This is a genomic window from Micromonospora sp. NPDC005291, assembly GCF_040607415.1.
GTDB lineage: Bacteria > Actinomycetota > Actinomycetes > Mycobacteriales > Micromonosporaceae > Micromonospora.
Window position 1 is genome coordinate 56,282 of record NZ_JBEXGR010000023.1, and the last position, 55,503, is coordinate 111,784.

At 70.1% G+C, this 55,503-nt stretch carries 56 protein-coding genes, 2 tRNA genes and 2 pseudogenes (2 of these 60 only partly in view); 34 read left to right on the forward strand and 26 right to left on the reverse strand.

From position 1 onward, the window contains the following. Nucleotides 1–550, forward strand: partial view of an MFS transporter gene (locus tag ABZT18_RS25935; protein WP_354992950.1) — the 3' end only. 731 nt of this gene lie to the left of the window's left edge; the window shows 550 of its 1,281 coding nt (coding positions 732–1,281); its start codon lies off the left edge, out of view; the stop codon is at nt 548–550. Nucleotides 551–612: 62 nt separating this feature from the next. Here the strand turns inward: ABZT18_RS25935 and ABZT18_RS25940 are convergent, their stop codons facing one another. Further along, entirely contained in the window at nt 613–1,770 is a 1,158-nt protein-coding gene (locus ABZT18_RS25940) for an FAD-dependent oxidoreductase (RefSeq protein WP_355252650.1), read from the reverse strand. Nucleotides 1,771–1,877: 107 nt separating this feature from the next. Between ABZT18_RS25940 and ABZT18_RS25945 the strand changes: the two genes are divergently transcribed. From ABZT18_RS25945 to ABZT18_RS25955, 3 genes are all read left to right on the forward strand, one after another. Continuing rightward, on the forward strand, nt 1,878–2,459 hold the full coding sequence (locus tag ABZT18_RS25945) for a TetR family transcriptional regulator (RefSeq protein WP_354992952.1): 582 nt from the start codon (nt 1,878–1,880) through the stop codon (nt 2,457–2,459). 68 nt (nt 2,460–2,527) lie between these two features. Next, nucleotides 2,528–3,076: a SigE family RNA polymerase sigma factor gene (locus ABZT18_RS25950; protein WP_354992953.1), complete on the forward strand. Its 549-nt coding sequence runs from the start codon at nt 2,528–2,530 to the stop codon at nt 3,074–3,076. Continuing rightward, nucleotides 3,073–4,254 carry a hypothetical protein gene (locus ABZT18_RS25955; RefSeq protein WP_354992954.1) on the forward strand — a complete coding sequence of 394 codons (1,182 nt, stop codon included), beginning with the start codon at nt 3,073–3,075 and terminating at the stop codon, nt 4,252–4,254. Before ABZT18_RS25950 ends, ABZT18_RS25955 begins: the two co-directional genes overlap by 4 nt. A 77-nt stretch (nt 4,255–4,331) precedes the next feature. Here ABZT18_RS25955 and ABZT18_RS25960 read toward each other — a convergent pair whose 3' ends face one another. The 5 genes and pseudogenes from ABZT18_RS25960 to ABZT18_RS25980 form a co-directional block, all read right to left on the reverse strand. Beyond that, on the reverse strand, nt 4,332–5,234 hold the full coding sequence (locus ABZT18_RS25960) for a sulfurtransferase (RefSeq protein ID WP_354992955.1): 903 nt from the start codon (nt 5,232–5,234) through the stop codon (nt 4,332–4,334). A gap of 115 nt (nt 5,235–5,349) precedes the next feature. After that, nucleotides 5,350–7,473: a hypothetical protein gene (locus ABZT18_RS25965; protein WP_354992956.1), complete on the reverse strand. Its 2,124-nt coding sequence runs from the start codon at nt 7,471–7,473 to the stop codon at nt 5,350–5,352. A gap of 148 nt (nt 7,474–7,621) precedes the next feature. Continuing rightward, the gene (locus ABZT18_RS25970) at nt 7,622–8,068 is read right to left on the reverse strand and encodes a hypothetical protein (RefSeq protein WP_354992957.1); all 447 of its coding nucleotides are present in this window, start codon (nt 8,066–8,068) and stop codon (nt 7,622–7,624) included. Nucleotides 8,069–8,070: 2 nt separating this feature from the next. Further along, nucleotides 8,071–8,838, reverse strand: a complete 768-nt coding sequence (locus tag ABZT18_RS25975) for an SGNH/GDSL hydrolase family protein (RefSeq protein ID WP_354992958.1) — start codon at nt 8,836–8,838, stop codon at nt 8,071–8,073. Nucleotides 8,839–9,008: 170 nt separating this feature from the next. Continuing rightward, nucleotides 9,009–9,098, reverse strand: a pseudogene (locus ABZT18_RS25980) (SigE family RNA polymerase sigma factor); the annotation flags it as partial. Between the two features lie 178 nt (nt 9,099–9,276). On the opposite strand from ABZT18_RS25980, the gene ABZT18_RS25985 reads away from it, so the two are divergent. The 4 genes from ABZT18_RS25985 to ABZT18_RS26000 all read left to right on the forward strand — a co-directional run bounded on the left by ABZT18_RS25985 (nt 9,277) and on the right by ABZT18_RS26000 (nt 12,680). Then, a complete protein-coding gene (locus ABZT18_RS25985; RefSeq protein WP_354992959.1) occupies nt 9,277–11,046 on the forward strand; it encodes a proline--tRNA ligase in 1,770 nt (589 codons plus the stop codon). Nucleotides 11,047–11,103: 57 nt separating this feature from the next. Next, entirely contained in the window at nt 11,104–11,529 is a 426-nt protein-coding gene (locus ABZT18_RS25990) for a CBS domain-containing protein (RefSeq protein WP_354992960.1), read from the forward strand. A 63-nt stretch (nt 11,530–11,592) separates the two neighbouring features. Beyond that, nucleotides 11,593–12,018 (forward strand): SufE family protein, encoded by a 426-nt coding sequence (locus tag ABZT18_RS25995; RefSeq protein WP_354992961.1) that lies wholly within the window; start codon nt 11,593–11,595, stop codon nt 12,016–12,018. Between the two features lie 20 nt (nt 12,019–12,038). Continuing rightward, nucleotides 12,039–12,680 (forward strand): DsbA family oxidoreductase, encoded by a 642-nt coding sequence (locus tag ABZT18_RS26000; protein ID WP_354992962.1) that lies wholly within the window; start codon nt 12,039–12,041, stop codon nt 12,678–12,680. A 74-nt stretch (nt 12,681–12,754) separates the two neighbouring features. Here the strand turns inward: ABZT18_RS26000 and ABZT18_RS26005 are convergent, their stop codons facing one another. The 5 genes and pseudogenes from ABZT18_RS26005 to ABZT18_RS26025 form a co-directional block, all read right to left on the reverse strand. Continuing rightward, nucleotides 12,755–13,303, reverse strand: a complete 549-nt coding sequence (locus ABZT18_RS26005; protein ID WP_354993131.1) for a YbaK/EbsC family protein — start codon at nt 13,301–13,303, stop codon at nt 12,755–12,757. Between the two features lie 95 nt (nt 13,304–13,398). Then, nucleotides 13,399–13,593 carry a hypothetical protein gene (locus ABZT18_RS26010; protein WP_354992963.1) on the reverse strand — a complete coding sequence of 65 codons (195 nt, stop codon included), beginning with the start codon at nt 13,591–13,593 and terminating at the stop codon, nt 13,399–13,401. A gap of 117 nt (nt 13,594–13,710) precedes the next feature. Next, the gene (locus tag ABZT18_RS26015; RefSeq protein ID WP_354992964.1) at nt 13,711–14,364 is read right to left on the reverse strand and encodes a GAP family protein; all 654 of its coding nucleotides are present in this window, start codon (nt 14,362–14,364) and stop codon (nt 13,711–13,713) included. A 63-nt stretch (nt 14,365–14,427) separates the two neighbouring features. Beyond that, entirely contained in the window at nt 14,428–15,804 is a 1,377-nt protein-coding gene (locus tag ABZT18_RS26020; protein WP_354992965.1) for an MFS transporter, read from the reverse strand. A gap of 58 nt (nt 15,805–15,862) precedes the next feature. Further along, nucleotides 15,863–16,179, reverse strand: a pseudogene (locus ABZT18_RS26025) (hypothetical protein). 161 nt (nt 16,180–16,340) lie between these two features. On the opposite strand from ABZT18_RS26025, the gene ABZT18_RS26030 reads away from it, so the two are divergent. From ABZT18_RS26030 to ABZT18_RS26070, 9 genes are all read left to right on the forward strand, one after another. Next, nucleotides 16,341–20,807 carry an HAD-IC family P-type ATPase gene (locus ABZT18_RS26030; protein ID WP_354992966.1) on the forward strand — a complete coding sequence of 1,489 codons (4,467 nt, stop codon included), beginning with the start codon at nt 16,341–16,343 and terminating at the stop codon, nt 20,805–20,807. Between the two features lie 62 nt (nt 20,808–20,869). Further along, nucleotides 20,870–21,286, forward strand: a complete 417-nt coding sequence (locus ABZT18_RS26035; RefSeq protein ID WP_354992967.1) for an MBL fold metallo-hydrolase — start codon at nt 20,870–20,872, stop codon at nt 21,284–21,286. Beyond that, complete coding sequence (locus ABZT18_RS26040; RefSeq protein WP_354992968.1) at nt 21,277–21,444, forward strand: hypothetical protein; 168 nt, start codon at nt 21,277–21,279, stop codon at nt 21,442–21,444. The genes ABZT18_RS26035 and ABZT18_RS26040 overlap by 10 nt, the downstream gene beginning before the upstream one ends. A gap of 257 nt (nt 21,445–21,701) precedes the next feature. Continuing rightward, a complete protein-coding gene (locus ABZT18_RS26045) occupies nt 21,702–22,892 on the forward strand; it encodes a GAF domain-containing SpoIIE family protein phosphatase (RefSeq protein WP_354992969.1) in 1,191 nt (396 codons plus the stop codon). Between the two features lie 267 nt (nt 22,893–23,159). Then, nucleotides 23,160–23,612, forward strand: coding sequence for a pyridoxamine 5'-phosphate oxidase family protein (locus ABZT18_RS26050; RefSeq protein WP_354992970.1), 453 nt, complete (start codon nt 23,160–23,162; stop codon nt 23,610–23,612). A 324-nt stretch (nt 23,613–23,936) separates the two neighbouring features. Further along, nucleotides 23,937–24,191, forward strand: a complete 255-nt coding sequence (locus tag ABZT18_RS26055; RefSeq protein ID WP_354992971.1) for a type II toxin-antitoxin system prevent-host-death family antitoxin — start codon at nt 23,937–23,939, stop codon at nt 24,189–24,191. After that, nucleotides 24,188–24,562, forward strand: a complete 375-nt coding sequence (locus ABZT18_RS26060; RefSeq protein ID WP_354992972.1) for a type II toxin-antitoxin system VapC family toxin — start codon at nt 24,188–24,190, stop codon at nt 24,560–24,562. The genes ABZT18_RS26055 and ABZT18_RS26060 overlap by 4 nt, the downstream gene beginning before the upstream one ends. A gap of 320 nt (nt 24,563–24,882) precedes the next feature. After that, the gene (locus tag ABZT18_RS26065; protein WP_354992973.1) at nt 24,883–25,221 is read left to right on the forward strand and encodes a hypothetical protein; all 339 of its coding nucleotides are present in this window, start codon (nt 24,883–24,885) and stop codon (nt 25,219–25,221) included. Between the two features lie 272 nt (nt 25,222–25,493). Then, nucleotides 25,494–25,742 carry a tyrosine-type recombinase/integrase gene (locus ABZT18_RS26070; protein WP_354992974.1) on the forward strand — a complete coding sequence of 83 codons (249 nt, stop codon included), beginning with the start codon at nt 25,494–25,496 and terminating at the stop codon, nt 25,740–25,742. Between the two features lie 1,609 nt (nt 25,743–27,351). On the opposite strand, the gene ABZT18_RS26075 is transcribed toward ABZT18_RS26070, so the two are convergent. Continuing rightward, on the reverse strand, nt 27,352–28,197 hold the full coding sequence (locus tag ABZT18_RS26075) for a protein phosphatase 2C domain-containing protein (RefSeq protein ID WP_355252653.1): 846 nt from the start codon (nt 28,195–28,197) through the stop codon (nt 27,352–27,354). Next, nucleotides 28,197–29,039, reverse strand: a complete 843-nt coding sequence (locus ABZT18_RS26080) for a sigma-70 family RNA polymerase sigma factor (RefSeq protein WP_355252656.1) — start codon at nt 29,037–29,039, stop codon at nt 28,197–28,199. The genes ABZT18_RS26075 and ABZT18_RS26080 overlap by 1 nt, the downstream gene beginning before the upstream one ends. A gap of 149 nt (nt 29,040–29,188) precedes the next feature. On the opposite strand from ABZT18_RS26080, the gene ABZT18_RS26085 reads away from it, so the two are divergent. From ABZT18_RS26085 to ABZT18_RS26120, 8 genes are all read left to right on the forward strand, one after another. Continuing rightward, nucleotides 29,189–29,614 (forward strand): hypothetical protein, encoded by a 426-nt coding sequence (locus ABZT18_RS26085; RefSeq protein WP_355252659.1) that lies wholly within the window; start codon nt 29,189–29,191, stop codon nt 29,612–29,614. Nucleotides 29,615–29,703: 89 nt separating this feature from the next. Next, on the forward strand, nt 29,704–30,162 hold the full coding sequence (locus ABZT18_RS26090) for a hypothetical protein (protein ID WP_355252662.1): 459 nt from the start codon (nt 29,704–29,706) through the stop codon (nt 30,160–30,162). 3 nt (nt 30,163–30,165) lie between these two features. Then, the gene (locus ABZT18_RS26095) at nt 30,166–31,596 is read left to right on the forward strand and encodes an FtsK/SpoIIIE domain-containing protein (protein ID WP_355252665.1); all 1,431 of its coding nucleotides are present in this window, start codon (nt 30,166–30,168) and stop codon (nt 31,594–31,596) included. Further along, nucleotides 31,593–32,198, forward strand: a complete 606-nt coding sequence (locus ABZT18_RS26100; RefSeq protein ID WP_355252668.1) for a DUF2637 domain-containing protein — start codon at nt 31,593–31,595, stop codon at nt 32,196–32,198. The genes ABZT18_RS26095 and ABZT18_RS26100 overlap by 4 nt, the downstream gene beginning before the upstream one ends. Then, nucleotides 32,195–32,839: a GGDEF domain-containing protein gene (locus tag ABZT18_RS26105; RefSeq protein ID WP_355252671.1), complete on the forward strand. Its 645-nt coding sequence runs from the start codon at nt 32,195–32,197 to the stop codon at nt 32,837–32,839. The genes ABZT18_RS26100 and ABZT18_RS26105 overlap by 4 nt, the downstream gene beginning before the upstream one ends. Continuing rightward, nucleotides 32,836–34,569 carry a replication initiator gene (locus ABZT18_RS26110; protein ID WP_355252674.1) on the forward strand — a complete coding sequence of 578 codons (1,734 nt, stop codon included), beginning with the start codon at nt 32,836–32,838 and terminating at the stop codon, nt 34,567–34,569. Before ABZT18_RS26105 ends, ABZT18_RS26110 begins: the two co-directional genes overlap by 4 nt. Continuing rightward, nucleotides 34,566–34,748, forward strand: coding sequence for a helix-turn-helix domain-containing protein (locus ABZT18_RS26115; protein ID WP_210912260.1), 183 nt, complete (start codon nt 34,566–34,568; stop codon nt 34,746–34,748). The genes ABZT18_RS26110 and ABZT18_RS26115 overlap by 4 nt, the downstream gene beginning before the upstream one ends. Beyond that, nucleotides 34,745–35,896, forward strand: coding sequence for a tyrosine-type recombinase/integrase (locus ABZT18_RS26120; protein ID WP_355252677.1), 1,152 nt, complete (start codon nt 34,745–34,747; stop codon nt 35,894–35,896). The genes ABZT18_RS26115 and ABZT18_RS26120 overlap by 4 nt, the downstream gene beginning before the upstream one ends. Nucleotides 35,897–35,951: 55 nt before the next feature. On the opposite strand, the gene ABZT18_RS26125 is transcribed toward ABZT18_RS26120, so the two are convergent. The 6 genes from ABZT18_RS26125 to gyrB all read right to left on the reverse strand — a co-directional run bounded on the left by ABZT18_RS26125 (nt 35,952) and on the right by gyrB (nt 41,983). Next, nucleotides 35,952–36,027, reverse strand: a tRNA-Ala gene (locus tag ABZT18_RS26125). Between the two features lie 42 nt (nt 36,028–36,069). After that, a complete protein-coding gene (locus ABZT18_RS26130) occupies nt 36,070–36,198 on the reverse strand; it encodes a DLW-39 family protein (protein ID WP_209444550.1) in 129 nt (42 codons plus the stop codon). Between the two features lie 42 nt (nt 36,199–36,240). After that, a tRNA-Ile gene (locus tag ABZT18_RS26135) sits at nt 36,241–36,314 on the reverse strand. 150 nt (nt 36,315–36,464) lie between these two features. Continuing rightward, on the reverse strand, nt 36,465–37,379 hold the full coding sequence (locus ABZT18_RS26140; RefSeq protein WP_354992975.1) for a DUF3566 domain-containing protein: 915 nt from the start codon (nt 37,377–37,379) through the stop codon (nt 36,465–36,467). Nucleotides 37,380–37,383: 4 nt separating this feature from the next. Next, nucleotides 37,384–39,906 (reverse strand): DNA gyrase subunit A, encoded by a 2,523-nt coding sequence (gyrA, locus tag ABZT18_RS26145; protein WP_354992976.1) that lies wholly within the window; start codon nt 39,904–39,906, stop codon nt 37,384–37,386. 130 nt (nt 39,907–40,036) lie between these two features. Next, nucleotides 40,037–41,983: a DNA topoisomerase (ATP-hydrolyzing) subunit B gene (gene gyrB / locus ABZT18_RS26150; protein ID WP_354992977.1), complete on the reverse strand. Its 1,947-nt coding sequence runs from the start codon at nt 41,981–41,983 to the stop codon at nt 40,037–40,039. Nucleotides 41,984–42,501: 518 nt separating this feature from the next. On the opposite strand from gyrB, the gene ABZT18_RS26155 reads away from it, so the two are divergent. Then, nucleotides 42,502–43,056 (forward strand): hypothetical protein, encoded by a 555-nt coding sequence (locus ABZT18_RS26155; RefSeq protein WP_354992978.1) that lies wholly within the window; start codon nt 42,502–42,504, stop codon nt 43,054–43,056. Here ABZT18_RS26155 and ABZT18_RS26160 read toward each other — a convergent pair. Further along, nucleotides 43,041–43,541: a MarR family transcriptional regulator gene (locus ABZT18_RS26160; protein WP_354992979.1), complete on the reverse strand. Its 501-nt coding sequence runs from the start codon at nt 43,539–43,541 to the stop codon at nt 43,041–43,043. The genes ABZT18_RS26155 and ABZT18_RS26160 overlap by 16 nt on opposite strands. Before the next feature lie 117 nt (nt 43,542–43,658). Here ABZT18_RS26160 and ABZT18_RS26165 point away from each other — a divergent pair, with 117 nt between their 5' ends. Then, nucleotides 43,659–43,886, forward strand: coding sequence for a hypothetical protein (locus ABZT18_RS26165; protein WP_354992980.1), 228 nt, complete (start codon nt 43,659–43,661; stop codon nt 43,884–43,886). A 9-nt stretch (nt 43,887–43,895) separates the two neighbouring features. On the opposite strand, the gene ABZT18_RS26170 is transcribed toward ABZT18_RS26165, so the two are convergent. The 6 genes from ABZT18_RS26170 to dnaA all read right to left on the reverse strand — a co-directional run bounded on the left by ABZT18_RS26170 (nt 43,896) and on the right by dnaA (nt 50,300). Next, nucleotides 43,896–44,510 carry a DciA family protein gene (locus tag ABZT18_RS26170; protein WP_354992981.1) on the reverse strand — a complete coding sequence of 205 codons (615 nt, stop codon included), beginning with the start codon at nt 44,508–44,510 and terminating at the stop codon, nt 43,896–43,898. Beyond that, entirely contained in the window at nt 44,500–45,633 is a 1,134-nt protein-coding gene (recF, locus tag ABZT18_RS26175) for a DNA replication/repair protein RecF (RefSeq protein WP_354992982.1), read from the reverse strand. The genes ABZT18_RS26170 and recF overlap by 11 nt, the downstream gene beginning before the upstream one ends. Nucleotides 45,634–45,649: 16 nt before the next feature. Beyond that, nucleotides 45,650–46,522: a phosphogluconate dehydrogenase (NAD(+)-dependent, decarboxylating) gene (gnd, locus tag ABZT18_RS26180; protein WP_354992983.1), complete on the reverse strand. Its 873-nt coding sequence runs from the start codon at nt 46,520–46,522 to the stop codon at nt 45,650–45,652. Between the two features lie 40 nt (nt 46,523–46,562). Next, entirely contained in the window at nt 46,563–47,696 is a 1,134-nt protein-coding gene (gene dnaN, locus ABZT18_RS26185) for a DNA polymerase III subunit beta (RefSeq protein ID WP_354992984.1), read from the reverse strand. 212 nt (nt 47,697–47,908) lie between these two features. Then, entirely contained in the window at nt 47,909–48,154 is a 246-nt protein-coding gene (locus ABZT18_RS26190) for a hypothetical protein (protein ID WP_354992985.1), read from the reverse strand. Between the two features lie 316 nt (nt 48,155–48,470). Continuing rightward, entirely contained in the window at nt 48,471–50,300 is a 1,830-nt protein-coding gene (dnaA, locus tag ABZT18_RS26195; protein WP_354993132.1) for a chromosomal replication initiator protein DnaA, read from the reverse strand. Between the two features lie 626 nt (nt 50,301–50,926). On the opposite strand from dnaA, the gene rpmH reads away from it, so the two are divergent. From rpmH to ABZT18_RS26230, 7 genes are all read left to right on the forward strand, one after another. After that, nucleotides 50,927–51,064: a 50S ribosomal protein L34 gene (rpmH, locus tag ABZT18_RS26200; protein ID WP_007453904.1), complete on the forward strand. Its 138-nt coding sequence runs from the start codon at nt 50,927–50,929 to the stop codon at nt 51,062–51,064. Nucleotides 51,065–51,098: 34 nt separating this feature from the next. Beyond that, nucleotides 51,099–51,515, forward strand: coding sequence for a ribonuclease P protein component (gene rnpA, locus ABZT18_RS26205; RefSeq protein ID WP_354992986.1), 417 nt, complete (start codon nt 51,099–51,101; stop codon nt 51,513–51,515). After that, complete coding sequence (yidD, locus tag ABZT18_RS26210) at nt 51,512–51,808, forward strand: membrane protein insertion efficiency factor YidD (protein ID WP_354992987.1); 297 nt, start codon at nt 51,512–51,514, stop codon at nt 51,806–51,808. The genes rnpA and yidD overlap by 4 nt, the downstream gene beginning before the upstream one ends. After that, on the forward strand, nt 51,805–52,794 hold the full coding sequence (yidC, locus tag ABZT18_RS26215) for a membrane protein insertase YidC (protein ID WP_354992988.1): 990 nt from the start codon (nt 51,805–51,807) through the stop codon (nt 52,792–52,794). Before yidD ends, yidC begins: the two co-directional genes overlap by 4 nt. Before the next feature lie 215 nt (nt 52,795–53,009). Further along, nucleotides 53,010–53,639 carry a R3H domain-containing nucleic acid-binding protein gene (locus ABZT18_RS26220; protein ID WP_354992989.1) on the forward strand — a complete coding sequence of 210 codons (630 nt, stop codon included), beginning with the start codon at nt 53,010–53,012 and terminating at the stop codon, nt 53,637–53,639. Nucleotides 53,640–53,643: 4 nt separating this feature from the next. Beyond that, nucleotides 53,644–54,498 carry a 16S rRNA (guanine(527)-N(7))-methyltransferase RsmG gene (gene rsmG, locus ABZT18_RS26225; protein ID WP_354992990.1) on the forward strand — a complete coding sequence of 285 codons (855 nt, stop codon included), beginning with the start codon at nt 53,644–53,646 and terminating at the stop codon, nt 54,496–54,498. 257 nt (nt 54,499–54,755) lie between these two features. Next, nucleotides 54,756–55,503 carry the 5' portion of an AAA family ATPase gene (locus ABZT18_RS26230; protein WP_354992991.1) on the forward strand. The gene runs 566 nt beyond the window's last position, so only the first 748 of its 1,314 coding nucleotides appear in the window; the start codon lies at nt 54,756–54,758; its stop codon lies off the right edge, out of view.

Below are 55,503 nucleotides of genomic sequence, written 5' to 3' on the forward strand. Positions count from 1 at the left end.
GGTGCTCTACGCGCTGGACGTGCTGCGGGTGCCGCCAGCCGGGTACGGGCTGTTCGCCGCCGCTGCCATCGTCGGCGGTGTGGCGGGGGCGCTCGGGGCGGGTCGGCTCGCCGCCCGGCTCGGCACGGTGCCCGCACTGTGCGCGGTGCTCGCCGTGCAGACCGTGGCGCTGACCGGGTTCGCGCTGGCCCGGCATCCGGTGCCGGGCGGGCTGGCGCTGGCCGTCTTCGCCGCCGGAACCGTGATCTGGAACAGCCTGTGCGCGTCGTACGGGCAGCGGCACGTGCCGGCCCGACTGCTCGGCCGGGTGGGTGCGGCCCAGCGGATGGTCGGTCTGTTCACCGCGCCGGTCGGGGCCGTGCTCGCCGGGCTGGTCGCCGCCGCGTACGGGACGGTGCCGGTGGCGGGTGCGGCGGCTGGCACGTTCGCACTGGTCACGCTGGCGGCGTGGTGGGCACTGCGGCCGGCCGCGCCGGTGCCGCCGGTCACGCCCACCAGCGGCGGGACAGCAGCCCGGGGTCGACCTGACGCGGCGCGGCGCGCGGGGTGAGGATCATCCACACCCAGGGCAGGGTCGCCCCAGTCCCGCCAGACCTGACCCATCGGCGCAGCCTAGCCCGGCGTCCGTTCCCGATGGGACAGCCCGGACAGGCGCAGCGCGACCCGCCGCCGGGCTGGCGGTACGGCACCGAGCAGCCGGAGCAGCACGTCACGGGCCGGCCGACGGGTCGGCGAGACGGCGGCCAGCCGGGTCAGCCCGGCGGCGAAGCTCAGCACGTCCTCGGCCATCGGCCGCTGCCGGGCGGTGTAGTCGTCGAGCAGCGTGTCCGGCCCACCGTCGAGCACGTCGGCCACCACGGTGCCGAGGGCAACAGCGTCGCAGATGCCGAGGTTCATGCCCTGCCCGCCGGCCGGACTGTGCACGTGCCCGGCGTCCCCGGCCAGGAGCACCGGCCCGGATCGGAAGGTGTCGGCGATGCGGTGGTGCACCCGGAACCGGGAGTCCCAGAGCACCTCGGTCACCCGGTCGGGTCGTCGCGCCGGGCCGCGCTCGTCCAGGAGCGCCTGGAAGTACGCCTTATCCGGCTCGGCCGGGGCCGTCGGCACGGCGGCGACCAGCCGGACCACCCCGTCCGGGAGCGGCGCCCAGACCAGCGGCCCGGAGCGGGCGAGGAAGAGCGACACCTCGTCGCGGGGCAGTGTGCTGCGCACCCGGACGTCGGCGAGCACGAAGGACTCCTCGTCGCTGGGGCCGGCGAAGCCGATGCCGGCCAACTGCCGGACCGTGCTGTGCAGGCCGTCCGCGCCGACCACGAACCGGGCGCGCAGCGTCTCTCCGCAGATCTGCGCGAGCACCCCATCGCCGGTCCGACTCAGCCCGGTCAGCTGGCACGGCCGTCGCACCTTGACGCCGAGGTCGGCCAACTGCCCGGCGAGCACCGCCTCGGTGACCGACTGGGAGACCAGCAGCGCGTAGGGGAAGCGGGAAGGCAGATCGTGGAACGACACCGACAGCAGCACCCGGTCCCGGTCGCGCACGGTGAAGCGCGGCGACCGCAGCCCCTGGGCCACCAGGGGCGCCGCGGCGCCGATCCGGTCCAGCACCTCCAGGGTGTACGCGTGCACGACCGCAGCGCGGGAGGTCGTGGGTGGCTCGGCCAACTGGTCCAGCACGGTCACCTCGACCCCGCGCCGGGCCAGCGTCAGCGCGGTGGCGAGACCGGTGGGCCCAGCGCCCACCACCAGAACGTCGGTACTCGTGGGCAGCATGGCCACCTCCGGAACGACCGTTGCCAACAGGTGTTGGCAAACACTTGTTGGCAACATTAGATCGGCGCCCATTGTGAGTCAACAGCCGTTGGCATACGGTCGTTGACATGACAGTGTCCGCCAAGCCGACCCATCCCCGCCGCTCGGACGCCACCCGGGCGGCGATCCTGCGAGCTGCCCGGGAGCGGTTCGCGGCGGACGGATACGAGCGCGCCACGATCAGGGCCATCGCCGCCGACGCCCGGATCGACCCGTCAATGGTCATGCGCTACTACGGCAGCAAGGAGGGGCTCTTCGCGGCGGCGGCCGAGTTCGACCTACGCCTGCCCGACCTGACCCCGGTGCCACCCGATCGTCTCGGCGAGGTGCTGGTCCGGCACTTCCTCGCCCGCTGGGAGGGCGACGAGACTCTCGTGGCGCTGCTCCGGGCCGCCAGCACCAATCCGGGCGCGGCCGAGCGCATGCGCGGCATCTTCGCCGACCAGCTCACCGCCTCCGTGGCCGCGTTCGGCACCGATCCGACGCTGACCGCCCGACGTGCCGGCCTGGTGGCCAGCCAGATCCTCGGCCTCGCCTACACCCGATACGTCGTCCGCCTGCCGCCCATGGTGGACACGACACCGGAGGACCTGGTCTCCTGGGTCGCACCGACCCTCCAGCGCTATCTGACCGGAATGCCGGAGAGCTGACCCAACCTTTTTCCCCTCCCCGTGCGTCTGCCAGGTGACGCGCGACGCGACGGCCGGGAGGGGGGCGGATGGCACCGACGGCGAACGACGGACGCGACGGCTACCTCGCCTTCGTGGAGAGCCACCAACACCGGCTGCTCCGTGCGGCGTACCTGATCTGCGGCAACCGGCACCAGGCCGAAGACCTCCTCCAGGACGCCCTGCTGAAGCTGGCGCTGCGCTGGGCCTCGGTCCGTGACGGTGACCCCTCCGCGTACGTGCGGGCCATCCTCTACCGGGACGCGGTGTCCTGGTGGCGTCGCCGGCGGCGGGAATGGCTCAGCGCCGCGCCGCCGGAGCAGGTCGCTCATGATCGCGACGGTGCATTGCGGCTGACGCTGCACGACGCGCTGGGCCTACTGCCGCCTCGACAGCGGGCCGTGCTGGTGCTGCGCTACTACGAGGACCTGACCGAGGTCGCCACCGCCGAGGCGCTCGGGGTGACCGTCGGCACTGTGAAGAGCCAGTGTCATGCCGCGCTGCGCCGACTCCGTGAGGTCGCCCCGGACCTCGCCCGGGAAACCCGTCCTGGCCAGGGCTCAGCCGACCTGGCCACCGGCCTGGAGGTGAACCCGTGAACGAGCAGGACCTGCGCCAACTGCTGACCGTCAGCGTCGAGGACGTTCTGCCCAACCAGCCGGCCACGGCCGGATGGGAACGGGCCCGGCGTACCCGGCGTACCCGGCGGGCCGTCGGCGCGGTCGCCCTGGCCGTGACCCTGGTCGGCGGCGGCACGGTGGTCGCCCTACGACCGCCCGCCGATCCACCGCCGGTCCATTCGGTGGCACCGACCGTCGAGCCCACCCACGCCGGGCCGGTGCAGCGGCCCCCGGCCGAACTGACCTTCCCGCCCGATCCGCTGGCCCGGCTCGCCGACCCGGCGACCGTGCCGCTCTCCGAGCGACCGGTCCAGCGGGCGTTGGCGCTGTTCCAGCCGATGGACGAGGAGTTCCACGCGGACGGCCCGGTCCGCGTGCTCGGCAACGACGGCGTGGTGCGCAGTCTCGACGTGGTGACACTGGCGCCCACCCGGGACGCGGGCGGCAACGAGGCGTCCGCCGTGAAGCCGGGCGTGCTGTCGCCGGACGGCAGGTCGGCGGCGTTCGCGCAGACCGGGGAGCTGATCATGGTCGACCTCACCACGGCGACTGTGCGCCGGATCCCGCTCGACGGCTACCTGGAGCTGGTGGTCTGGGGAAACGACCGGGTGCTGGTCGGCGGCGACAACCGGACGTACGCGGTGGACCGGGTCTCCGGCGCGGCCAGTCAGCTCGACGTCTCGCTCTGGGACCTGGTCGCGCCCGACCCGGCGGCCAGCCGCGAGGCGGCGCTGGTCGAGGTGAGCGGCATGCGGGACGGCCTGATCCTGCGCAGCCGGAGTGCCCGCGAGGGCACCGTCCGCTCCGAACAGAAGATCGAGGGTGCCGCGCTACCGGTGCCGTACCAGGTCAACGAGTTCTACGGCCGGGGCTGGCTGCACGGCGAGCGACTGGCCCGCTCGGCGTGGATCACCAACGACGAGATCGACGGTGCCGAGGGGGTGGTTGTGCTGGACGCCCGGACCGGTGCGGTGGCCCACGTGCTCGACCTGGGCCGGGACCGGTGGAAGGGTTGCTGCGAGGTGTTGGGCTGGGACAACCGGGGTGCCGTCCTGCTCCGCCTGCAACCGGGCGGCCTGGTGCGCTGGCACCCGGAGACCGGCGAGGTCACCGGCGTGGTCCGCGACCTGCGGGGCGTGCTGGCACTGGCTGGCTGAGCACCGTCCCCGCGCTGCTCGTGCAGGTCGCGCGGGGACGGTCAGGTTGCTCAGGCGGCTCAGGCGGCTCAGGCGGCTCAGGCGGCGATACCGCCGGGCTGGTCGCCCTTGACGACGGGTGCCCGGACCAGGTTGCCCCACTCGGTCCACGAGCCGTCGTAGTTGCGCACCTGCGGGTAGCCCAGCAGGTGCCGCAGCACGAACCAGGTGTGGCTGGACCGCTCACCGATCCGGCAGTACGCGATCACGTCATCGTCCGGGCTCAGCCCGAGCTGGTCGGCGTAGATCGCGCTCAGCTCGTCTGCGGACTTGAACGTGCCGTCCTCGTTGGCGGCGGACTTCCACGGCTTGCTGACCGCACCCGGGATGTGCCCGCCCCGCAGCGCGCCCTCCTGCGGGTAGTCCGGCATGTGCAGCATCTCGCCGGTGTACTCACCCGGCGACCGGACGTCGACCAGCGGCCGACCGACGGCGATGTGCGCCATCACCTGCTCGCGAAACGCCCGGAGCGGCGTGTCGTCACGTAGCGGCACCGGGTAGTCGGCGCGGGGACGGGCCGGCTTGTCGCGGGTCACCTCGCGCCCCTCGGCGATCCATTTCTGCCGGCCACCGTCGAGCAGTCGCACGTCGACGTGGCCGAAGAGCGAGAACACCCAGAGGGCGTACGCGGCCCACCAGTTGAAGTTGTCGCCGTAGAAGACCACCGTGTCGCCCCGGCCGATGCCCTTGGCGGCGCACATCTCGGCGAAGCTCGTCGCGTCCAGGTAGTCCCGGGTCACCTGGTCGTTCAGGTCCAGGTGCCAGTCGACCTTCACGGCACCGGGAATGTGACCCGATTCGTAGAGCAGTACGTCCTCGTCGGACTCGACCACCACGAGGCCCTCGTCGCCCAGGTGCTCGGCCAGCCACTCGGTGGTGACCAGCCGCTGCGGGTCCGCGTACGACTGGAGGCGGGGATCAGGATCGCTCGGCACAGACATGATCCCCAAGGTACGCCGGATTGCCGCCCCCGACTGCTGTAACGAGACCCGGCCCACCACCCGCACGGGATGGTGGGCCGGGCTGGCGAGACGTACGTCTCGCGCGGCGCTTTGGTTACCGCCCCGACTTGGCCTCCGGGGCATCGGCGACCAGGAACGTGTACGTCCGCTCCGGAGACGCCGTCCCGTTCGCGAAGAGGCTCCGGACCGTCAGGGTGTGCGTACCGGCCTGCTCCGGGGTCCAGGTGACGATGGCACTGCCGTTGATGTCGGTGGCGATCCCCTGCTCGGGGCCGTCGTCGAAGCGGTACCGGAACTCCGTCGTGTCGGGAACCTCGGAGCTGATCCAGAAATCACCGGGCTGGCCCGGGCCGCCGGCGGGGTAGCCGGGGTCGTAGAGGAAACCCTGGATCACCGGCAACAGGTCACGTACGGAGAAGACGTAGCTCGCCGAGTCCGACTGGACGCCGTCCCGGTTGACGCTCCAGACCGTGAGCGGGGTGAAGCCCGCCTTCGTCGGTGCCCAGGTCACCGACGCGGTGCCGTCGGCCGCTGCGGTCACGGTGCTGGTCACCGTGCCGAAGCGGTAGCGGTAGCTGACCACGTCGGGCTGGCGCGGGGTGAAGGTGAAGACCCCGGGCACACCTTGGCCTCCGCTGGTGCCGCCCTGCTCGTAGACCGTCGCGGCGATCTTGGGCGCGGTGGTCAGTCGGAACGTGCGCACCGCCGTGGCGGTCACGCCGTCGGCGGTCACGCTGGTGACGGAGAGTGTCCGGTTGCCGCCCCCGGTCGCGGTGACGGTCAGCGAGGCGGTGCCATCGGCACTGGCCTCCACCGTCTGCTCCGGGTCGCCGTCCAGGTGGAAGCGGTAGCGGACCACCCCAGCCATCCGCGGCTCGACGGAGAACGTGGCCGGCACTCCGATGTCAGTCAGGTTGCCGGTGATGATCGGCGCGACGTCGCTGGCCCGGAATTCGTACCTCGCCTCGGGCGAACGGTTTCCGGCCGCGTCCACGCTCACCACGGTGAGGCTGTTGGGCCCGGTCCCCGGGGTGAGGGTGACCGTGCCCCTGCCGCCGGGCTGGTCCGCCGACACCGTCTGGGTGACGCCACCGTTGAGCTGGTATCGGAAGCCCACAGCATCCGGCGTCGCCCCGGCGTCGAAGGTGAACTGGCCGGGCAGTGCCGGGTGCCACCCATCGACGGGGAAGTCGGTGGAGGAGACGGCCGGCGCGACCGCCGGACCCTGGAAGTCGGTCCGGAAGTAGCAGAGGCCGCTCCACTCGCCGGTGGCCCGGCTGTCCGCCGCCCGCACCTGCCAGGCGTACACCCGGTCGTGGGTGAGGGTGTCGCGATAGAAGAGGCCACTCGCCCGCTCGCCGTCCCGACCGTTCCCGAGCCGCTCGATCCGGGCAGTCGGCTCGTCGACCGGCCACAGGGCGAAGGTGGCGGTCAGCATGTCGCTGCCACCGGCCTCGTTGCCGTTCTGGTCGTGCAAGATGGCAGAAAGCGCCAGGTCATCGCTCTGCTGGAACTGGTACGGCTCGGCCGCCGTACACGGCTTGCCGGAGGTCTGCAGCTCGGTCGGCACGCCGGGCGGGTAGTTGTAGTCGATCGAGATGCCGACCGTGCTGGCGTAGCGGCGGCCGAGCGTGGGGTCCGCTTCCACCGCGGCCGGCAGCCGGAGCGCGAGGGTGAGCGTCGACGCGCCCTCGGCCAACGCCTGCCGCAGCCCTTCGGCCGCGTTCCACTCCACGTAGGGCGCGGGGCAGCCGGCGATGTCCGGCAGGGTGGCCGTGTGCAGCTTCGCCCGCCCGGCTGGTGGCTTCGCCCAGCTCGACTTGGCGGTGTAGGGCGCGGTACGCCACAGCTCCACGCCGGGACGCTTGGTGCAGTCGACGACGGAGGTCTCCTTGGCGGAGAAGACAGCCGACTCGATCTCGGCTCCCCGATAGCGGGAGATGTCGAAGGTGAAGTAGGCCCGGGCCGTGTGCTTACGCCCCCGCTCGTCCTTCCAGGACCCGACCGGCACGTCGCCGGCCTGGTCAATATCGATCTTCGTGGGCCGGTGCGAGTCCGTGTAGGCCCACGAGTTGTTCTTCTCGTAGCGCACGTCGTTCGCCGCAGCCGGCGTGGCCGTGAGCGTGAGCAGCCCGGCGGCGAGCGTCATGGACAGCGCTGTGGCCAGCAGGGCTCGGACCGGTCTTGCGGATGTCGTCGTGCCAGCTATGAGGGTCATCCCTCATCCACCTTTCCCCGATGTCCCCGCCTTCGATCGACGGGGGCAGCGGATGCTAACTGGCGCGGCGGACATCGGGCCATTCCTATCCGGCAGTTTGCTCCACAATAGACACAAAGGGCCGGCGGCCATCGCACCCGACACCTGCTCAGGCGCGGCGGTGGGCGATCCGACCGGCGACCACCGTCACCAGGCAGGCATCGTCTTCACCGTGGACCGCAAGGTCTGCCCGCGCACCGGGAAACAGCGTCGGCGGCACCACGGCGGGCAGCACCAGCAGGTCACTCCTGTCGACGGCCGCCCGCAGCGCCGGGTCGGTCAGGTGCCGCACCAGCACCGCCGTCACCCCGATCCGCAGCAACGCGTGCACCCGCTCACGCGGGGTGGGCGCCGCCGGAAGCGGGCCGTCGTGCAGCAGACCCGGCCCCAACGTGCCGGGCCAGCGGCGGACCCGCACACCCGCGTACGCCTCGCTCAACTCGGCGAACGGGCCGACGGCCTCGACGCGGTCGCCGCTGACCAGCACGGCGTAATCCGGTGTCAGCTCGCCGTCGAGGGTTCGCCGCAGCAGCGGCGCGGTGTGCAGGGTGAGCACGTTCAGTCGGCGATCGGCCCGAGCAGCGGGCGCTTCGCCGTCACCGTGTCACCGGACGACCGGCCGGTCAGCCGCCGCTTCACCCAGGGGGCAAGGTGCCGCCCGGCCCAGCGCAGGTCGGCGGCACGGGCGGCCAGCCACGGCGATGGCGCCGGGTGCGGCGGGACCATCAGCCACTCCTCGTCGCAACCAACTCCGAGGGCGTTCAACACCTGCCCGGCGACCCGTCGGTGGCCGGCCGCGGAGAGATGCAGCCGGTCGGTGCTCCAGAGCATCGGGTTGAGGAAGGTGTCGTCGGCGTACAGGTCGACCATGATGGCGCCGTGCCGCTCCGCGGTCTCGCCGACCGCCTGGTTGAGCAACTGCACCCGGGGAGCGACAAGGCGCTGGCCGGGCAGCCGGGCCATCACGTCGGCGAACCGGAAGAGCAGCACGTCCGCGCCGCCCGAACGTAGTTGCCGGACCACCTCGTCGAAGCGGGCGACCAGCGTGTCCGGGTCGAAGGTGCGGCGCAACACGTCGTTGCCGCCGGCCGCGAAGCTGATCAGGTCCGGCTTCATCGCCACTGCGGCAGGCACCTGCTCGGCGACGACGCCAGGGAACAGGCGGCCACGGATGGCCAGGTTCGCGTACCTGAAGTCGGGGCCCGCGTCGGCGGCGAGCCGGGTCGCCACCAGGTCCGCCCAACCCCGGTAGGTGCCATCCGGGTACGCGTCGTCCATACCCTCGGTGAAGCTGTCCCCGACCGCGACATAACTGCGCCAGCGCACCCGCGCCCCCCTTACGCCATTCGTTGCCTGCGGCGACCAGTCTGTCACCGAAGGGACGGCGGGCGGTGCCCCGATCGGACGACGTGGCGCACCTCATCGCTCGCACGCGGGGTGACCCGAACAGGGCCGCGAGAAGGGGCGGACCACCGTTCGGTGGTCCGCCCCGGTCACCGGTCACCGGTCAGCAGGTACGCCGAGCGCAGCAACGCCGGGGTGCGGGTACGGATGAACGAGTCGAACTCACTCAGCAGAGGGCCCACACGGGCCGATTCTTTGGGTCGTGGTGCGTGATGGACGTGATGCCTCTCCAGACGTCGCCCTGGGCAACCGTGGTTGCCGGCACGGACAGGCCATTTTCGAGGATTCCCAAGCAACGGCGCGCGACGCACCGGACGAATTGGTTCGCTCGGCCGGTCGGCACGGCTCTACGCTGCGCCCATGCTGCTACGCATGTCGACCCTGTTGCTGCGGACCCTGCGCGAGGATCCGGCCGACGCGGAGGTGCCGAGCCACCGGCTGCTGCTGCGCGCCGGTTACATCCGTCGTGCCGCACCGGGCGGCTACACCTGGCTGCCGCTGGGCAAGCTGGTGCTGGATCGGATCACCGAGGTGGTGCGGAGCGAGCTGATCGCGATCGGCGACCAGGAGGTGCACTTCCCCGCGTTGCTGCCGGCTGAGCCGTACCGGACGAGCGGCCGGTGGTCGGAGTACGGCGACGACATCTTCACCCTCGCCGACCGGCGCGGTGCCGAGCACCTGTTGGGGCCCACCCACGAGGAGCTGGCGGCGCTGCTGGTCAAGGACCTGGTCACCTCGTACCGGGACTTCCCGGTGACGCTGTTCCAGGTGCAGACGAAGTTCCGCGACGAGGCACGGCCCCGGGCCGGGTTGCTGCGCGGCCGGGAGTTCCTGATGAAGGACGCGTACTCCTTCGACCTGGACGAGGCAGGGCTGCGGGACTCGTACGCACGGCATCGAGCGGCATACCAACGGATCTTCGACCGGCTGGGTCTGGACTACACGGTGGTGCACGCGATGTCCGGGGCGATGGGTGGCTCCGCGTCGGAGGAGTTCCTGGCGGCGACACCGGTCGGCGAGGACACCTTCGTCGGCTGCACCGCCTGCGACTACGCGGCCAACACCGAGGCGGTCATCACCCGGGCGCCGGCCGGTGGCGATCCGACCGCGCAGCCGCCCGTCGAGGTGCACGACACTCCGGAGACTCCGACGATCGCCAGCCTGGTCGAGCTGGCCAACGCACGCCGGCTGGGCGGCCGGGACCGCTGGACCGCCGCCGACACCCTGAAGAACGTCGTGCTGTCCGTCCGCCAGCCGGGCGCGGAGCGCGCCGAGCCTCTGGTGATCGGGCTGCCGGGTGACCGGGAGGTCGACCTGAAGCGGGTCGGTGCCGCCCTGCACCCGGCCCAGGTGGCCGTCTTCGAGGAGTGGGCCGAGCATCCGGAGTTGGTCCGCGGCTACATCGGGCCGCAACTGCTCGACAAGCTGGGCATCCGTTACCTGGTCGATCCGCGGGTGGTGGCCGGCTCGGCCTGGTTGACCGGGGCGAACGAGCCCGGCCGGCACGCGACCGACGTGGTCTGCGGACGGGACTTCACGCCCGACGGCACGATCGAGGCGGCCGAGGTCCGCCCTGGCGACCCCTGCTCCGACTGCGACACCGGCGAGCTGACCATCCGGCGGGGCATCGAGATCGGGCACATCTTCCAGCTCGGCCGCCGGTTCACCGACGCGTTCGCGGTCGACGTGCTCGGCCCGGCCGGCAAGCCGGTCCGGCCGACCATGGGCTCCTACGGCATCGGAGTGTCCCGGGCGGTGGCGGCGATCGCCGAGCAGCACCACGACGACCGGGGGCTGATCTGGCCGGCGGCAATCGCGCCGTGCGACGTACACCTGGTGGTTGCGGGCAAGGGGCCGCAGCTCGACGCGGCGCTGGAGCTCGGCGGGCGCCTCGCCGCCGCCGGCCTGCGGGTGCTGGTCGACGACCGGACGCACGTCTCGGCCGGGGTCAAGTTCACCGACGCCGAGCTGATCGGCATCCCCCGGGCCGTCGTGGTCGGCCGCCGACTCGCCGACGGGTACGTCGAGCTACGCGACCGGGCCGGCGACGGTCGGACCGGGTTGCTCCTGGACGGTCTGGTCGAACGGCTTGTCCACGAGGTACGCCGGGAACGTGGAAACCTGGTGTAGTCACCGCACCACGGGGTAGTGCAGTCTGATCGGCTGGAAACGTCTTCGGAGGCTCTCATGACCGGTTACCGGGTCAGTGATGTGATGACCAAGCAGGTCGTGTACCTGCCGACGGAGACCACCCTGGACGAGGCGGCCAGGGTGATGAAGGAGGCGGACATCGGCGACGTGGTGGTCACCGACGGCGCCAGCCTCGCCGGGATGCTCACCGACCGGGACATCGTGGTCCGGGCCGTGGCGGAGAACAGCTCCCCGGCGGCCACCACCATCGGCTCGATCGTCACCCGTGAGGTGGTCATGATCGAGCAGCACTGCACGGCGGCTGAGGCGGCGACGCTCATGCGGGACCGGGGCATCCGGCGGGTGTTGGTCTGTGACAGCGACCGCAAGCTGGTGGGGATCGTCTCGCTCGGCGACCTGGCCATGCAGCTCGACCCCACCAGTGCCCTCAGCGAGATCAGCGAGCAGTCGCCCACCGTCTGAGGACGAATGGGCCGGGGGCGGCCTGTTCGCAGGAGCCCCTTACAACGGCGGTAGCCTCGACACATGGCTGACATGCCGGCCCGACTGGCCGAGATCGTCGACGAGTTCGCCGCCGCGCCGCGCGACCTGGTGCTGGAGCTGCTCCTGGAGTACGCGGACGTCATCCCGGCCCTGCCGGACGGCGCCGAGCGCGAGGGCATGGAGCAGGTGCCGGAATGTCAGACGGCGTTCTTCCTGCGCGCCCGGGTGACGCCGGAGGGCACCGTGGAGACGCTCTTCGACTGCCCGCCGGAGGCGCCCACCACTCGGGCGTTCGCGGGGATCCTCGCCGAAGGGCTGGCGGGCGCGAGCGCCGAGCAGGTGCTGGCCGTGCCGGACGACCTCTACCAGCGGATGGGGTTGGCGCAGGCGATCAGTCCGCTGCGGGTACGCGGGGGCACGGCGATCCTGGGCCGGCTCAAGCGTCAGGTCCGGGAACAACTCACCTGACCGAGAGGTTGCCACCGTTCATGGAGATCGAGATCTACGCGGACGTCGTGTGCCCGTGGTGCTACATCGGAAAGCGCCGCCTGGATGAGGCCCTCGCCAGTTACGAGGGCGAGGTGACGGTCCGCTACCGGCCGTTCCAGCTCGACCCGTCGCCGGTGTCCGAGGCTCGCCCGGTGGTGGAGGCGATGGCCGCCAAGTTCGGTGGTCCGGAGCGGGCACGGCAGATGTTCGACCACGTGACCCAGGTCGCGGCGGGCGACGGGCTGCGACTGGACTTCGACCGGACGCTGACCGCCAACACCTTCGAGGCGCACCGGCTGGTCTCCTACGCGACCGATCACGGCCTGGCGGCCGAGATGGTGGAGGCGCTCTACCAGGCGCACTTCACCCAGGGCGTCGACGTCGGCTCGCGGGAGGCGCTGGCCACCCTGGCCGGCGGGATCGGCCTGGACGCCGCCGACGCGCGCCGGTTCCTCGATTCCGACGAGCGCGTTGCCGACATCACCGCCGACCTGGCCGCCGCCCGGGAACTGGGCATCACCAGCGTGCCGACCTTCGTGCTGGCCGGAAAGTACGCGGTGTCCGGCGCCCAGGAGGCGCAGACGCTGGTCGCCGCGCTGACCGAGGTCGAGCAGCGCGAGTCCGCAGCCCATTCACACTGAGTAACCGGCCCAACGGCACCAGGTATCGATGATCGTGATGTTTCACGTGCAACGGTATCGATGGCCGTACCCGGTCATGCCGGCCTGGCCAGCCCTTCCACCACCTGCGCGCCCGGCAGCGCGCCCAACGCCGGCCCTGGCAGCGCGATCTTGCTGTGCCGCACGCCGGACCCGATGATCACGTGCGGTGTGGCGATCACCCGCGCGTCCACCAGGATCGGCCACTGCGCCGGCAGCCCGATCGGGGTGATGCCGCCGTACTCCATGCCGGTCAGCTCGACCGCGTCGGTCATCGCGGCGAAGCTCGCCTTGCGGACGTCCAGCGCCCGGCGGGCCACCCCGTTCACGTCGACCCGGGTGGTGGCCAGGACGATGCAGGCCGCGTAGCGGACCACACCCTCACGCTTGCCGGCCACCACGACGCAGTTGGCCGACACGTCCAACCCCACCTCGTACGCCGCGCAGAACGCCGCGGTGTCGGCGAGGTCAGCGTCGATCGGTGCGACCAGCACGTCGTTGACGTCCACCGGCGCACCGGCGGGCCACTGGGCGACAGCCTCCGCAACCGGCGGGGCGAGCAGGTCCAGGCGGGCGCGGGCCGGTTCGGTCTTCAGCGTTCCCATCACGGGTGCGATCCTCGCATCCGCCACGCTGAACCGCCCGGCGGCTCCCGGGCCGTCCCGCGACGTCACCGGTCCGGGTCGAACCGAACCGGTGCTCAACTGCCGGCGAGGAAGGCGTTGTCGCGCATGAAGGAGCGGTCGCGGGAGGCCGCCAGCTCCTCTTCGCGCTGAGCCTTGGCCCGTTGCAGCTCAAGGTCCTCCAACGCGTGCCGGACACCCAGCCGGATCACGCCGTAGAGGAAGACGAAGCCGAAGACGTAGAGAATCACGGTGGTGACGACAGCGAACATGGCGTCACCGTAAGGCGAACGTGAACCGGGATCTCTCTCATTTCCGCTCGGTTCCCCCGTACGTGTCCGCGAGATGGTCAGCCCGTGATGACGGTCCGTGACGGGCTGCGCGGCGGTTCACCGCGAGCGAACCAGGTCCACCACGGTCAGCAGTGCGAAGAAGCCGATCAGCACCTCGTTGACCACCCAGGAGTGCCTCTCGGCCCACTCACGCATCCGGGTCAGCGACCGCACCGCGCGCGGCCCGAGTAGCAGCAACGCCAGCAGCGGAAGAGCGAGCAGCACGACCGTGACCAGCACGAACGGCAGCAGATCCCACCACGGCAGGTCGTGCCGGGCGATGCTCGCTCCCACTGCGGCCATGGTCAGGTCGTCGCTGGGCGTCACCACGAAGAGCAGCGCGCACAGTCGCGCCGCCCGGGCCGGACCGGCGTGCCCGAGGTCCCCCAGCCACCGCGGCTGCCCGGCCCGGTTCCGCCTCAGCCACACCACCACGGCCAGGCTGACCAGCAGGACGAGCACCACCAGGTCGATGGCGGGGCCCCGATCGACCCGGCCCGCGACGGTGCCGGCATCGGTGGCCACGCCGCCCACCAGCCGGGTGAGAAGCCAACTCACGGTCACCCCGGCGGTTACCACCAGCCCGCCGCCGAGGAGGAACCCCAGTGACGCGGCCCGGGGCCGGTCCGACGAGGCGAGAAAGACCGCCACGACCACCTTGGTCCCGGCGACCATCACCACGGCCAGCGGCAGGACGGTCAGGAAGCTCATTGACCGCCATCCTCCCGGCCGACCAGCGTCGGACGGTGCCGAATCCGCGGATCACCAGCCCGGCTACGCGCTCCTACCCACCACGACCCGGCCGGCCAGCAGCGCACCGAACAGCGCCAGGCCCGCGGCCACCACCAGAGTCGCCGCGTAACTGCCCGGGCCCGGCGCGCTTCCCGCAGCCAGCACCGCCCCGGTCAGCGCGAGCACGGTCGCGGCGAAGAGCGAGTCACCCAGTTGCAACGACGAGCTGTTGCGACCCTGCTCACCGGGGGCGGACAACTCCAGGGTGAGCACCGACAACGACGGATAGAGCAGCCCCATGCCGAGGCCCGCGATCGCCCAGCCCACCACGGCGACGGTCACCGGCAGCTCGGGCCGTACGGCAAACGCCACCGTGGCGATGCCGACCGTGATGCAGCTCAGCCCGGCGCGCGGCAGGCTCGCCCGGGAGGCCGGCAGCGGAATCCGGCCCTGCAACCAGGAGCCCACCGACCAGGCCAGCGCGCCAACCGTGAGGACCAGCCCGGCTGCGGTCGGTGAGAGGCCCCGCTCCCGGGAGAGCATCAACGGGATGACCACCTCGGCGCCGACGAACGCCGCCGACGCCAGTCCGCGCAGCCCGACGACGGTGGGCAACCCCCGGGCCGCCCGGAGGAACCCGGCCGGCAGCACGCGTGGGGCGCAGACCAGTAGGCCGACCACGGCGAGCCCGATCAGCACCAGGGCGATGGCACCGCGCTGCTGCCCCCCGATGTGCAACAGTGCGGCACTCACCGCGGCCCCGCACGCCCAACCGATTCGCGCTGCCGCGCCGGCCGGCGGACTGGTCGCCACACTCCGGCCCAGCGACCGCAGGCCGGGATGGATCAGCAGCACCGCCGGCACCGCCACCGCCGGCACCGCCAGGAAGACCCACCGCCAGCCCAGGTACTCCACGATCAGGCCCGCCACCGCCGGCCCGACCAGGGACGGCACGACCCACGCCGCCGCGAACGCGGCGAAGATCCGCCGGTGCAACTCCTGCGGGTACGCGTGCCCGACGATCACGTAGAGCGCCACCGAGAGCAGCCCCGAGCCGAACCCCTGCACCACCCGCCCGACAACCAGCGCACTCATCACGGGGGCGGTCCCGGCGATGAGCAACCCGACCACGAACCAGGCGACGCCGTGCCACATTGGCCCCCGGGGACCTCGGGCGTCGCACCAGATCCCGGAGACCACCATCGCCAGCACGCCCGTGGCGAACGGGCCACCGAACGCGATCCCGTACAGCGCCAGCCCGTCCAGGCTGCGGGCGACGGTCGGCATGGCCGTGCCCACCGCCAACGCCTCGAACGCGAGCAACGAGATCAACGCAACGCTGCCCACGGTCATCGCCCGCAACCGGGGAGCGAACAAACCCGGTGCGGCAGGTACGGCGGTGGCGGTTGTGCTCGGCATGGACCGAGCATGCGACCTCAACCCTGATGCATGTCAACCGCCGGTGACCCGGCTCTCGTCAGGTGTCCTGCAACGCTTTCCCGACACCACGCGCCAGTCCCGAAAAATGCTGGTCTGCCAACAGGTGACCGGCGGTGATCACCACGGCGATCGGCCACTCGATGACCTGGAGTGCGGCGAGCACCCCGAGCCCGGCGTAATAGGCGACCCTGTCCGGTGGCGGCACCGCCACCTCGCCCAGCATCGGTAGTTCCATCCTCCGGCTGTACATCTGGACGTTCTCGCGCGCACCGTTGAGGTGTCGAGTCAGCGTGCTCATTCCGGCCTCCCCATGTCCGGTGATGGTCGTCGGGTTCCACCGCCCACCCCGTCCATGCGCCAGCATCGGCGGAAAGTTCCACCACTCGCGGGGCATAACGGACGGCAGGTCGGGAAGCCAGGCCGCCGGACGTCAGGCGGTGGGAGGACGACATGGGCAAGGTCAGGACCAGCGGCAACAGGGAGCCGGGCCGGCGTCCGTCCAGCCGTACGCCTCGATGACGGCGGCGGGTCGCGCTGTCGGCCGCATCCTGCCGTCCTTCGGCGTGCCGCTGCTGGTCGGCGAGGCGTCCCGGACCGTCGGGTCGGCCGCGACCCGGCTGGCCCGTTCAGTCGGGCTCACCCGGCGTCGCGTCTGGTCCCGGCCCGGTCGGCACCACATTGAGGTGCACGGCGTGTGCCAGGATGGCGGCGATCAGCTCGCCCGGCAGGTGGAGAGCGCGCTGGAGCGGATGCCCGGGGTGGCCTGGGCCAGAGTGAACGCCCCATCCGGCCGGGTGGTGGTGGCCGTGCAGGCTCCCGAGCCGAGCGTGCGTGACCTCATCGCCACGATCGACCGCGTCGAGCGAACCTGCGACCACGAGCCTGACCCGGAGATCCCGCCACCGCACCCGCCGGAGGAGGGGCCGCACACCCCGCGCACCCTTGGCGCGCTCGCTTCGGACGCGCTGGGCCTGACCCTCTGGGGGGCCACCCGGATCCTGCCGTTCGCACCTCTGCCCGGTGAGGTGGCCGGCCTGCTGTCTGCGGTGGACCTGCAACCCAAGCTGCACGCGTTCCTCGGCAAACGGTTGCGCTCCGACCCGCGGGCGGACGTCCTCTTTCCGCTGGCCGAGGCGGTGGTGCAGGGTCTGACCGGCCGCTGGACAGGCATCGTCCTCGACGGTGCCCAACGGCTCGTGCAGTGGGGCGAGGACCGTGCCCAACTCTCCGCCTGGGAGAAGGCCGAGCCGCGGTTGACCGGTGACCCCGAGCGCGCCGTCGCCCGGTGGCCGGTAGCCGACCGTCCTCGACCGAAGCCGCAGGGTCCGGTCGAGCGGTACATCGACCGGAGCCTGGCCGCAGGCGCAGCTGCCGGCGCGGCGGCGTTACCGTTCGCCGGGCGCAAGCGAGCCGCGGCGCTGAGCCTGTCCGCGCTGCCAAAGGCACCCGGCAGCGGGCGCGAGGGGTACGCCGCCCAGCTCGGTCGGATGCTGGCCCGACGCGGAGTGATCGCGATGGATCGCAGCGTGCTGCGGGAGCTGGACCGGATCGACACGCTCGTGTTGGACGCCGCCGTGCTCGGCTCAGACCGGGGCGTACTGGCCGATCTTGCACCGGTGCCCGGAGTGGACGTCGACCAGGTGGCGGAGCGGGCCTTCGCGCTGTTCGACCCGGACTGTCCGGCCGCCTCCCGGACGGCGAACGGCTGGCGGCTCGGGCCACTGGACCAGATGCCCGAGAGCGACCCGGGGAACATTCCCGACGGCGACCGGCTGCGGTCCGCCGGCGGCCAGCTGCTCGGCCTCGCCCACGGCGAGCGTCTCGCCGCACTGTTGCGGGTCGAGCCGGAACCCGCGCCCGGCGTCGACGGCCTGCCGGCCGCCGCCCGACAGGCCGGCCTCCGGTTGGTCGTGGCCGGCGGTGACGAGCAGCGGTACGACTTCGCCGACGCGATGCTGCCCGGCGGGGACCGGCTGACCGAGTCGATACGCGCGTTGCAGCGCGACGGCGCGGTGGTGATGCTGGTTTCCGCGGACCGGAAGGCGCTCGGTGCGTCCGACTGCGGTCTCGGGTTCGCCGCGCCGGAGGAGCCGCCGCCGTGGGGTGCGCACCTACTGGTCGGTGCCGACCTACGGGTGGTGGCCCTGGTGATCGAGGCGACCGGGGTGGCCCGGCGAACGGCCCAGCAGAACATCCGGCTGGGCATGGCTGGCACGGGACTCGGGGCACTGGGCGCGTTTACCGCCCCACCGACCGACCTACCCTTCCGGGCGCTCGTCGCGGTCAACGGCGCGGCCGGGTTGGCCTTCGCGAACGGGGTCTGGCGGGCCCACCGGCTGCGCGACCAGTCGGACACCCCGGCACCCGTGACGACCGCCTGGCACCTGATGCCCGTCAACACCGTGCTCGACCACCTCGGCACCACGCCAGACGGTCTGACCGGCGCGGAGGCGCAGCGCCGACACGACGGCCACGCTGCCAACGGCGGTGGCGCACCCGGTAATGGTGGTCTGCTGCGCGCCTTCGTGGACGAGTTGTCCAACCCGCTGACTCCGGTGCTGGCCGCCGGGGCGGTTCTCTCCGCGTCGTTCGGCTCGCTGGTCGACGCCGCGCTGGTGGGCAGCGTGGTCGGTGGATCCGCCCTGATCGGAGCAGTGCACGAACGCAACACGGAAAGGTCCCTGGCGGAGCTGCTGTCCCGATCGGCTGTGACCGCACGGGTCCGTCGGGACGGCACCGAGCAGGTGGTCGCCGCCGAGGATCTGGTCCTCGGGGACGTCATCACCCTCGAACCGGGTGACTCGGTGCCCGCCGACTGTCGCGTACTCGAGTCGGTGGGCCTGGAGGCGGACGAGTCGTCGCTGACCGGCGAGTCACTGCCGGTTGCCAAGTCCAACCGACCGGTGGTAGCCGCCGCCATCGCCGACCGACACTCCATGCTGTACGAAGGCACCACCGTCGCCGCCGGGCACGGCACTGCCGTGGTGGTGGCGACCGGCAACGACACCGAGGCCGGGCGCAGCCTGGCGTTGGTCCGGCAGGCGCCACCGGCCAGCGGGGTGGAAGCCCGGCTCGGCTCGTTGACCAGGGCCGCCATCCCGTTGGCCGCCGGTTCGGCGGTGGCGGTGGCCGGCGCGGGCCTGCTTCGGGGCGTACCGCTGGCCGAGACGGCGGCGACCGCCGCGAACCTCGCCGTGGCGTCGGTGCCGGAGGGGCTGCCGTTTCTGGTCAGTGCGGCGCAGCTGGCCGCCGCCCGGCGGCTGGCCGAGCACGGCGCGTTGGTCCGCAACCCGCGCACCATCGAGGCGCTGGGCCGGGTGGACGTGCTCTGCTTCGACAAGACCGGCACTCTCACCGAGGGCAAGTTGCTGCTCGCCGGGGTCGGTGACAGCGCCGGTGACCGGTACGCCCCGGCGGACCGGCTGGACGACCGACTCCAGTTGACGCTGGCCGCTGCGCTGCGAGCCACCCCCGCCGCTGCCGATCCGGAGGAGTTGGCGTTGCAGACCGACCGGGCGGTCCGGCGGGGTGCCGGAGTGGCCGGGGTGGTGGAGCAGACCGGTGCCGCCGGCTGGCGGGCTGCCGGCGGGCTGCCGTTCGAGCCGTCCCGCGGCTACCACGCGAGCATCGGGGAGACCGACGGTCGCCTGTTGTTGAGCGTCAAGGGTGCCCCGGAGACGGTGCTGCCGCGCTGTTCGACCCGGCGCACCGACGGCATTCAGCAGCCGCTGGACGACGCCGGGCGCGCGGAGCTGGAGCGGATGCTCGCCGACCGGGCCGGGGCGGGAAACCGGATCCTGGCCGTCGCCGAGTGCCAGGTGGACGACCCGAAGGTGACTGACGCGGACGTCCGAGGGCTGACCTTCGTGGGTTTCCTGGCCCTCGCGGACGGGGTCCGGGAGAGCGCCGCCCCGGCGGTACGTCGGATCCGGCAGGCCGGCGTGCACACCATCATGATCACCGGCGATCATCCGGCCACCGCCGAGGCGATCGCCGCCACCATCAGCGACCACGACGAACAACGGGTGGTCACCGCGGGCGAGCTCGACCAACTGGACGACGAGGCGCTCGCCGAGCGGTTGGTCAACACCGACGTGGTGGCCCGCTGCACCCCGACGCACAAGGTACGGATCATCCAGGCGTTGCAGAAGTGCGGCCGGACCGTGGCGATGACCGGCGACGGCGCCAACGACGCACCAGCGATCCGGCTGGCCGATGTCGGCATCGCCCTCGGCCAACGGGGCACCCCGGCGGCGCGGGCAGCCGCCGACCTGGTGGTCACCGACGACCGGTTGGAGACCATCATCGCCACCCTGGTCGAGGGGCGTGCGATGTGGTCGTCGGTGCGGCACGCGCTCAGCATCCTGGTCGGCGGCAACCTCGGTGAGATCGCGTTCAGTGTGCTCACCGCCGCGGCGACCGGCCGTTCCGCCCTCACCGGGCGACAACTGCTGCTCGTCAATCTGCTCACCGACCTGGCGCCGGCACTGGCCATCGCGGTCCGGCCACCCGCGTCGGACCGCGCCGACGGGCTGCTCCGGGAGGGCCCGGACGCGGCGCTCGGAGAATCCCTCACCAGGGAGATCGGGCTGCGGGCGGCAGCCACCACGCTGGGCGCGACCGCGGGCTGGACGTTGGCCCGATACACCGGACGTCGTCAGCGGGCCGGAACGGTCGCCCTGGTCTCCCTGGTCGGCACCCAACTCGGGCAGACCATCCTGGCCGGCGGCACCAGCCCGGCCGTGCTGGCGTCCACGGCGGCATCGTTGGGGGTGCTCGTCGTGGTGGTGCAGACGCCAGGGGTCAGCCAGTTCTTCGGCTGCACACCGCTGGGGCCGGTCGGCTGGACCATCGGGGCAGGGTCAGCGCTCGGCGCCACCTTCGCCAACGGCGCACTCACCAAGCTGATGGAACACGTGCCGCAAGCCCGACCCGACACCAAGGCGGCGGACGGCGACGGCGCGAGCGACTCCAAGGGCTGAGGACCGCACCCGGCGCATGCCGATGGCTCGCTGGGGTACCGCAGCCGAAGGAGGTGGGCACAATGGCGGAGCAACCGCAGGTGACGTTCGTCGGTACCGCGACGACGGTGCTGCGAATCGGCGGGTTCACGCTGCTGACCGATCCGAACTTTCTGCACCGGGGTCAGCGGGCGTACCTGGGCAAGGGTTTGTGGTCGCGCCGACGCACGGACCCCGCGCTGCGGATCGCCCAACTCCCGGAGTTGGATGCGGTGGTCCTGTCCCATCTGCACGGCGACCACTTCGACCGGGTGGCCCGCCGGGAACTGGACCGCAGCCTGCCCATCGTCACCACCCCGGCGGCGGAACGCAAGCTGCGTCGCTGGGGCTTCCAGGCCGCCCAGGGCCTGCCGACCTGGTCGTCCCGGGAACTGCACCGCGACGGTACGACGCTGCGCCTGACCTCGATGCCCGGCAGGGCGCCGACCTGGTGGAACTGATCCGACCGAAGCTGACCGTGCCGATCCACTACGACGACTACCCGGTGTTCCGCTCCCCGCTGGCGCACTTCGTGGAGGAGGCCCGCCGCCGCGGCTGGGTGAGGCAGGTACGCACCATCACTCGCGGTGAGACAGCCTCCCTCACATCACCCTCCTGACCGATGTCCACCACACCCGGCCAACGAGCTGGCGAGGTCCGACCGTAGCTCCTCGACCGCCGCATCGAGGTCGTTCTCCTCTGTGGGCATGTCCGCTCGCGACCAGGAGTAGCCAATTCCGGTACCGACTGTTGTCGGCTCTTGTGGTGCGTCTTGCTGGCGTCGCCCGGGCCTCGTGGCCTGGTTCATCTCACCGGCCGCGGGGGCAGAAGTGGCGGAGCGGCAACTAAGATCCGGGGGTGGTCCGCGCGGGGAGTATGAAAGACGAGCAGCGGTTACGCCGCATCGAGGCGCTGACCGATGCCGCCCTGTCTCGACTCGATGCCGCCGACCTCTTCGACGAACTACTCGACCGGGTCCGCGACCTGATGCAGGTCGACACCGTGGCCATCCTCCTGCTCGATGTGAGCGCCCAGCAGTTGGTGGCCACTGCGGCAAAGGGGCTGGAGGAGGAGGTTCGCCAGGGCTTCCGCGTCTCGATCGGTCGGGGGTTCGCCGGCCGAATCGCCCTGACCCAGCAACCGGTGGTCATCGAGCAGGTCACCTCGGACAAGGTGGTCAACCCGGTCCTGCTGCAAACCGGTGTCCGGTCCCTGCTAGGTGTGCCGATCATCGCGCGCGGCAAACTTGTCGGCGTTCTGCACGTCGGCACCCTCACGCCGCGCCGGTTCACCCCCGACGACGTCCGCCTGCTGGAACTGGCCGCTGACCGGGTCAGCCTGGCAAGCCGGGCCCGCGCGAACACACTGGACCAGGCCACCGCCCTGGCTCTGCAACGCAGCCTGATCCCCACCGAACTGCCCGAGGTGCCCGGCCTTGAGATGGCCGGCCGGTACGTGCCTGGTCATGCCTCCGGCGTCGGCGGCGACTGGTACGACGTGTTCACCCTTCCCTCCGGTTGGCTGGGCGTGGTCATGGGTGATGTCTCGGGTCATGGGCTGCAGTCCGCGGTGGTGATGGGACGGGTCCGCAGTGCGCTTCGCGCGTACGCCCTGATCTGCGACGACCCGGCGGAGACACTGACCCTCCTCGACCGGAAGGTGGTTCACTTCGAGGCCGGCAGCCTGACGACCGCGTTGTACATGATGATCTCTCCGGATGCCTCCGCCATGCACATCTCCCTGGCCGGACACCCCCAGCCGGTCCTGGCCGTTCCCGGCGGTCCGACCACCATGGTTCCCGCGTACATCGATCCTCCGCTCGGCACCGGCCGCCGGCAGCGGCACACGACCACCGTCGAGTTCCCACCCGGCGCGGTCCTCGTCTCCTACACCGACGGGCTCGTCGAACGCCGCGACGAACTGCTCGATGCCGGTATCGCCCGTCTGATGGCGTCCGTTCCGCTGGCTCCCGTCGAGACCGTGTGTCAGACCATCATGGCGACCCTCGACACCGAGCACCCGGATGACGACATCGCTCTGTTGGCCATCCGCCGGCTAACCACGTAGGGAGCCTGCGCATGTCTGTAGTTCACCAACTACAGGTAGAGCACCTTCATGCCTCCTGGTGACGGTCGTGGGTGCTGGCTACTGGCACCTGGCTGGCACGGCGATCCCGGTCGGGGGCGATCCGAACCGAGGCGGCGGCATCACGTTGCAAGCTCGTCCCAGGCACCAGCCCAGGGTTGCCGCTTGCGTTAAAGCGCCCTTCAACACCGATCCTTGCTTGGGGCCCCGACCGCGAGCCTCCCACGAACGTATAAGGAGAATCCCGACGTGGAACCCAAAGCGCCGCGCATGCTGCAGCAACGTAAGCAGGACACGCTGGCCCGCCTCAACCACGACTTGGACGCATGGGTCGCCTCAGCGGACCCGGACGGCAACGCCTACCTGGTGCCGCTGTCCTTCCTCTGGGACGGTGCGGCGTTCATCTTGGCGACAACCGAGTCCAGCCCGACCGGGCGCAATTTGCGATCCTCTGGACGGGTGCGGATGTCGGTCGGCCTTACCCGCGACGTGGTACTCATCGAGGGCAGCGTCGAGACGTTCTCGCGCGACACCGTGCCAGCCGACCTAGCCGACGCCTTCGCCGCGAAACTCTGGGATGCGCGGGTAGGCACGACCCGGTACGCATACTTCCGGGTTACACCTCGCCGCATGCAGGCGTGGCGGGAGGAGAACGAGATCGCCGGCCGTGACCTGATGCGTGATGGTCACTGGCTGGTCTGACGACGAGCTTGCCGACCGCTCACAGATATCCGGACTGGGCGAGGAAAAGATGGGAACCGCTTCATCCATACCGCTCGGCAACTGTTGGCCTCCGCGACGACCTGCAGCAGCAGAGTCTTCGGCGCCTCGTACGGATTGTCGCTGAGCCAACCTAAAAGCGGTGTAGCGGATGCTCGGGCACACCTCAGCCACGATCGCCGGTGATCCGCTGACCCTGACTTTGCCCAGATCACGGGTTCGGACGGCGATCCGAGCAGCCGAACCGCTGGCGCCTGGGGCCAAGCAGGGTAGACTAAGCCATTAGCTAACCGAGGAGGTCGCGCCATGTCGGCTGAGGCCGTGCACTACAACATGCATGATGCCAAGACCCATCTGTCGCGCATCATCGACCGGGTGGAACACGGCGAGGAGATCATCATCGACCGGGCCGGTACGCCGGTGGCGAAGGTCGTGCCGCTGGTCCGGCGGGCCAACCGCACCGCGGTCGGCTCTCTCGCAGGGCAACTGGACCTCTCCGGCGACTGGGACTCACCACAGACCAACGCCGAGATCGCCGCCGACTTCGGCATCGGCGCATGACCCTGCTGCTGGACACCCACGTCGCGCTCTGGGCCATCACCGGCGACGCGACCCTCGGCGCCGAGTTCCTCGACCGGCTACGCCACGAGCCGGACATCTTCCTCTCCCCGGTCACCCTGTGGGAGATCACCATCAAACAGAGTGCGGGGAAGCTCGCCGGACCCCCTGACCTCGCCGAGCGGGTAAGAGACATGGGCTTCCGCGAACTCCCAGTGACCCACGCCCACGCCATCGCCGCCGGCCGCCTGCCACCGCATCACCGCGATCCGTTCGATCGCATGCTGGTGGCCCAGGCGATCACGGAGAGTCTGACCCTGGCCTCCCGCGACGCGTCGATAGCGCTGTACGACGTGGACGTCCTCAAGGTGTGATCGGACGGCTCGACAATGCCGATGAAAGGCCCAGGCCCAACCGGGCACACGAATCGGTCGGCCGGTGCCATCCGAACAACGCCGGTGACGCTCCGGCCCGCCGTGCCGGCCGTCGCCGATCCTCCCGCCGCCAGTGGGGGCACTGGCACTACCAGAAGAGGACGCCGCCGCCGACTTGCCGTGCCCGATGCTTGTCCCCCGCGAATGCCCCCTGTGACGCGTCGTTGGCGGCTCCTGGTCGCCGCGATGCTGGCTATCGCACTGTGCGCTGGGTATCTGTCGGCCACCATCGGCCATCGCCTCGATCACGGCGGTTCGTGGTGGCACGGACGATCACCGGCATCAATGCCGGTCCTGCGGATCAGCAGGTGCTCAAGATCGCCCGCCTGGCGGTAAACCACGCCGATGAGGCCACTGCCGTCGTGTTCGACCCGGCCGCGGCGGCAACCCTCTTCCGCTCAATCAGGGTAGCCGCGGGCATGGAGCTGCCGGTCTTCGTCACGATCACGATCCCGGACGTGGAGATGGCTCCCGGATCAGGGCTCTTTTCCGATGACCTCGCGGTCGACTACGACGTGCTCGGCCTGCCTCGTCACCAGCGGGTGCCGATGGGCTTCCGCATGGTGGTTCACTCGGCAAACGGCTACGTCCCACGATGACCACCGACGGCCGGAAGCGCCCTTGAGATCAGAAGATGGCTGCCACATTGGTGGCCAGCACCGCACCGCTCCTCGCGGTAGGGCTCGCGGCCACGCCGCAACGCGCCAGACACTCCCAGATGTCGCGCGAGCTTCGATCCGGTCATGAGCCATAGGGCGAGGACACCAGACGTAGACGGTGAGCCAACGTGCCCTTTCGATGGCTGACCGTCTCGGCCTCCTCGACCTGGCCGAGATGTACCACGGCACGTGCTCGGTGAGGTCGCTGCACAGTGCCGGCCGATCAACGACATCAGCTCCGCGCGGCGGCTGGCCTGGACTGGCTGTACCTGCACGACCTGCGGCACGCGTTCGCCACGTTCTTGCTCGACCAGGGGGAGGAGTTGGGAACCATCATGGAACTGCTCGGGCACTCCACGATCCGGATGACGATCGACACCTACGGGCATGTCCTGCCGGTGCAGGCTCGTCAGGCTGTCACAGCCATTGATCGGGTACTCGGAGAGGAAGGGACGGCGTGACCGCTTGGCTGTACTCGCCACCGAGATCAACCGAGGAAAGTGCTGGTGGAGCCCAGGGGACTCGAACCCCTAACCCCTGCCTTGCAAAGATCAAGACTACTGTCGGCCGACGTCGGCGACCGTCGTTGACCTGCTCGCCTCTTCGCCTTGCGTCGATCCCGGGCCGTCTCTGTCGGCGGGCTTGGCTGTACGGATGGCTGTACAGCCACCTTCTATCCGTAGATTCCCAAGACCACTCCGCAGCCGTTCGGCAAAGTCCGCGTCACCCTGGTCGCCGCGCACCCGACAGCCGGCAGACTGTCAGCTTGGGAATTGTCGATGTACGGCTGTCTACAGACCTCACGGCCTGGTCCGGCTCGGTCCTCAGTGGCCTGGTCTGCCCCTAACTGGCCTACGCTAATGGCACGTCGGTTGGAGCCCTCGATACCCGGCGGCAAGCCGCGTAGCGGCGCGGCAGCGATCGCCCCGCCCTCGGCGGCGACCAGCCACTCTCGCGATCGTCACGGCATGCCCTCGGAACGCGCTACCTCAGCGACCTACGCATTACGAGATCAAGTTGGCGACCTGCACTTACCCGGCCTCGACCGGACTGGCGTGCGAAATGGCCTTGGCGTCTCTCATGCGTCGAGGGCGGCGGTCCGGCCTCTTGAGGACTAAACGAGGACTGCTGCCGGCCGCGTCGCCGACTACCTGATCCGTAGATATCGGCGGGGCCCCGACGGGCTGCACGAGTGTGACCTGTTCTGCTATCGACGGAGCGCGGCCCGCTTAAGATAGTCGATCTTGCATTCTTCGATGCATTCCTTTAGGGTTGATTCCCAAGATCCCCCTACAGTAGGGAGCCTTCACGGTGGGACGGAACATCAAGAACCACGCAGCGACCGCTGCCGTAGCTGCAGCTGTATTGCTGCTGACTGCTACCCCAGCCAACGCCGCGTCGCCACAGGGCAGCGCTGTGACGGCCGCCTCGTCGTACGCGACGTGCAGCACCACCCGAGTGAAGTCCGTTGCCAACAACCTCCCAATCAGGTACTGGGCCGATATCGAGGCACCGGTACTCACGACGGCTCAGTACGGCTACCAGTACTCCTGCAACCCGTGGGAGGACCAGGGCGGCGGTGTTGTCCTCGGCGGGAGGTATACGGCATGCGGTGGCAGTGGGGCCAATGGCTGGATTGCGATCGTGTGGGGACCCGGCCAGCTCGGCTTCACCTACATGACCTGCCTGCGCGACGTATAGGCGAGCAGCACCTCCGATGAGGTCACACGCGTTTAGCCAATAGCAAAGGCCTCCGACGGAAACAGCAGATCTCCTCGTCGGACGGTTGTAGACATTCCAGCCCTCCTGGACGGGATCAATGTGGAGCGCCCTGCTGGACGAACGAACTTGGCCCCGTCCGGGGAGGCTGGTAGCCCTTGTGGTGCCCGGCGAGGTGATCTGCGGCGGCATCTCTGAGGAGGGTCGGGGTCGGGGCGGAGCCCCAAGGTCTTCAAGGTCTTGTCGTCCTGTCAGCGCGGCGGCCGAACCGGCCGATGCCGGCCGGAGGTCGCCAGCAGGCCGGGGCGGGCCGGCGCGGCCCGCTTGCGGGCCGCCTTGATTCTTAAGAGGTCAATTCGGCAGTGAAACCGGCTCGCCAAGCTGAGTGCAGTAGGCCAGGGTGGCGTCGTCGTGGGTCTTGCCACGCGGCCACTTCCTACCCTGCGGATCGCTGCCTTCCGCTTCTCGGACTTGCCTGATGACTTCGGCTGGTCCCGACTTAGTGATGAGGGCGAGAACTTCCGGCCAGTCCGCGAGTGCGAAGCGATCCGCGATGCGGCTTGCCCCATCACTGAGCAGGACGGCGCTGGTGAGGCCCTGGATTGGTCGGCTTCCGATGAGGGCTTCGGATGCTGCCTGAACGTCGCCCGCGGCTACCCAGAAACCGTCGGGCTGGTTGCGGTGGGCGCGCAGAGCTTCGATGTACTCGCGTCGGGCTTGATCGTGCTCCGGGGTTCCGTTAACGGCGGCGTCCATGGCTGCGCGGTAGTGGCTGCCGACGATTGCCTCTCGGTCGTCGGTGACGACCACGGGGGCGTCTCCGGCTTGGTCGAGTACGAGCACCGAGTCAGCAAGGACAAGGTATTCCGCGCGGTCGTTGTTGACGCGGAAGATGATGACGGTTGCGGAGGGACTGCTCGGGTCGCTGATGTCGCAGGTTCCTCGGTGAGCATCCGCCACTTGGCCGATGGCCTGCCCGAGAACGGTGGTGAGGTCCTGGCCGTCGTCGGCCGCCAGTTGGGCGAGCAGCGCCCCGCCAAGCCTGCGGGTGTACCAAGCGACACCATGACTGCACGTCGACTTTGCGCCGGACAGCCCAGCGCCGTCGAGCAGGACAACGGCGTTCGGGATGGCGCCGGTGAAGTCCTCGTTAGGTTGGTCGAGTTTCGCAGGGCTGGTTGCCATGGCGACCTGCATCAGGCTTCCTCCAACTGGTAGAGCGGGGTTAGCAGCTCGACCTGGCGCGGCTCGTTGGTACCCGGCTCATATTGGGTGCCGACCAAGATGGAGAAGTTGCCGGTGTTGACCTGGGCGTAGAGCTCGTTGATCTGGGTGCAGATCAGGTGAACGGCACCGAGTGAACCGGGCGGATGGATGCCGGTAAACACGATGAGTGACCCTTGCCCGTCCGGACGGGGCAGTCGGCCAAGGTAGGCCACGTCAGAGGTAGCCGGCGGCTCCTGATCCTGGCCGGAGCGGTAGACGGTGCCGGTCCTACGGTCGACCAGCGTCCAGGGGCCGTCGCTGGCTCGCTCGAACTGGAGTACCGGGTCCTGGGCGAGGACCTGGGCGACGGGTTCGGAGATGCGCGGCCCGCAGATCACCACAAGGTTCGGACGGTTCAGGTCGATGGCGCCACCGACTGGGACGTGCTCGAACGATGGTTCCAACCCGAGACTTCTAGCCAGCTCGCCCAAGCGTTGGGCTGCGGCCACGTCCTCAATCGCCACCACAGGTCGGGCCTTGATCGCCTCTTCCTTCAGTGGCGTGGCGATGATGACGCTGCCCGTACCGAGGAAGGCACCTTCGGGTGCTGGACCGCCGTGGCGGATCTGGTGAATGCGACCGCGCGTCAGGCCCACCTTCTGGGCGATGTGCGCGTACGACATGCCCTGGTCGTGCAGCTCTTGGATGACGCGACGGCGAAGGCGGGCAAGTTCGGTCACTTCCTCCTGAGCTGCCGACATGCGGTTTGTCGCCTGTCGTAGCAGCTCAAACGGATCGCGTAGCGCCGCGATCCTGTCCACTTCGCCCGTCATGCCGGTCCTCGCAGTTGACGTAGGAGTGTCTAGCCCCCTTGACGCTCTCACCGTACCGCCGTAGCTTCTTGTCTATCCCCCTATACATCTCCCACGAAGCCAAGCCGCGACTGTCTAGGGGGGTAGACAGGCGGCCGGAAGGACAAGCGATGTCGATCCCCAACGCGATCAAGGTTCCGGTTCCGTTCGATTACGTGTTCCCGCAGGGTGCGCTGTGCCTGGGTGTGGAGCCGGTGACGGACTTCGACAAGCGCGGCCAGGGTGATGACCAGGCCCGCGACAAGGACACGGGCGAGCGGCTGTGGGTGGTCAAGGTCCTGGACTTGGACCCGGAGGCCGGGAAGTTCGGCGGGACCAAGGAAGTCAAGGTGAAGATCGCTGCCCCGGTGCAGCCGGTGCCGCCGGCGTCGAAGATCCCGGGCTATCCGCCGGCGGTGACGTTCACCGATGTGACGTTGACGCCGTACGTGGACTCGCAGCGGTGCAAGGGCTCGGGGAAGTGCCGGGCGCGTCAGGCGTGGTCGGTCCGCGCCGGGGCCATGACCGAGGCTGCCGCGATCAAGCAGGCGGCCTGACCAGATCTGGATGCGCGGGGTGGGACTCGCCCGCCAAGACAACTCCCGCCCCGCGCCTGACCCTCATCTCCCTGAAAGGAGTTGGGCTGATGCCCACGCTAGCTGACGCTGCCCGCATTGTCGGGAACCCTCGCCCCGCCCCCGCCCGCCGCACTCACCGCCGCACGGTGATGCGTCTCGCCGGTCCCGGTATCCGGGCCGCCCGCGAGGTCTACACCACCGTTCCCGCCGACGCGGTCCGCGTGGCCGCACTGGTGGAGATCGCCGCCGCTGCTGCCGCTCTGGCTCGCACGGTGGTGAAGCTGCGCCACCTCGACCCGGACCTGATCGCCCCGCACGTCTCCGACCGCGTCGACCTGCGGGCCGTACTCGGTCGGGGCCGGTGGCTGCCGACCATGACCCGCCACGTCCCCGCCCCGGAGTCCGGACCCGTGAACCTGGCCGCGCTGCTGCCGGCCCGCCCGCCGGTGCGTCGCCGGGTGGTGCGCCGTGGTCCCGGTACGCCGGGGCAAGCCGCCCTGTTCGCCGCTGCGGGTGGGGAGGGCTGAGCCGTGCCGCTGGTCAACGTGATCCGGGGTGACCGGATCGAGGGCGCTCCGATCAACGTCCGCACTCCGTTCGTGCGTATCCCGATGTGGCTGGCCCTGTCGTGGTGGACGTTGAAGGCTCTCGGCCGTCTGGCCGTAGTGCTGGTCCGCTTCTGGTACGTCACCGTCCCGGCGGTGTTCTTCGGCTGGCTGTACCTGCGGTTCGGCTGGGCCGGTCCCGCCGTCGTCGTGGGCGCCGTCGCCGCCGGCTCGACCGGGTGGGCGTTCGGGCACCGGCCCTCGTGGCTGCGGTTCGGCTGGTGGCCGATCCTGTCCCGCTACCGCCGGTGGGTCTACCGCCGCAACTGGCACGCCGCGATGGTCACCGCCAAGCTCGCCGTCTCGTTCGACTCCCACACCGTCCTGCCGGTCCTACGCCGCGTCCACTGCGCCTCCGGCATCGACGTGGTCACGGTCCGGATGGTCACCGGGCAGATCCCCGACGACTTCGCCAAGGTGGCCGAACGCCTCGCCCACACCTTCGGCGTCCGTCAGGTCAAGGCCGCACCCGGTCCGCGCCCGGATGTGGTGCTGCTGCACCTGTTCCGCGGTGACCCCCTCGCCAAGCTCGTCCGACCGCTGCCGGTGCCTGCGGTTCCCGAGTTCACCGCCCTGCCGGTGGGTCGGCAGGAGGACGGCGACGGCTACGAGCTGCGCCTGTTCGGAACACAGGTCCTCGTGGTGGGCGCCACCGGTTCGGGCAAGGGCTCTGTCATCTGGTCCGTGGTTCGGTCCCTCGCCGCCGGGGTCACCTCCGGACTCGTGCAGATCTGGGGCCTGGACCCGAAAGGCGGCATGGAGCTGGGCATGGGTGCGCCGATGTTCAGCCGGTTCGCCCGCAAGGACTACGCGGCGATGTGTGAGCTGATCGAGGAAGCCGCCACCGTCGCCAAGGACCGGGCCGGCAAGCTCTACGGCCGGACCCGCCAGCACACACCAACCCCGGATGAGCCGCTGATCGTCCTGGTGATCGATGAGCTGGCGAACCTGACCGCCTACCTCACCGACCGGCAACTCAAGGACCGCATCAAGGCAGCGCTCTCGATCCTGCTGTCGCAGGGCCGCGCGGTCGGCGTGCACGTGGTCGCCGCGATCCAGGACCCCCGCAAGGAGGTGCTGCCGTTCCGGGACCTGTTCCCGACCCGCATCGGCCTGCGCCTCGCGGAAGCCGCTCAGGTCGATCTCGTGCTGGGTGAGGGGATGCGCGATCGCGGGGCGCTGTGTGACCGGATCCCGCAGTCGCTGCCCGGCGTGGGGTTCGTGGCCATCGACGGTGACCCGACGCCGATGCGGGTCCGCTTCTCCTACCTCAGCGATGACGAGATCCGCGACATGGCCCAGACCTACGGCCGGCTTCGCGTGATCGACGGCGAGATCCTGGACGGTGCCGCATGAAGCCCCACCACGCCAACACGCGCGCCGACCGCATCGACGCCCTGGTCCTCGTCGTCATCCTGCTCATCGTCGCCGGCTTCGCCGGGGCCGCCTCCTTCACCCACGTCAAAGACTGGACCCTCGACAACTCCCCGGCCGGCACGGGCGAGTGGTTCGGCTGGGCCAACGCCGTCATCTCCGAACTCATCCCCGCCGCTGCGCTGCTGACCATCCGCCGCCGTCGCCGCACGGGCGGGCCGATCGGCTACCCGATGTTCCTGCTCGTCGCCGCCGTCGCCCTGTCCCTGGCCGCGCAACTCGCCGTGGCCAAGCCGGGCCTGTCCGGATGGCTGCTCTCGGCCGTGCCCGCGCTGGCCTTCATCGGCCTGTCCAAGCTCGTCCTGTCCACCGCCCCCACCCCAACCCCGGCCGCCGATGCTGCGCCGGCCCGCTCTGTCGAGCAGCCCACCGCAACGGCTCCTGCCCCGGCCATGCCTGAGCCCGTCGCCCTGGCCCCCGTCGAGCCGACCCGCCCGACACCGGTCGCCCCGGTGGCTCCGGTGCCGCCGGCCGCCTTCACCCGTCGCAACGGCACCCCGCTGATCGGAGAGGTGACCCGATGACCAACCACCTGCTCTCCGGCCTGCTCCTGGCCGCCTGCCTCGCTCTGTTCTGCTGGGATCAGTACCGGCTCTACGTCGCTCGCTACGAGCTGGCCGCCCTGCAACGCGCCACCCTCCGCGACCCGCTCACCGGCCTCGCCAACCGCGCCGGCCTCGCCGCCGGCTGGGAGCAGCTCGCGCCACTGCGCCCGTGGGTGGCCGTGCTGGACCTGGACCGCTTCAAGCCCGTCAACGACACCCACGGCCACGCCGCCGGGGACCTGGTCCTGACCGCCGTCGCGCAACGCCTGCGCCGCGTCTACGGGATGCCCGCCCGGCTCGGTGGAGACGAGTTCGCCGCGCTGCTGCTCGACCCGAACCCGGCTGCGGCTGCCCGCCAGCTGGCCGCCGCGATCGCCGCTCCCGTGCGCCTGCCCTCCGGTGTGTCGGTGTCAGTGACCGCAAGCATTGGACTCGCCCCCGCCAGCCCGGCCGGCCTCGCCGCAGCCCTGGCCGACGCCGACGCGGCCATGTACCGGGCCAAGACCACCCGGGCCGGTGTGGTGGCGTTCGATCCGCTGCGCGATGACCACGCCACCGCCAACCCCCGCCCCCTCCTGCGGGTCCGCGACCTCCCTCGTTCGACGGAGGTGTGCCGATGACTCTCACCCCGACGCTGCCCGGCCTCGAACCCGCCCCCGTGGTGGAGCCGAGGCCGGGCTCCCGGGCCGCCCGGATGCTCATGCCCCGCTCCGTCGATGTGGTCAAGGATCTGGCCGCCGACTACGGCGTGTGCACCCGCCCTGTCAGCCTGCGCCGCACTGACCTCGACTCCGGGCAGACCGAAGTCATCGACATGCCCTGCGGCGCCACCCAAGAGGCCAAGTGCCCCGCCTGCGCCACCAAGGCTCGCCGGCTGCGCCAGCAGCAGATCCGCGAGGGATGGCACCGCAACGACGAACCCGACCCCGGCCCGCAACCCGCCACCGACGCGCAACGCGGCCTGATCGTCGCCCGCGCTCACCTCGAATTCGCCCGCGATGAAGCGGCCCGCGTCTCGCAGTGGGATCAGGTCGCGGACCTGGACGACGCGATCGAGGAACTGGAAAGCGAGATCACCACCGAGGGCATGCGCGGTCGCCCCGCCCCACCGCACGGCGGCGACGACCAGGAGGACGGCGACGGCAAGCGTCGGGTCCGCTCTACCAAGCGGCGGCAGGATGCCCCGGACCTTCCCCGCCTGCCGGTGGAGAACCGGACCGTTGGCCGGGCCTTCGAGGGCAACCGTGGGCAGGTGTTCCGGCCGTCGATGTTCCTCACCCTCACCCTCGGCTCCTACGGCCGCGTCCACACTGACGGGACACCGGTCGACCCGGACAGCTACGACTACCGGCGGGCCGCCTGGGATGCGGTGCACTTCCCTCGGCTGCTCGATCGGTTCTGGCAGAACCTGCGCCGGGCGGTCGGCTGGAACGTCCAGTACGCCGGGGCCGTTGAGCCGCAGCGCCGGTTGGCCCCGCACGCACACTTCGCCATCCGGGGCACCATCCCCCGGGCGCTGGTGCGCCAGGTCGCCGCCGCGACCTACCACCAGGTGTGGTGGCCCTCAGTCGACGTGCGCGTCTACGAACCGGGGCAGGCGCCGCAGTGGGACGCCGACGCCGTCGGCTACACCGACCCGACCACCGGCCGGCTGCTGCCGGCCTGGGATGACGCCCTGGACCTGGTCGACACCGATCCCGACGCCCAACCCGTGCACGTCGCCCACTTCGGTGCCCAGGTCGACGCCAAAGGCGTGCTCGCCGGCACCAAGGACGCCAACCGGTGCGTCGGCTACATCACCAAGTACCTCACCAAGCAAGCCGCAGACTGCCACGACGTGACCACCGGTCGGCAACGGACGCACCTGGAACGGCTGTGGTTGGAGCTGCGGCACACGCCGTGCTCGGAGCGGTGCGCCAACTGGCTGCTCTACGGCGTCCAGCCCAAGAAGGCAAAGCAAGGACTGCGACCCGGCAACTGCAAGAACAAGGTCCACAAGCGCGAAACCCTCGGCATCGGCGGCCGACGCGTCCTCATCTCCCGGCAATGGTCCGGCAAAACCCTCACCGACCACCGCGCCGACCGCCGCGAGTGGGTCAAGGCACTGCTCGGCGTCACCACCGACGCCGACACCGCCCCGGCCGGCGGCGAGCAACGCCACGCGTGGGAACTGGCCAAACCCACCGACCCTGACGTTGCGCCCCTCGGCCACCGGGTCCTGCGGGCGATATCTGAGCGCATCCAATGGCGCGTCCAACTTGACGCCGCCAGACGCGCCGCCGCCGACCCGCCCGATGGCTCGGCAATCACCTCACGTCAGTCGGCAAAGCAGGAAGGGACCGGAGCATGAGCGAGCGGAAAAGCGTCCGCCCGGCTGAGGCTGCGGCCCTGCTCGGCGTCTGTCGGGACACCGTGTACGTCCTGATGCGATCGGGCCGGCTGCGTTCGATCAAGGCTGGTCGCGCTCGGCTGATTCCGCTGTCTGCGCTCGATGAGTTCTTGGCGGCTGATGAGGAGTTTGCGGCATGACCGGCCGGCGTCGGCGTTCTCATGGTGAGGGCTCGGTGTACGAGCAGCGGCCGGGCATGTGGGCTGCGGTGGTCGACCTCGGGTGGATCGACGGCAAGCGGAAGCGGAAGTACGTCTACGCCAAGAGCGAGGCTGAGGCCGTCCGGAAGCGGGACGAGCTGCGGCGCCAACTTCAGCTCGGCGTCGATCTCTCCGCGCAGCCTCGCACCCTGGAAGCCTGGTTGTCCGAGTGGCTGCGGGACGTGAAGGCGCACGACGGCACTCGTCCGTCAACGCTGGTGCGCTACCGCCTGGCCGTGAGCAAGCACCTGGTGCCGGGTCTGGGCCGGGTGAAGCTCGATCGGTTGACGCCTCGGGACGTGCAGCGGTTCCTTACTGGGCTGCGGGGCAAACTCGCACCCGCCAGCATCATCAAGGTCCACGCCGTGCTGCGCGTCGCCCTGGCCGACGCTGAGCGGATGGACCTGGTGCCGCGCAACGTGGCCAAGGCAGCCAAGCCGCCGGCCCTCGGCCGGACCGAGCGGCGCGCACTGACTCCGGAGGAAGCCAAGACGCTGCTGTCGGTGCTGACCGGGGACCGACTGGAATCGGTATTCGTCCTGGCGCTGGCGACCGGGCTGCGGCGGGCTGAGCTGTTGGGTCTGCGGTGGTCGGATGTTGACCTGCCGGGGAAGGCGCTGTTCGTTCGGCAGACGCTCCAGCGAACGGATCACGGGTTGGTGTTCGTGCCACCGAAGACGCACCGGTCGGCCCGTCCGCTGCCGCTGTCGGCCTTGGCCGTCCAGGCGTTAGAGGCACAGCGCGTGCGCCAGGCCAAGGAACGGCTCGCGGCCGGGGAGGTGTGGTCGGATCTGGGCCTGGTTTTCGCCAGCACCATCGGCACCGCGATGGAACCGCGGAACGTCAACCGGCGCTTTGAGCAGCTCCGCGCTGCGGCCGGGCTGGACTGGCTGCACCTGCACGACTTACGGCACGCGTTCGCCACGTTCCTGCTCGACCAAGGCGAGGAGCTGCGGACGGTGATGGAGCTGCTTGGGCACTCCACGATCCGGATGACGGCCGACACCTACGGCCACGTTCTGCCGGCGCGGGCTCGTCAGGCTGCCTCGGCCATTGACCGGATTCTCGGCCAGGAGGGGACGGCGTGACCGGCTTGGCTGTACGAATGGCTGTACTCGGACCGAGATCAATCAGGGAAAGTGCTGGTGGAGCCCAGGGGACTCGAACCCCTAACCCCTGCCTTGCAAAGGCAGTGCTCTGCCAGTTGAGCTAGGGCCCCGTGGATGGCCGTGGCGTCGATCGCTCGTCGCCGGGCCGGACGTCAGCGCAGGTCGGGCGCGGTGGTCGCCTCGTGCCACAGAGCACGCTCGTCGTTCGAGGCCTTGATCTTGTTGAACACGACGGCGGCCACGCCGACGACGCCAGCCAGAATCAGCAGCTTCTTGAACATGGGGCAACCCCTCAAGCTCGACTACCGTCGGACGACATGCGGTGGGGCTAGATGGAATCGAACCATCGACCTCAGAGTTATCAGCTCTGCGCTCTAACCGACTGAGCTATAGCCCCGCGTTGCGACGAGCAAGATTAACCCATCCGCTCGGCCAGCCCCAAATCGGGGTCCGGCCTCACGAGCCAGGCCATCGACGCCTGCAAAACCTACCTGAGTACGGGACGCCGGAGCGACCGCTTTCCACGGTGCTCCGGCGTCCCGGTCGCTCAGTCCCGCTCGGCGAGGGTCAGCTCGATCCCGCCGACCAGGTCGGCGCAGACGTTGTAGACGAACGCTCCCAGCGTGGCCAGCGCGGTGAACAGCACCACGTTGACCAGGCCGATCAACGCCGAGCTGAGGATCACGCCCTTGGCGGTGATCTGGAAGCCGCTGGTGCTCTGCCCACCGCCGGCGTTGACCAGGTCACTCAGGCTCTCGTTGACGCTCTGGAACACGCCCATAGCGTCCAGCGCCAGGTAGAGCACCGAGGTGGCGACCACCACGACGATGAAGAGCACCACCGAGACGGCGAACGCGAACTTCATCACCGACCACGGGTCGATCCGCTTCAGGTTCAGCCGGGCCCGGCGCGGTCCGCGGGACGCGGCCGAGCTGACCGACGTACGCGCCGCACGCACCGCGTCACCGACGCGGGCGGCCCCGACGGCGGACGCGTTGCCGATCCCCGGGGGGAGCCCACCGCCGCTGGCCGGGCGGCCGGCAGCAGCGGCGGTACGCGCCGCGTCCGGCTGCGGCTGGGTCATGCCGGGTGTGATCCGCGGCTGGGTGCCGGTGGTCCCGGTCGACGCCGCCTGGCCGGGCCGCACGTTGATCGGCTGGGTGGTCGCCGGACGGGCCGAGGGTGCCGCCGCCGAACCCGGAGGTGTGGCGGTGGCAGACGTCGGCGCCTCGGCGCCAGCCGTCTCGGTCTTGTCGCCCGATTCAGCGTCCTCGCCGGACTGCTCCGGCGGGGGTGTCATGCCCGGGGCCCTCGTGAATTTCGGGGCAGGCGCATCGGCGGGGACCGTCGCCCGGCCCACGGCCGCGCGGCCGGTCGCTGGTGTGCCGCCCTTGGCGGCCTCCTCGTCGACCGGGTTAGCCGAGGTCCCCGTGTTCCCCGACTTCGCCTGTGTCTCCGTCATTCAACTAGTCCTGTTCGTCAGGCTCGTCGGCATTGCGAGCAATCGCCACGATAGTCACGCCGTCCGGGAGGTCCATCAGCTTGACCCCCATTGTGTTCCGGTCACGGGTACGGCGTACAGGCTTCACCGGAGTCCGAATGACACCACCGTTACTGGTGATCGCGAACAGCTCATCGTCCGGATCGATCACCACCGCGCCGACCAGGCCACCACGTCGTTCGGTGATCTTCGCAGTCAGCACGCCCTTACCTCCCCGGCCCTGCACCGGGTATTCCTCGATCGGAGTGCGCTTCGCGTATCCCCCGTTCGTGGCCACCAGAACGTCCAAACCCTCTCGAACGACCTCCATGGCGAGCAGGACGTCATCGTCCGTGAAGCGCATGCCGATCACGCCCGAGGTGGCACGGCCCATCGGCCGCAACGCCTCGTCCGAGGCGTTGAACCGAATTGCCTGTGCCTTCTTGGAGACCAGCAGCAGGTCGTTCTCCGGCGCAACCAGCGCAGCACCGACCAGCTCGTCCTCATCGCGCAGGTTGATCGCGATGATGCCGCCGGAACGGTTGGAGTCGAACTCCTCGAGCCGCGTCTTCTTCACCAGGCCGTTCTTCGTGGCCAGTACCAGATAGGGGGCTACCTGGTAGTTCGGGATCTCAATGATCTGCGCGATCTGCTCGTCGGGTAGGAAGGCGAGCAGGTTGGCCACGTGTTGGCCCTTGGCTACCCTACTGGCCTCCGGCAACTCATACGCCTTGGCCCGGTAGACGCGACCCTTGTTCGTCAGAAACAGGATCCAGTCGTGGGTCGAGCATACGAAGAAGTGGCTGACGATGTCGTCCTGCCGCAGCGTGGCGCCACTGACGCCCTTACCGCCGCGCCGCTGCGAGCGATACAGATCGACCTTGGTCCGCTTGGCGTACCCGGTGCGGGTGATCGTGACGACCACATCCTCGCGGGCGATGAGGTCCTCCATCGAGACCTCGCCGTCGAACGGAATGATCTGCGTACGTCGGTCGTCGCCCCACTTGGCGACGATCTCGCCGAGCTCCTCCGAGACGATCCGCCGCTGCCGCTCTGGCTTGGCCAGGATGTCCTTGAACTCGGCGATCTCGATTTCGAGCTTGGCCAGGTCGTCCACGATCCGCTGCCGCTCCAGGGCGGCGAGGCGACGCAGCTGCATGTCCAGGATCGCGGTCGCCTGGATCTCGTCGATCTCCAGCAGCCGGATCAGGCCCTGCCGGGCGTCGTCCACGGTCGGCGAGCGCCGGATCAGGGCGATCACCTCGTCCAACGCGTCCAGTGCCTTGCCCAGACCACGCAGGATGTGCGCCCGCTCCTCGGCCTTGCGTAGCCGGAACGCGGTCCGCCGACGGATCACGTCGATCTGGTGCTCGACGTAGTAGCGGATGAACTGGGCCAGGTTGAGCGTGCGCGGCACACCGTCGACCAGCGCCAGCATGTTGGCGCCGAAGGTCTCCTGGAGCTGGGTGTGCTTGTAGAGGTTGTTCAGCACCACCTTGGCGACCGCGTCGCGCTTGAGCACCAGCACGATCCGCATGCCCGTACGCCCGGAGGACTCGTCGCGGATGTCGGCGATCCCGGCGAGCTTGCCCTCCTTGATCAGCTCGGCGATCCGCTCGGCGAGATTGTCCGGGTTGACCTGGTAGGGCAGCTCGCTGACGATCAGGCAGGGCCGGCCCCGCTTGTCCTCCTCGACCTCCACCACGGCGCGCATCCGGATCGAGCCACGACCCGTGCGGTACGCGTCCTGAATGGCGGTCGTGCCGACGATCAGGCCGTGGGTCGGGAAGTCCGGGCCCTTGACGATGCCGAGTAGCGCATCGAGGGTGGCCTCCTCGTCCTCCTCCGGGTGCTCCAGGCACCACTGCACCGCCGCGCCGATCTCCCGCAGGTTGTGCGGCGGGATCTTGGTGGCCATGCCGACCGCGATGCCCTCGGAGCCGTTCAACAGCAGGTTGGGAATCCGCGACGGCAGGATCGTGGGCTCCTTGGCCCGACCGTCGTAGTTGTCCTGGAGGTCGACGGTGTCCTCGTCGATGTCCCGCAGCATCTCCATGGCCAGCGGGTCGAGCTTGCACTCGGTGTACCTCATGGCGGCGGCCGGATCGTTACCGGGCGAGCCGAAGTTGCCGTTGCCGTCGACCAGCGGGTAGCGCAGCGACCACGGCTGCGCCATCCGGACCAGCGCGTCGTAGATCGAGGCGTCGCCGTGCGGGTGGAACTGACCCATCACGTCACCGACGACACGGGAGCACTTCACGTAGCCGCGGTCGGGCCGGTAGCCGGAGTCGAACATGGCATAGAGGATCTTGCGGTGGACCGGCTTGAGCCCGTCCCGGACGTCCGGCAGCGCGCGACCGACGATCACGCTCATCGCGTAGTCGAGGTAGGAGCGCTGCATCTCCACCTCGAGCCCGACCGGTTCGATCCGGTCGTGCGCGACCACGGCGGCGATGGCCTCGGCGGGGACCTCGGGCTCGTTCGGTGTGGACTCGGGAGAATCGGTCACTGTATACCCTTATCAGACTCAGAGTCGTTTTCGTGCTGTGGATAACGGCTGTGGATACCGGCCAAGCTGTGGATAACTCTGTGGACCGGTGGATCGGCCGGGCACTGCCCGGCCGATCCACCCCGGCCCGTCAGATGTCCAGGAACCGCACGTCCTTGGCGTTGCGCTGGATGAACGACCGGCGCGCCTCGACGTCCTCACCCATCAGCACACTGAACAACTCGTCGGCGGTCGCCGCGTCGTCGAGAGTGACCTGACGCAGGGTACGCGTCGCCGGGTTCATCGTGGTTTCCCACAGCTCGGGATAGTTCATCTCGCCGAGGCCCTTGAAGCGCTGGATGTCGTCCGGCTTGGCGTTCGGCTTCTTCTGCTGGCGCAGCGCGATCAGCCCGTCCCGCTCACGGTCGGAGTAGGCGTACTGCGCGTCGTCGCCCTTCTTGTTCCACTTGATCTTGTAGAGCGGCGGGGCGGCCAGGTAGACGTTGCCCATCTCGACCAGCGGACGCATGAAGCGGAACAGCAGGGTCAGCAGCAACGTCTGGATGTGCTGGCCGTCGACGTCCGCGTCGGCCATGAGCACCACCTTGTGGTACCGCAGCTTCTCCATGTCGAAGTCGTCGTGGATGCCGGTGCCCAGCGCGGTGATCAGCGCCTGGACCTCGTTGTTCTTCAGCACCCGGTCGATCCGGGCCTTCTCCACGTTGAGGATCTTGCCGCGAATCGGCAGGATCGCCTGGGTCCGCGGGTCGCGGCCCTGCTTCGCCGAGCCGCCGGCCGAGTCACCCTCGACGATGAACACCTCGGACTCGCGCGGGTCGGTGGACTGGCAGTCGGCCAGCTTGCCCGGCATGGAGCCGGACTCCAGCAGCGACTTGCGCCGAGCCAGCTTGCGCGCCTGCTGCGCGGCGATCCGGGCCCGGGCCGCCTGGGACGCCTTCGTGATGATCATCTTTGCCTCGGCCGGGTTGCGGTCGAACCAGTCGACCAGCCGGTCGTTGCAGACGCGCTGCACGAAGCTCTTCACCGGGGTGTTGCCGAGCTTGGTCTTGGTCTGGCCCTCGAACTGCGGGTTGGCGAGCTTGACCGAGATGATCGCCGCGAGCCCTTCCCGGATGTCCTCACCGGAGAGCTTCTCGTCGCCCTTGAGCAGCTTCTTGTCGGTGCCGTACCGGTTGACGACGCTGGTCAGCGCGGACCGGAAGCCCTCCTCGTGGGTGCCGCCCTCATGCGTGTTGATCGTGTTGGCGAAGGTGTAGACCGATTCGCCGTACGACTCGTTCCACTGCATGGCGATCTCGAGCGACATGCCCTCCTCCTCGGCGCCGAACTCGACCACGGTCTTGTGGATCGGGCTCTTCGAGGCGTTGAGGTGCCGGACGAAGTCGGCGATGCCGCCCTCGTAGTAGAAGGTGACCTCCCGCTGCCGGCCGTCCTCCTCCTCGGCCACCCGCTCGTCGAGCAGGTGGATGCGCAGCGCGCGGTTGAGGAAGGCCATCTCCTGCAGGCGCCGGTAGATGGTCTGGAAGTCGAAGTCGACGGTCTCGAAGATGTCGGGGTCGGGCCAGAAGGTGACCGCCGAGCCGCTGCGGTCGGTGGTCTCGCCCTTGTCCAGTGGACCGGGCTTGGAGTAGTTGTACTGCTGCCGCCACACGAAGCCGGACTTGTGGATCTCCACGGCCATCCGGGTGGAGAGCGCGTTCACCACGGAGACGCCGACACCGTGCAGACCACCGGAGACCGCGTACGCCTTACCGTCGAACTTGCCACCCGCGTGCAGCACGGTCAGCGCGACCTCGACACCCGGCTTCTTGAGCTTCGGGTGGAGGTCGACCGGGAAGCCACGGCCGTTGTCGGTGACCTGGACGCCACCGTCGGCGAGCAGCACCACGTCGATGGTGTCGCAGTATCCGGCCAGCGCCTCGTCGACCGCGTTGTCGACGACCTCCCAGACGAGGTGGTGCAGACCGCGCTCACCGGTGGACCCGATGTACATACCGGGCCGCTTGCGGACCGCCTCCAGACCCTCAAGAACGGTGATCGACTCTGCGCCGTACTCCTGCTTGTCCTGCGCTGCCACCCTCGGCCACTTTCTCGCGTCAGCCACGCCGGTAGGGCGCGTCGGGCGCGGGTTCGGCGGACAGGACGCGACGTCGGCGCGCAGACCGGTGCCGGAGACCTCCGGACAGCGGGTCGAACGCGCCGGTCGCCGCGGTTGCCCGCGGATCGCGATCGGCTCAACCCGACGTGGAGAATGAACCTGGGGCTGCCAGCCCCATCCCTCTCCGCACCGAGTCTTCGTCTCGCTGTCAATCCTACTGTGCGTGGAGGACAGAACCACCACTCGGCACCCTCAGAGAGGCGGCTCAGAAGTCCATAGCCGGCAGAACCCCATTGCCCACGACTCCCCCCACACGCCAGGCCCCGATCGCACGCGCGCCCCCGGACGGGTTGACCCGCGGCCGGGCGGGTCGGGGGTCGCGGCAGTAACGTCCGTGCCGTACGTTTGCGGCGCCCCGGAACCGGCCTTGATCTTTACCCGCCGGAACCGGACGATCGACCCGATCGACCCGACACGTGCTCTTGAAGAGGTGACAGATGGGGCTGGACAACGTCGCGGTGCACTGGCCGCGGACCGGCCGCTTCTACGACCCGGTCGCACCGGCCGAGTTCGTCGACTTCGGCGAGATCGTCGACCTGCCGCGAATCTCCGCGCCGACCGCGGCGCTGGCTGAGCTCATCGCGAAGACCGGCACCATCCGGGCTACCGCGTACACCGAGTTGGTGGATCTGCTCCTCGGCCTTGAAGGTGTGTTGTACGCCACAGACGCTGCCGCCGAGGATGAGGACCCGGTGATCGACCCGGACGGCTGCGCCTGGGTCGCCGGCGGGATCGAGCGGTTCGTGGCCGGCCACCGCCCGCACGGCGAGGTGGTCACCTTCGAGTCGGTGAGCACCGTGCTCCGCTCGCTGCTCGGCGACGGACGGCTGGCCGAGCAGCAACTGCGCTGGCTGGAGAGCCGGCTCGACGCGCTGCGCGACGAGCGCGGAGACCCGCCGCAGTGGAACTTCACCTGCGCCGAGCTGGGCGTGCTGGCCGCGTTCTACCGACGCTGCGCCGAGCGTGGTTTCGCCGTCTACGCCGACGCCTGAGCCGCCGCGCCGGTCTCCGTGGTGGTCTGGTCGCCGCTCGGCCGGTTGGCTGCCGCGATCAGCTGCGTGAGCACCGCGTGCAGGTGTTGCAGGTCCTCGACGGGCAGCCCGAGGCGCTGCACGATCGCGGCGGGGATCAGCTCTGCCTGACTCCGCAGCGCGGCACCGCTGGCGGTGAGGGTGACGGCGAGGCTCCGCTCGTCGGTGGCGTCGCGTTGCCGGCGCAGGTAACCGGCCGCTTCGAGCCGCTTGAGCAGGGGCGACAGTGTGCCCGGGTCGAGCTGCAACAGGCGGCTGAGATCGCGACCGGACAACGGCGCGTGCTGCCAGAGCGCCAACATGACCAGGTACTGCGGATGGGTCAGCCCCATCGGCTCCAGGAGTGGCCGGTAGACGGCCACCACGCTGCGCGCGGCCACCGAGAGGGCGAAACAGACCTGTTGTTCCAGCGCCAGCGGGTCGACGCCGTCCGGTTGTCCGCTCATCGGTTGCCCTCCCCAAGCACGGTGACTATCGTACCGATCATTGGTGTACCAAGCATTGGTGCCCCAACTATTGCCCGGTCGACGGGCGGAACGACGTGACGCGGGAGAGTGCGGCAGATGAGCGAGGACGGCGCGGTCCCCAGGTCCCCGGGCGAGGGCGGCCGATTCCTGCGCTGGGTCTTCCGGCACCTCGCCGGCCCAGCCGAGGGCGTGCAGGGCGCGGTGCAGGGCGGCTCGGCCGAGGCCCGCGAGGCGTGGAAACGTGACCTGGCCGAGCGCAACCGCTACAGCCGGGAGCAGCGCGAGCGGAAGCGGGCGGCCCGGGAGGCCGACCGGAGGCGCTGAGAAGCCTGCTCAGCCGTACGTGTCGCGGGGGCCCCGGCCCCGCACCCGGCGCGGCCCCTTCCCCCAGGAGGGCGCGGCCGGGCCGTGGATGTGCAGCTTGCGCACCACGTTGTGGCCGACCTCGCTGGCGATCTGCTTGAGCAGCGAGCCGGCGAGCAGCCGCAGCTGGGTCGCCCAGGCGGTCGAGCGCGCCTCCACGGTCAGCTCGCCGTTCTCCAGCTTGACCGGGCGACTGTGCTGGGCGACCTCCGCACCGACGACCCGCTCCCAGGCACCGAACACGGTGGCTTCGGCCGCCGGCTGCTGCCAGCCACGCGCCTTCACCAACCGGTTCAGCACCGCGCTCAGCGGCTGCGGATCACGCGGATCGGGGCCCGGGCCCGAGTAGCCGCGCAACCGCCGCCCCGAGCCACCGGCAGCGTCGCCACCGCCGCCAGGGGCACGTCGGGCGCGGGCCGCCGCCTGCCGCCGGGACAGCGCCGCGTCGAGCACCGCCCGGGCCAGCTCCGGCCCACTGGCGGCCGCCGTCGGCTCACCGCCCGTCGCTTCCTTCCCCGGGGTACGCGCGGCTGCGGCGTCGCCGCCGGCTGCGGCGGGTCGCTTGGGGCGTGGCTCATCCGACACGGCGTACCGTCCCTTCGCCTACCTGGTAGCGGGTGCCCCGCAGGGCGGCCGGCACGTCATCGTCCACCGCGCAGGTGACCAGCAGCTGACTCGCCCCGCCGACCAGCTCCGCCAGCCGGTCCCGGCGGCCGGTGTCCAACTCCGCGAAGACGTCGTCGAGCACCAGCACCGGCTCGATGCCGTCGGCGCGCAACAGGTCGTACCCGGCCAGCCTCAGCGCGAGCGCGAACGACCACGACTCGCCGTGGCTGGCGTACCCCTTGGCGGGCAGTGGGCCGAGAGTCAGTGCCAGTTCGTCGCGGTGTGGGCCGACCAGGGTGGTGCCCCGTTCGATCTCGGCGGAGCGGGACGCGGCCAGGGCGGCGGTCAGTGCGTCGGCCAACGCGGCCCGGTCGGTGGTCGGCTCGGTCAGCTCGATCGAGGGCCGGTAGGTGATACTCGCCGCGCCCCGCCCGGCAGCCACCGCGTCGTACGCCTTGGCGACGTGCGGGGTGAGCGCGGCGACGAGGTCCAGTCGACCGGCGAGCAGCTCCGCGCCGTGCTGGGCCAGGTGGGTGTCCCAGACGGCGAGGGTGCCGAGGTCGCCACCCCGGGACCCGCCGGTCTTGCGGGCCAGGTACGCGGTGCGCAGCAGGGCGTTGCGCTGCTTGACCACCCGCTCGTAGTCGGCCCGCACGCCCGCGTACCGCGGCTGTCGGTTGACCAGCAGGTCGTCCAGGTAGCGGCGGCGCTCGCCCGGATCGCCCCGGACCAACTCAAGATCTTCCGGGGCGAACAGCACCAGTCGCAGGGCGCCGAGGACGTCCCGGGCCCGCCGCGCCGGTGATCGGCCCAGCCGGGCCCGGTTGGCCTTGCCGGGCACGATCTCCAGCTCGACCAGGAGCTCCCGCCCCTCGTGCACCACGGCGCAGCGGATCACCGCGGACGTGGCGCCCATCCGGACCAGAGGTGCGTCCGTGGCGACCCGGTGCGAATCCAGGGTCGCCACGTAACCCAGCGCCTCGACGAGGTTGGTCTTGCCGACGCCGTTGGCGCCGGTCAGGACGTTCGCCCCCGGCTGGAGGTCGACGGCCACCCGCTCGTACGAGCGGAAGTCGATCAGTTCCAGCCGGTGGACGTACACAGGGTGTGGATACCGCTCAGCGCTTGTGGACGGCGTGGCCGCCGAACTGCTGGCGCAGCGCGGCGACGGCCTTCATGGCGGGCGAGTCGTCCTGCCGCGAGGCGAACCGGGCGAACAGCGACGCGGTGATGACGTTCAGCGGCACGGCCAGCCGGACGGCCTCGTCGACCGTCCACCGTCCCTCGCCGGTGTCCTCGGTGTAGCCGCTCAGCTCGGCCAGCTCCGGGTCCTCGTCGAGCGCCCGGTCCAGCAGGTCGAGCAGCCAGGAGCGGACGACGGTGCCCTCCCGCCAGGACTTGATGACGCCCGGCACGTTGGTCACCAGCTCGGAGGCGGCCATCAGCTCGTAGCCCTCGGCGTAGGCGTGCATCAGGCCGTACTCGATGCCGTTGTGCACCATCTTCGAGTAGTGCCCGGCACCGACCGGCCCGGCGTGCACGAAGCCGAACTCGCCCTCCGGCTTGAGCGCGTTGAAGATCGGCATCAGCCGGTCGACGTGCTCCTGGGCGCCGCCGACCATCAGCCCATAGCCGTTCTGCCGGCCCCAGACACCGCCGGAGACGCCGACATCGATGTAGCCGATGCCCAGCTCGTTGAGCCGCTCGGCCCGCGGGGCGTCGTCGCTGAAGCGCGAGTTGCCACCGTCGATGATGATGTCGCCCGCACCGAGCACCCCGGCGAGCTCGTCGATGGTGGCGTCGGTGACACCGGCGGGCACCATGACCCAGACCGCACGCGGCGACTCGAGCTTCTCCGCCAGACCCGCGATGGTCGCAACGTCGCTCAGCTGGGCGTTGTGGTCGAAGCCGACCACCTCGTGGCCTGCCGCACGCAACCGCTCCCGCATGTTGCCGCCCATACGGCCGAGTCCTACAAGGCCGAGCTGCATGTGTTTCTACCTCCGTGGATCTGGGTGGTGCTGGGCGCGATCAGCGGGATACGCGAATCGGCATGATGAGGTACCGATACCCCGGAACGACCTCGCCATCCTCCCCGGCGGGGGAGATCACCGCGGGCTTGAAGGCGTCGACGAACGAGAGCACAGCGGTCTGGGAACCCAGGTTGGCCAGGCCGTCGATGAGGTACTGCGGGTTGAACCCGATGGTCAGCGCGTCGCCGGTGAAGGTGGCCTCCATCGCCTCGCTGGCGCGCGCCTCCTCGGAACCGCCGGCCTCGACCACCAGGCCGTCCGCGCTGAAGCTGAGCAGCACCGGGGTGGTCCGCTCGGCGACCAGCGCGACCCGCTTGACCACCTCGATCAGAGTGCTGACCGGCACCCGGGCCTCGGCGTTGTGGGCGGCCGGGAAGAGCGAACGCACCGGCGGGTAGTTGGCGCCGTCGAGCAGGCGGCTGGTGGTGCGCCGGGTGCCGCCGGCCAGGCCGACCATGCCCTCACCCGCAGCGCCCTGGGCGAGAGCGAGCGTGACCTCGCCGCCCAGCGGGCCGAGGGCCTTGGCGGTGTCGTTCAGGGTGCGGGCCGGCACCAGGGCGTTGATGCTCACCTCGGGGTCGTCCGGACGCCACTGGATCTCGCGCAGCGCCAGCCGGTAACGGTCGGTGGCGAGCATCGACAGCGTGTTGCCGGAGAGCTCGACGCGTACGCCGGTCATCATCGGCAGCGTCTCGTCGCGGCCGGCCGCGATGGCCACCTGGGCGACCGCGGTGGCGAACGCCGCGGCGTCGACCGTGCCGGCGCTCTGCGGCATCTCGGGCAGCGCCGGGTAATCCTCCACCGGCATGGTGGGCAGGGTGAACCGGGCGCTGCCGCACACCAGCTCGAGGTGGGCGCCGACCGCGGCGATGTCCACCGGCTTGGCCGGCAACGCCTTGGTGATCTCGGCGAGCAGGCGGCCGGAGACGAGAGCGGCGCCGTCGGCGTCACCCTGCACCTCGACGGTCACCTGGCTGGAGACCTCGTAGTCGAACCCGGAAACCCGCAGGTTGCCGTCGGTGACACGAAGCATCACCCCGGCGAGCACCGGTACGGATGGCCGGTTGGGCAGGCTCTTCGCGGTCCACGCCACGGCCTCGGCGAGCGCGTCGCGCTCCACTCGGAACTTCATCAATGCCTCCGCGTCGACGTCAGCGACAACTCTCTCATGCCGACCGCTGCCTACCGTCCCGCCCAACCGTGCGGGTACCCATCGCACCTTAGGGCGCGGGGGCATCGGCTGTGCGCCCGACCCCATGGATCGTGTCGGTGCTGACCGGCTCATCCGGCAGCGTTCGGCCCGATCCACAGAAAGCCCAACGGTGATTATTGGTTTTTGTTCTCTTAGAAGAGATAACCCATCGTCTTCATCGCACCTGTGCAAACTGTGGAAAACTCGGGTCTGCGCAGCTCAGACAGGTTATCCACCGGTGATTTAGCTGTGGAGAACCGGGGGTCAAACTGGCCTGCGTGTCCACAGCCCGGTCGCGACGGCAGGTTGTCCACCGTTGTCCACCGGTTGTCCACCGGTAATCCACCGACTTTCTCCCCATGCCTGTGGATGACGATGAAGATCACCATTGCCGTCATCCCCAGAACCTTCAACAGCTCGTACACAGGTCGACGGCCATCGGTGGAAAACGTGGCGGTTGTCCCCAGGCGTCCACAGCTTCGTACACAGGGTTTCTCCACAGCCTGTGGGTAACCGCCGACGGACGGACCGTAGTTATCCACCGACGGTGGACAACGAGCTGTGGACAACGAGTGGGAGTCGAGGCGGTCACGGCTTCGATGCTGTGGTCTACACCATGTCGAGAGTCAAGCTGAGGGACCAAAAAGAACGCCCGACCGGAGATCCGGCCGGGCGTGTCCCGGGCTGCGTGCCGTCACGACGGCTGGCGTACCCCTAGCTGTTCTGCTTGATCCGGTTGGTCAGCTCGGCGATCTGGTTGTAGAGCGAGCGGCGCTCCGCCATCTGCTGGCGGATCTTCCGGTCGGCGTGCATCACCGTGGTGTGGTCCCGGCCGCCGAAGGCCTGCCCGATGCGGGGCAGCGACAGCTCGGTCAACTCCCGGCACAGGTACATGGCCACCTGCCGGGCGTTGACGAGCACCCGGGACCTGGACTGACCGCGCAGGTCCTCCAGGCTCACTCCGAAGTAGTCAGCGGTCGAGGCCATGATCTGGTCGGCGTTGATCTCCGGCCCGGCGCCGTCGGGCATGAAGTCCCGGAGGACCTCCTCGGCCAGTGACAGCTCGACGGTCGACCGGGTCAGGCTGGCGAACGCGGTCACGCGGATCAGCGCACCCTCCAGCTCCCGGATGGAGTTCGACACCCGGGAGGCGATGAACTCCAGCACGTCCGGCGGGGCGTACATCCGCTCCTGCGCCGCCTTCTTCTGCAGGATCGCGATCCGGGTCTCCAGGTCCGGTGGCTGGATGTCGGCCAGCAGCCCCCACTCGAACCGGGTTCGCATCCGGTCCTCAAGGGTGGCGAGCTGGCGTGGCGACCGGTCGGAGCTGATCACGATCTGCTTGTTGGCGTTGTGCAGGGTGTTGAAGGTGTGGAAGAACTCCTCCTGCGTGCGCTCGCGGTTCTCCAGGAACTGGATGTCGTCGATCAGCAGGATGTCGACGTCGCGGTAGCGCCGCTGGAACGCGCTGGTCTTGTCGTCCCGGAGCGAGTTGATGAAGTCGTTGGTGAACTCCTCGGTCGAGACGTACCGGACCGAGCGGGCGTTGCCGAGTGTCGTGGCGTAGTGCCCGATGGCGTGCAGCAGGTGGGTCTTGCCCAGCCCGGAGTGACCGTAGATGAAGAGCGGGTTGTACGCCTTCGCCGGTGACTCCGCCACCGCCACGCTCGCCGCGTGCGCGAACCGGTTGGACGAGCCGATGACGAACGTCTCGAACATGTACTTCGGGTTGAGTCGGTTGCCCCCGGTGTCGGCACCGGGCAGCCGGCGGTCGTCGCGGCCACCTGTCCGGTGGTCCACTCCGCTACGGCCGGGGCCGCTGTCCGTTCCGCTGTCCCGGGGCAGCGCGCGGATCACGTGCTGGTCGCGCGGCGACGACGGGTCTTCCCGGTAGCGGGGCTCGTAGGGCCGGGTGTCCGGGCCGGGTGGGTCCAGGCGGGTGGCCTGCTCGTCGTAGCCGCGTCGCTCCGGCCCCGGTCGGGACGACCGCATCGGCTCCGCGAAGGAAGCACTGAACAGCGCCTCCTGACCGTCCCTGCTGGCCGGGATCAGCCCCGAACGATGCCCGTCAGCGGTCGGCGCGAGTGGCGGACCCGCGGGTGCGGGTGGCGCGGCCGGCTCGGGCATACGCGCCGCATGTGGTTGCTCAGGGATCAACGCGTCGGCCGTCGGCCGAACGCCCTGGTCGTCGTCGAACGGTGCGGCGGCCGGGCCCTCGACGTCGAGCGGCCCGATCTCCGGGGCGCTGCGGTAGACGGTGCCGGCCGGGCGGCCCGTGGCGTCCTCGGCGACCCGGACGGTGACCGCGACCTGGATCGGCCGGCCGAGCCGGCGGGTGAGCGCCTCGGTGATCGCCGGGCGCAGCCGTGACTCGATCACGTCCCGGGTGAACGCGTCCGGGACGGAGAGAAGCGCGGTGTCCTCGACGATCGCCCGCAGGCGGGTCAGTCGGAGGTAGGCACGCTGTTGAGCGGAGATGATCTCGTCGGCGAGCTCGTCGGTCGCCGCTAACCACACCGCGGCAAGGTCGGTCGTACCGGCCACCGTCGTGCCACCCCCTCGCCTCTGCTCCCGGCCGCCGCTGTCTGCCAGCCGGCCGTCCCGGGCCCGCCGCGTTCGCGGGTGGAACAACACCCACCCGGACGGTCGACCGGTGGTCATCCACAAGTTATCCACAGCCTGTGTACCGACCGATTGTGGCCGCCGCCGGACGCGGGTGCGACCTGCCCCTGCCTGAACGGGCGCTGAAGCGGGTTCACCGTGCCGAACGATTCACTACCTGGTCCGGTCTTGCCTGTGCGACGACCGGAGCTTCCGACGCTCACCGCAATCGGGCACGGTAACAGCGTTGTCCCCGCGCCATCAACCGGCGACGCGGCGACGCCCTTGTCGGCATCAGCGAAAACCTCCCTTCGGCCTCGGGCGCGTCCCGTTGTCCCCTGCTCGGGGTGTTTGACGGTCATTGCCCCCCTGCGTAGGCTGGAACGGCTGCTTTCTCGCCCTCTGCTAGGGTGATGGGTGCTTGCTGTCCGCGGTCGCATTCCCGCATCACCGAGGTTCCGCTCCGCCGGACAGCACCGATCGTGGGCCCACCGCTGAGGGGGCCTGGACCACCACACGACCCCGGCGATCCCGTCGCGCGGGGCGCGTACGAAAACGGAGAGCCTGACGTGAGCAAGCGCACCTACCAGCCGAACAACCGCCGGCGCGCGAAGACCCACGGCTTCCGGCTGCGCATGCGCACCCGTGCCGGCCGTGCCATCCTTTCGAGCCGTCGCGCCAAGGGTCGCACCACCCTGTCGGCCTGAGCCGATCGGGCCGGTCCAGGGGACGTGGGCAGTCGTGCTGGCAGCCGCGCAGCGACTGCGGCGCAGCACTGACTTCGCCGCAGCGGTTCGCGGTGGCCGACGCGCCGGACGTGGCGTCGTCGTGGTCCACCTGACCGTGCCGGTGACCGCCGATCCCAGCACACCGACCTCGCCGGAGCCGGTGCGGGACGATGGTGCGGAGCAGTTGTCCGTGCCGTCCCGCGCCGGCTTCGTCGTGTCCAAGGCTGTCGGCAACGCGGTGACCCGCAACCGGGTCCGGCGCCGACTGCGGGCACTGGTCCGGGAACGGTTGATCGACCTGCCGGCTGGCAGCACCCTGGTCATCCGGGCGCTCCCCGCAGCGGCGGAGGCGTCCTACCCCCGGCTCGCCACGGACCTGGACGCCGCCATCACGGTCGCCCGATCGCCCCGCGAGCGGCGGTCCCGATGAGCGACAGCGACCAGACCAGCACGCGCCCGCCGACAACCGGTGCCAAGGTGCTGATCGCGCCCATCATCGCGTACCGTCGGTGGATAAGTCCGGCACTGCCGGCCCGCTGTCGGTTCTACCCGTCGTGCAGTGCGTACGCCCAGGAGGCAGTGGGCCGGCACGGCGCGCTCCGGGGAGCCGCGCTGGCGGTCCGGCGGCTGTTGCGTTGCCACCCCTTTCACCCTGGTGGATATGACCCGGTGCCGGAGCCGGGCGGCCGCCGCCGTGCTGATGTGACTGGAGCCCAGAATTGAGTCTCGACTGGATCTACTACGCGATTTCGTGGATCCTGCTGACCTGGCACTCTGCCTGGGACGCCATCGGGGTGCCGGTCGGCGCGGTGCTCGGCACCAACTTCGCCTGGATCCTGTCCATCGTCTTCCTGGTGGTCACCGTCCGGGTGATCCTGTTCCCGGTCTTCGTCAAGCAGATCAAGTCGCAGCGTGCGATGCAGGCGCTCCAGCCCAAGGTCAAGGAGCTTCAGGAGAAGCACAAGGGTGACCGGGAGACGCTCCAGAAAGAAATGATGGAGCTCTACAAGAAGGAGAAGGCCAACCCGCTGATGGGTTGCCTTCCGATGTTCCTTCAGATCCCCGTCTTCCTGGGCCTCTTCCACGTGCTGCGCCGGCTCGACCCGGACAAGCAGAACAAGACCCTCTACGGCTGGACCGTCGACCAGTTCCAGAGCGCCTCACAGGCGAAGCTCTTCACCGCCCCGATCGCCGGCAAGTTCGGCTCCACGGCCGACGAGCTGGCCAGCCTGGGCGCCAACGGCAGCACCGTCAAGATCATTGCTGGCGTGCTGGTCCTGATCATGATCGGCACCACCTACCTGACCAGCCGTCAGATGATCCTCAAGACCGGCTGGGCCGAGGACCCGCAGCAGCGGATGATCCAGCGCCTGATGCTCTACGGCATCCCCGCGTCGCTGCTGATCTCCGGCGCGATCTTCCCGATCGGCGTGATCATCTACTGGGTCACCAACAACCTCTTCACCCTCGGCCAGCAGCAGTGGGTGCTGCGGAAGTTCCCGCCGCCGGTGACCGCCAAGAAGGCCGTCGCGCCCGCCGCCACCCGCAACCCGGTGCAGCCCGCCAAGTCCGGTGGCCTGTTCGGTCGTGGCAAGTCGGCCCCGCTGGCGCCGGTCAAGGCGACCGCGCCCAAGGTGGCCGGGCCGAAGCCGGGCGCCAAGCCGATGAACAACCCGAAGAAGAGCCGCCCCGCCAAGCGGCAGGGCTGACCTGTAAAGGGCCGTCGCCGGGTGACCGGCGGCGGCCCGTTCCGCACCGTGCAGCCGCCGTACGGCCGGCGCCGGGCGGAACCGACCGCGCACCGCGCGGCCACGGGCGACACTGCCCGTACTAGACGTGCCCGTGGGCACCGGCGACCTCCCGCCGGCCCCCGGGAAACCAGTCGGACCCGACGGTCCGGCCGACCGAGTACGGAGATGAGACCGTGACCGAGACCAGCATCCCCCACGCCGAGCAGTCCCTGGACGAGGAGGAGACCGCGACGCTCGCGGTGGACGGCGACGACACCGAGGCTGACGACGCCGAGGGCGACGACGCCGAGGGCGACGACGCCGATACCGCCACCGGCACCCGGGTGAAGAAGGCTGTGAGCGAGGGCGACCTGTTCCGGCAGAGCGAGATCGCGGCCGACTACGTCGAGGGGCTGCTGGACATCCTCGACTACGACGGCGACATCGACGAGCTGGTTGCCGCCGGCCGCCCGATGGTCGAGGTGGTTGGCGAGCGGCTGCAGAATCTGGTCGGTCAGCGTGGGGCCACCCTGGAGGCGCTCCAGGAGCTGAGCCGCCTTGCCGTCTTCCGGCAGACCGGAACGCCGAGCCGTCTGCTGCTCGACGTCGGCGGCTACCGGGCGAACCGCCGCAAGGAACTCGCCGCGGTCGCCAAGAACGCCGTCGAGAAGGTCAAGGAGTACGGCGAGCCGGTCCGGCTGGACGCGATGTCCGCGTTCGAGCGCAAGTGCGTGCACGACGTGGTCAACGCCATGTCGGGAGTGGCGAGCGAATCCGAGGGTGTGGAGCCGAACCGGCGCATCGTCGTACGGCCGGCGGACTGACCGGGTGACCCACGACGACATCACGGCCGATGCCGTGACCGGCCCGGGCGGCACGCCGCCCGGGCCGTCCCCTGTCCGGCCTGCCACCCCCGACGCTGACGTCGACTCACCTCGGCACGACACTGCCCCGTCGCCAGCCGACGCGGCACTGCCGCCCGAGTTGGCACCGGCCGCACTGACCCTCTTTGGCGATCGTCTCGACCTGGCCGCCGCGTACGCCGAGCTGTTGGCCACCGACGGGGTGGTCCGCGGTCTGATCGGCCCCCGGGAGGCACCCCGCATCTGGGATCGGCACCTGCTCAACTGTGCTGCGGTCGCCGAGCGCATTCCGTCCGGCGCGACCGTGCTCGACGTCGGCTCCGGCGCCGGTCTACCGGGTCTGGTGCTTGCCATCGCGCGCCCGGACCTCACGGTCACCCTGATCGAGCCCCTCGCCCGACGGACGTCGTTCCTGATCGAGGTCGTCGAGCGACTCGGCCTGACCAGGTCGGTGCGGGTGTTCCGCGGTCGCGCCGACGAGGCGGCCACCGGATCGAGCGGCCGGGAACCGATCAGCGGAGAGGTGGTGACCTCCCGCGCGGTCGCGCCACTGGATCGACTGGCGGGTTGGTGCCTGCCCCTGGCGGTTCGTGGTGGCCGTCTGCTGGCGCTCAAGGGTTCGTCCGCCGCGGCCGAGATCGAGGAGCATGCCGAGGTGGTTTCGCGACTCGGTGGCGGGGAGCCGGCGGTGCACCTCTGCGGCATCGGGGTGATCGATCCGCCCGCCACGGTCGTGGAGATCGTGCGCGAGCGGATGGTTGGCCCTGCGCGCCCGGCGGCCAACAAGCGCTCCCGGGGCGGACACTCCCGCCGACGCTGACACTTTGCGCCATCGGGCTTCCGGCCGGTGGGTTGCCTCGTTGTACCGGTACGGATGGACGAGGAGATGAGAACCCGACGTGGACCTTCCGCGCCCGTCCGCCGTAGGCTGACCGCGCGTCGATAGTGTGGAGCGGGCGACGAGACGTCGCGGGTCTCCGACCGCTCCCGAGGGCCGTACGCTCCGGGTTGCGAGCGTGGGTGCGGCCAAGTTGACCGAGGCGCGGACCGACCATCCGAAGCGGGCAGGGATGACAGGTGCATGACGACGGCAGGTACGACGATCCACGCGTGACCGGGTCAACCAGCGATCCCGTTTCACGTGAAACCGACTACCCGAGCTGGTCGCCCGGCGCGACCGGGCCTGCGGACGGCGATCCGCCGGCAGTTCGCGACGAGCCTGCGGGCTCGGGGCAGCCGGAGGGATCAGCCACCCCGGAGCCGACGACTGTTCGTCGGACGCCGGAGGGGTTGAGTCGACCGGTGAACGCCGCCGAGGTGCGGCCGACCTCAGGGCGACGCAACACCGCCGCAGCAGTTCGGTTCGAGCCTGCGGTCCCGCACCAACCCACCGCGGCGGTTGCTCGCGACGCCGCGCCGGTGATCGCCGCCGCGCCGGTCGCTTCGACCGAGTCCCTGGCCGCCGTGGCGGCCGACCCCACGTACGTTTCACGTGAAACCCCGACGCGCGAAGAGGATGACCCACCGTTGGCTATGGAGGCGATGCGCGCCGTGCAGATCCTGAATCCCAGTGGCGAGGTGACCATGCCTCGGCCGGACCGGACACGGGTCATGTGCGTCGCCAACCAGAAGGGCGGCGTGGGTAAGACCACCAGCACCGTCAACCTTGCGGTGGCGCTTGCCCTGCACGGCAACCGGGTGCTCGTGGTGGACCTCGACCCGCAGGGCAATGCCTCGACCGGGCTCAACGTCCCGCATCACACCGGCATCCCAGACGTCTACGACTGCCTGATCAACAGCGTGCCGCTGGCCGAGGTGGCGCAGG

Excerpts from the sequence above, each read along its gene's own strand:
- ABZT18_RS26005 (WP_354993131.1), bottom strand. The coding sequence starts at position 13,303 with ATGGGAACGCTGAAGACCGAACCGGCCCGCGCCCGCCTGGACCTGCTC.
- ABZT18_RS26100 (WP_355252668.1), top strand. The coding sequence starts at position 31,593 with ATGAAGCCCCACCACGCCAACACGCGCGCCGACCGCATCGACGCCCTG.
- ABZT18_RS25945 (WP_354992952.1), top strand. The coding sequence starts at position 1,878 with ATGACAGTGTCCGCCAAGCCGACCCATCCCCGCCGCTCGGACGCCACC.
- ABZT18_RS26030 (WP_354992966.1), top strand. The coding sequence starts at position 16,341 with ATGACGGCGGCGGGTCGCGCTGTCGGCCGCATCCTGCCGTCCTTCGGC.
- ABZT18_RS26010 (WP_354992963.1), bottom strand. The coding sequence starts at position 13,593 with ATGTTCGCTGTCGTCACCACCGTGATTCTCTACGTCTTCGGCTTCGTC.
- ABZT18_RS25940 (WP_355252650.1), bottom strand. The coding sequence starts at position 1,770 with ATGCTGCCCACGAGTACCGACGTTCTGGTGGTGGGCGCTGGGCCCACC.
- ABZT18_RS25985 (WP_354992959.1), top strand. The coding sequence starts at position 9,277 with ATGCTGCTACGCATGTCGACCCTGTTGCTGCGGACCCTGCGCGAGGAT.
- yidD (WP_354992987.1), top strand. The coding sequence starts at position 51,512 with ATGAGCGACAGCGACCAGACCAGCACGCGCCCGCCGACAACCGGTGCC.
- gnd (WP_354992983.1), bottom strand. The coding sequence starts at position 46,522 with ATGCAGCTCGGCCTTGTAGGACTCGGCCGTATGGGCGGCAACATGCGG.
- ABZT18_RS26155 (WP_354992978.1), top strand. The coding sequence starts at position 42,502 with ATGGGGCTGGACAACGTCGCGGTGCACTGGCCGCGGACCGGCCGCTTC.
- ABZT18_RS25960 (WP_354992955.1), bottom strand. The coding sequence starts at position 5,234 with ATGTCTGTGCCGAGCGATCCTGATCCCCGCCTCCAGTCGTACGCGGAC.
- ABZT18_RS26075 (WP_355252653.1), bottom strand. The coding sequence starts at position 28,197 with ATGCAGGTCGCCATGGCAACCAGCCCTGCGAAACTCGACCAACCTAAC.
- ABZT18_RS26130 (WP_209444550.1), bottom strand. The coding sequence starts at position 36,198 with ATGTTCAAGAAGCTGCTGATTCTGGCTGGCGTCGTCGGCGTGGCCGCC.
- ABZT18_RS26020 (WP_354992965.1), bottom strand. The coding sequence starts at position 15,804 with ATGCCGAGCACAACCGCCACCGCCGTACCTGCCGCACCGGGTTTGTTC.
- ABZT18_RS26000 (WP_354992962.1), top strand. The coding sequence starts at position 12,039 with ATGGAGATCGAGATCTACGCGGACGTCGTGTGCCCGTGGTGCTACATC.
- ABZT18_RS26110 (WP_355252674.1), top strand. The coding sequence starts at position 32,836 with ATGACTCTCACCCCGACGCTGCCCGGCCTCGAACCCGCCCCCGTGGTG.
- ABZT18_RS25950 (WP_354992953.1), top strand. The coding sequence starts at position 2,528 with ATGGCACCGACGGCGAACGACGGACGCGACGGCTACCTCGCCTTCGTG.
- ABZT18_RS25965 (WP_354992956.1), bottom strand. The coding sequence starts at position 7,473 with ATGACCCTCATAGCTGGCACGACGACATCCGCAAGACCGGTCCGAGCC.
- ABZT18_RS26015 (WP_354992964.1), bottom strand. The coding sequence starts at position 14,364 with ATGAGCTTCCTGACCGTCCTGCCGCTGGCCGTGGTGATGGTCGCCGGG.
- dnaN (WP_354992984.1), bottom strand. The coding sequence starts at position 47,696 with ATGAAGTTCCGAGTGGAGCGCGACGCGCTCGCCGAGGCCGTGGCGTGG.
- ABZT18_RS26045 (WP_354992969.1), top strand. The coding sequence starts at position 21,702 with ATGAAAGACGAGCAGCGGTTACGCCGCATCGAGGCGCTGACCGATGCC.
- ABZT18_RS26120 (WP_355252677.1), top strand. The coding sequence starts at position 34,745 with ATGACCGGCCGGCGTCGGCGTTCTCATGGTGAGGGCTCGGTGTACGAG.
- ABZT18_RS26160 (WP_354992979.1), bottom strand. The coding sequence starts at position 43,541 with ATGAGCGGACAACCGGACGGCGTCGACCCGCTGGCGCTGGAACAACAG.
- ABZT18_RS26090 (WP_355252662.1), top strand. The coding sequence starts at position 29,704 with ATGCCCACGCTAGCTGACGCTGCCCGCATTGTCGGGAACCCTCGCCCC.
- ABZT18_RS26055 (WP_354992971.1), top strand. The coding sequence starts at position 23,937 with ATGTCGGCTGAGGCCGTGCACTACAACATGCATGATGCCAAGACCCAT.
- ABZT18_RS26060 (WP_354992972.1), top strand. The coding sequence starts at position 24,188 with ATGACCCTGCTGCTGGACACCCACGTCGCGCTCTGGGCCATCACCGGC.
- ABZT18_RS26080 (WP_355252656.1), bottom strand. The coding sequence starts at position 29,039 with ATGACGGGCGAAGTGGACAGGATCGCGGCGCTACGCGATCCGTTTGAG.
- ABZT18_RS26115 (WP_210912260.1), top strand. The coding sequence starts at position 34,566 with ATGAGCGAGCGGAAAAGCGTCCGCCCGGCTGAGGCTGCGGCCCTGCTC.
- ABZT18_RS26165 (WP_354992980.1), top strand. The coding sequence starts at position 43,659 with ATGAGCGAGGACGGCGCGGTCCCCAGGTCCCCGGGCGAGGGCGGCCGA.
- ABZT18_RS26085 (WP_355252659.1), top strand. The coding sequence starts at position 29,189 with ATGTCGATCCCCAACGCGATCAAGGTTCCGGTTCCGTTCGATTACGTG.
- ABZT18_RS26140 (WP_354992975.1), bottom strand. The coding sequence starts at position 37,379 with ATGACGGAGACACAGGCGAAGTCGGGGAACACGGGGACCTCGGCTAAC.
- ABZT18_RS26035 (WP_354992967.1), top strand. The coding sequence starts at position 20,870 with ATGGCGGAGCAACCGCAGGTGACGTTCGTCGGTACCGCGACGACGGTG.
- ABZT18_RS25990 (WP_354992960.1), top strand. The coding sequence starts at position 11,104 with ATGACCGGTTACCGGGTCAGTGATGTGATGACCAAGCAGGTCGTGTAC.
- ABZT18_RS26105 (WP_355252671.1), top strand. The coding sequence starts at position 32,195 with ATGACCAACCACCTGCTCTCCGGCCTGCTCCTGGCCGCCTGCCTCGCT.
- ABZT18_RS25995 (WP_354992961.1), top strand. The coding sequence starts at position 11,593 with ATGGCTGACATGCCGGCCCGACTGGCCGAGATCGTCGACGAGTTCGCC.
- ABZT18_RS26190 (WP_354992985.1), bottom strand. The coding sequence starts at position 48,154 with ATGACGGCAATGGTGATCTTCATCGTCATCCACAGGCATGGGGAGAAA.